Source organism: Kitasatospora sp. NPDC085879 (genome assembly GCF_040686255.1).
Lineage (GTDB): Bacteria > Actinomycetota > Actinomycetes > Streptomycetales > Streptomycetaceae > Kitasatospora.
Window position 1 is genome coordinate 1 of record NZ_JBFBJZ010000060.1, and the last position, 49,852, is coordinate 49,852.

43 protein-coding genes are annotated in these 49,852 nt (G+C 74.2%); 21 read left to right on the top strand and 22 right to left on the bottom strand.

All coding sequences use genetic code 11. The features are described from left to right. Positions 1 to 149: 149 nt before the first annotated feature. The gene (locus AB0P35_RS32565; RefSeq protein WP_363518106.1) at positions 150 to 2,210 is read right to left on the bottom strand and encodes a discoidin domain-containing protein; all 2,061 of its coding nucleotides are present in this window, start codon (positions 2,208 to 2,210) and stop codon (positions 150 to 152) included. Between the two features lie 293 nt (positions 2,211 to 2,503). Here AB0P35_RS32565 and AB0P35_RS32570 point away from each other — a divergent pair, with 293 nt between their 5' ends. Continuing rightward, positions 2,504 to 2,893, top strand: a complete 390-nt coding sequence (locus tag AB0P35_RS32570) for a nuclear transport factor 2 family protein (RefSeq protein ID WP_363518108.1) — start codon at positions 2,504 to 2,506, stop codon at positions 2,891 to 2,893. Here the strand turns inward: AB0P35_RS32570 and AB0P35_RS32575 are convergent. Further along, positions 2,851 to 3,027 (bottom strand): hypothetical protein, encoded by a 177-nt coding sequence (locus AB0P35_RS32575; RefSeq protein ID WP_363518110.1) that lies wholly within the window; start codon positions 3,025 to 3,027, stop codon positions 2,851 to 2,853. The genes AB0P35_RS32570 and AB0P35_RS32575 overlap by 43 nt on opposite strands. A 199-nt stretch (positions 3,028 to 3,226) precedes the next feature. On the opposite strand from AB0P35_RS32575, the gene AB0P35_RS32580 reads away from it, so the two are divergent. Beyond that, positions 3,227 to 4,054, top strand: coding sequence for a helix-turn-helix transcriptional regulator (locus AB0P35_RS32580; RefSeq protein ID WP_363518112.1), 828 nt, complete (start codon positions 3,227 to 3,229; stop codon positions 4,052 to 4,054). A 22-nt stretch (positions 4,055 to 4,076) separates the two neighbouring features. Here AB0P35_RS32580 and AB0P35_RS32585 read toward each other — a convergent pair whose 3' ends face one another. Both AB0P35_RS32585 and AB0P35_RS32590 read right to left on the bottom strand, forming a co-directional pair. Continuing rightward, positions 4,077 to 4,706, bottom strand: coding sequence for a class I SAM-dependent methyltransferase (locus AB0P35_RS32585; RefSeq protein WP_363518114.1), 630 nt, complete (start codon positions 4,704 to 4,706; stop codon positions 4,077 to 4,079). 217 nt (positions 4,707 to 4,923) lie between these two features. Next, entirely contained in the window at positions 4,924 to 5,265 is a 342-nt protein-coding gene (locus tag AB0P35_RS32590) for a hypothetical protein (RefSeq protein WP_363518116.1), read from the bottom strand. A gap of 569 nt (positions 5,266 to 5,834) precedes the next feature. Here AB0P35_RS32590 and AB0P35_RS32595 point away from each other — a divergent pair. Then, the gene (locus AB0P35_RS32595) at positions 5,835 to 6,200 is read left to right on the top strand and encodes a hypothetical protein (RefSeq protein ID WP_363518118.1); all 366 of its coding nucleotides are present in this window, start codon (positions 5,835 to 5,837) and stop codon (positions 6,198 to 6,200) included. Positions 6,201 to 6,376: 176 nt separating this feature from the next. After that, positions 6,377 to 7,597 carry an MFS transporter gene (locus AB0P35_RS32600; protein WP_363518120.1) on the top strand — a complete coding sequence of 407 codons (1,221 nt, stop codon included), beginning with the start codon at positions 6,377 to 6,379 and terminating at the stop codon, positions 7,595 to 7,597. Positions 7,598 to 7,676: 79 nt separating this feature from the next. Here AB0P35_RS32600 and AB0P35_RS32605 read toward each other — a convergent pair whose 3' ends face one another. Beyond that, entirely contained in the window at positions 7,677 to 8,447 is a 771-nt protein-coding gene (locus tag AB0P35_RS32605; RefSeq protein ID WP_363518122.1) for an alpha/beta fold hydrolase, read from the bottom strand. A 61-nt stretch (positions 8,448 to 8,508) separates the two neighbouring features. On the opposite strand from AB0P35_RS32605, the gene AB0P35_RS32610 reads away from it, so the two are divergent. Further along, the gene (locus AB0P35_RS32610) at positions 8,509 to 8,928 is read left to right on the top strand and encodes a MarR family winged helix-turn-helix transcriptional regulator (protein WP_363518124.1); all 420 of its coding nucleotides are present in this window, start codon (positions 8,509 to 8,511) and stop codon (positions 8,926 to 8,928) included. Positions 8,929 to 9,003: 75 nt separating this feature from the next. Here the strand turns inward: AB0P35_RS32610 and paaK are convergent, their stop codons facing one another. Further along, positions 9,004 to 10,353: a phenylacetate--CoA ligase PaaK gene (paaK, locus tag AB0P35_RS32615; RefSeq protein ID WP_363518126.1), complete on the bottom strand. Its 1,350-nt coding sequence runs from the start codon at positions 10,351 to 10,353 to the stop codon at positions 9,004 to 9,006. Between the two features lie 225 nt (positions 10,354 to 10,578). Here paaK and AB0P35_RS32620 point away from each other — a divergent pair, with 225 nt between their 5' ends. From AB0P35_RS32620 to lysA, 6 genes are all read left to right on the top strand, one after another. Next, positions 10,579 to 11,790 (top strand): FHA domain-containing protein, encoded by a 1,212-nt coding sequence (locus AB0P35_RS32620; RefSeq protein WP_363518128.1) that lies wholly within the window; start codon positions 10,579 to 10,581, stop codon positions 11,788 to 11,790. A 24-nt stretch (positions 11,791 to 11,814) separates the two neighbouring features. Continuing rightward, complete coding sequence (locus AB0P35_RS32625) at positions 11,815 to 14,688, top strand: protein kinase (protein ID WP_363518130.1); 2,874 nt, start codon at positions 11,815 to 11,817, stop codon at positions 14,686 to 14,688. A gap of 480 nt (positions 14,689 to 15,168) precedes the next feature. After that, on the top strand, positions 15,169 to 15,378 hold the full coding sequence (locus AB0P35_RS32630) for a hypothetical protein (RefSeq protein ID WP_363518132.1): 210 nt from the start codon (positions 15,169 to 15,171) through the stop codon (positions 15,376 to 15,378). 52 nt (positions 15,379 to 15,430) lie between these two features. Then, the gene (locus tag AB0P35_RS32635) at positions 15,431 to 15,766 is read left to right on the top strand and encodes an SAV_915 family protein (protein WP_363518134.1); all 336 of its coding nucleotides are present in this window, start codon (positions 15,431 to 15,433) and stop codon (positions 15,764 to 15,766) included. Next, entirely contained in the window at positions 15,763 to 16,053 is a 291-nt protein-coding gene (locus AB0P35_RS32640; RefSeq protein ID WP_363518136.1) for a hypothetical protein, read from the top strand. The genes AB0P35_RS32635 and AB0P35_RS32640 overlap by 4 nt, the downstream gene beginning before the upstream one ends. Further along, positions 16,050 to 17,429, top strand: coding sequence for a diaminopimelate decarboxylase (gene lysA, locus AB0P35_RS32645; protein ID WP_363518138.1), 1,380 nt, complete (start codon positions 16,050 to 16,052; stop codon positions 17,427 to 17,429). The genes AB0P35_RS32640 and lysA overlap by 4 nt, the downstream gene beginning before the upstream one ends. 87 nt (positions 17,430 to 17,516) lie before the next feature. Here lysA and AB0P35_RS32650 read toward each other — a convergent pair whose 3' ends face one another. Beyond that, the gene (locus AB0P35_RS32650; protein WP_363518140.1) at positions 17,517 to 18,524 is read right to left on the bottom strand and encodes a helix-turn-helix domain-containing protein; all 1,008 of its coding nucleotides are present in this window, start codon (positions 18,522 to 18,524) and stop codon (positions 17,517 to 17,519) included. A gap of 415 nt (positions 18,525 to 18,939) precedes the next feature. Here AB0P35_RS32650 and AB0P35_RS32655 point away from each other — a divergent pair, with 415 nt between their 5' ends. Both AB0P35_RS32655 and AB0P35_RS32660 read left to right on the top strand, forming a co-directional pair. Continuing rightward, positions 18,940 to 19,884, top strand: coding sequence for an alpha/beta fold hydrolase (locus AB0P35_RS32655; RefSeq protein WP_363518142.1), 945 nt, complete (start codon positions 18,940 to 18,942; stop codon positions 19,882 to 19,884). A 171-nt stretch (positions 19,885 to 20,055) separates the two neighbouring features. Further along, on the top strand, positions 20,056 to 21,057 hold the full coding sequence (locus tag AB0P35_RS32660) for a tellurite resistance/C4-dicarboxylate transporter family protein (RefSeq protein ID WP_363518144.1): 1,002 nt from the start codon (positions 20,056 to 20,058) through the stop codon (positions 21,055 to 21,057). Here the strand turns inward: AB0P35_RS32660 and AB0P35_RS32665 are convergent. The 8 genes from AB0P35_RS32665 to AB0P35_RS32700 all read right to left on the bottom strand — a co-directional run bounded on the left by AB0P35_RS32665 (position 20,975) and on the right by AB0P35_RS32700 (position 33,075). Then, on the bottom strand, positions 20,975 to 22,453 hold the full coding sequence (locus AB0P35_RS32665) for a cell filamentation protein Fic (protein ID WP_363518146.1): 1,479 nt from the start codon (positions 22,451 to 22,453) through the stop codon (positions 20,975 to 20,977). The genes AB0P35_RS32660 and AB0P35_RS32665 overlap by 83 nt on opposite strands. A gap of 124 nt (positions 22,454 to 22,577) precedes the next feature. Then, positions 22,578 to 25,379, bottom strand: a complete 2,802-nt coding sequence (locus AB0P35_RS32670) for a hypothetical protein (protein WP_363518148.1) — start codon at positions 25,377 to 25,379, stop codon at positions 22,578 to 22,580. Next, positions 25,376 to 26,488 carry an AAA family ATPase gene (locus AB0P35_RS32675; RefSeq protein WP_363518150.1) on the bottom strand — a complete coding sequence of 371 codons (1,113 nt, stop codon included), beginning with the start codon at positions 26,486 to 26,488 and terminating at the stop codon, positions 25,376 to 25,378. Before AB0P35_RS32675 ends, AB0P35_RS32670 begins: the two co-directional genes overlap by 4 nt. 12 nt (positions 26,489 to 26,500) lie before the next feature. Next, the gene (locus tag AB0P35_RS32680) at positions 26,501 to 27,883 is read right to left on the bottom strand and encodes a VWA domain-containing protein (RefSeq protein WP_363518152.1); all 1,383 of its coding nucleotides are present in this window, start codon (positions 27,881 to 27,883) and stop codon (positions 26,501 to 26,503) included. Then, on the bottom strand, positions 27,880 to 29,301 hold the full coding sequence (locus AB0P35_RS32685) for a hypothetical protein (RefSeq protein WP_363518154.1): 1,422 nt from the start codon (positions 29,299 to 29,301) through the stop codon (positions 27,880 to 27,882). The genes AB0P35_RS32680 and AB0P35_RS32685 overlap by 4 nt, the downstream gene beginning before the upstream one ends. Beyond that, the gene (locus AB0P35_RS32690; protein ID WP_363518156.1) at positions 29,268 to 29,774 is read right to left on the bottom strand and encodes a hypothetical protein; all 507 of its coding nucleotides are present in this window, start codon (positions 29,772 to 29,774) and stop codon (positions 29,268 to 29,270) included. Before AB0P35_RS32690 ends, AB0P35_RS32685 begins: the two co-directional genes overlap by 34 nt. Positions 29,775 to 29,892: 118 nt before the next feature. Beyond that, a complete protein-coding gene (locus AB0P35_RS32695) occupies positions 29,893 to 31,530 on the bottom strand; it encodes an amidohydrolase (RefSeq protein ID WP_363518158.1) in 1,638 nt (545 codons plus the stop codon). A gap of 90 nt (positions 31,531 to 31,620) precedes the next feature. Further along, positions 31,621 to 33,075, bottom strand: coding sequence for an APC family permease (locus AB0P35_RS32700; RefSeq protein ID WP_363518187.1), 1,455 nt, complete (start codon positions 33,073 to 33,075; stop codon positions 31,621 to 31,623). 191 nt (positions 33,076 to 33,266) lie between these two features. Here AB0P35_RS32700 and AB0P35_RS32705 point away from each other — a divergent pair, with 191 nt between their 5' ends. After that, positions 33,267 to 34,004: a TetR/AcrR family transcriptional regulator gene (locus AB0P35_RS32705; RefSeq protein WP_363518160.1), complete on the top strand. Its 738-nt coding sequence runs from the start codon at positions 33,267 to 33,269 to the stop codon at positions 34,002 to 34,004. 129 nt (positions 34,005 to 34,133) lie between these two features. On the opposite strand, the gene AB0P35_RS32710 is transcribed toward AB0P35_RS32705, so the two are convergent. Next, positions 34,134 to 34,805 carry an enoyl-CoA hydratase-related protein gene (locus tag AB0P35_RS32710; protein WP_363518162.1) on the bottom strand — a complete coding sequence of 224 codons (672 nt, stop codon included), beginning with the start codon at positions 34,803 to 34,805 and terminating at the stop codon, positions 34,134 to 34,136. Positions 34,806 to 34,983: 178 nt separating this feature from the next. Next, on the bottom strand, positions 34,984 to 35,871 hold the full coding sequence (locus AB0P35_RS32715; protein WP_363518164.1) for a LysR family transcriptional regulator: 888 nt from the start codon (positions 35,869 to 35,871) through the stop codon (positions 34,984 to 34,986). Between the two features lie 117 nt (positions 35,872 to 35,988). Between AB0P35_RS32715 and AB0P35_RS32720 the strand changes: the two genes are divergently transcribed. After that, positions 35,989 to 36,363 carry an SgcJ/EcaC family oxidoreductase gene (locus AB0P35_RS32720; RefSeq protein WP_363518166.1) on the top strand — a complete coding sequence of 125 codons (375 nt, stop codon included), beginning with the start codon at positions 35,989 to 35,991 and terminating at the stop codon, positions 36,361 to 36,363. A gap of 348 nt (positions 36,364 to 36,711) precedes the next feature. Then, complete coding sequence (locus tag AB0P35_RS32725; protein WP_363518168.1) at positions 36,712 to 37,236, top strand: hypothetical protein; 525 nt, start codon at positions 36,712 to 36,714, stop codon at positions 37,234 to 37,236. A 12-nt stretch (positions 37,237 to 37,248) separates the two neighbouring features. Here the strand turns inward: AB0P35_RS32725 and AB0P35_RS32730 are convergent, their stop codons facing one another. Next, complete coding sequence (locus AB0P35_RS32730; RefSeq protein WP_363518170.1) at positions 37,249 to 38,577, bottom strand: diacylglycerol kinase family protein; 1,329 nt, start codon at positions 38,575 to 38,577, stop codon at positions 37,249 to 37,251. A gap of 258 nt (positions 38,578 to 38,835) precedes the next feature. Between AB0P35_RS32730 and AB0P35_RS32735 the strand changes: the two genes are divergently transcribed. The 3 genes from AB0P35_RS32735 to AB0P35_RS32745 all read left to right on the top strand — a co-directional run bounded on the left by AB0P35_RS32735 (position 38,836) and on the right by AB0P35_RS32745 (position 42,477). Continuing rightward, positions 38,836 to 41,055: an NADP-dependent isocitrate dehydrogenase gene (locus AB0P35_RS32735; RefSeq protein WP_363518172.1), complete on the top strand. Its 2,220-nt coding sequence runs from the start codon at positions 38,836 to 38,838 to the stop codon at positions 41,053 to 41,055. Between the two features lie 119 nt (positions 41,056 to 41,174). Next, positions 41,175 to 41,699, top strand: a complete 525-nt coding sequence (locus tag AB0P35_RS32740; RefSeq protein WP_363518174.1) for an ATP-binding protein — start codon at positions 41,175 to 41,177, stop codon at positions 41,697 to 41,699. A gap of 154 nt (positions 41,700 to 41,853) precedes the next feature. Continuing rightward, entirely contained in the window at positions 41,854 to 42,477 is a 624-nt protein-coding gene (locus AB0P35_RS32745; protein ID WP_218835685.1) for a TetR/AcrR family transcriptional regulator, read from the top strand. Positions 42,478 to 42,499: 22 nt separating this feature from the next. Here the strand turns inward: AB0P35_RS32745 and fabG are convergent, their stop codons facing one another. Both fabG and AB0P35_RS32755 read right to left on the bottom strand, forming a co-directional pair. Continuing rightward, positions 42,500 to 43,261 carry a 3-oxoacyl-ACP reductase FabG gene (gene fabG, locus AB0P35_RS32750; RefSeq protein ID WP_363518176.1) on the bottom strand — a complete coding sequence of 254 codons (762 nt, stop codon included), beginning with the start codon at positions 43,259 to 43,261 and terminating at the stop codon, positions 42,500 to 42,502. Positions 43,262 to 43,378: 117 nt separating this feature from the next. Further along, entirely contained in the window at positions 43,379 to 44,536 is a 1,158-nt protein-coding gene (locus AB0P35_RS32755) for an acyl-CoA dehydrogenase family protein (protein WP_363518178.1), read from the bottom strand. Between the two features lie 258 nt (positions 44,537 to 44,794). Between AB0P35_RS32755 and AB0P35_RS32760 the strand changes: the two genes are divergently transcribed. Then, positions 44,795 to 47,044, top strand: a complete 2,250-nt coding sequence (locus AB0P35_RS32760; RefSeq protein ID WP_363518180.1) for a molybdopterin-dependent oxidoreductase — start codon at positions 44,795 to 44,797, stop codon at positions 47,042 to 47,044. Here AB0P35_RS32760 and AB0P35_RS32765 read toward each other — a convergent pair. Further along, entirely contained in the window at positions 47,032 to 47,601 is a 570-nt protein-coding gene (locus tag AB0P35_RS32765) for a Uma2 family endonuclease (protein WP_095871139.1), read from the bottom strand. The two genes, AB0P35_RS32760 and AB0P35_RS32765, sit on opposite strands and share 13 nt — an antisense overlap. A 195-nt stretch (positions 47,602 to 47,796) precedes the next feature. Between AB0P35_RS32765 and AB0P35_RS32770 the strand changes: the two genes are divergently transcribed. Further along, complete coding sequence (locus AB0P35_RS32770) at positions 47,797 to 49,407, top strand: serine/threonine-protein kinase (RefSeq protein ID WP_363518183.1); 1,611 nt, start codon at positions 47,797 to 47,799, stop codon at positions 49,405 to 49,407. Between the two features lie 27 nt (positions 49,408 to 49,434). Here AB0P35_RS32770 and AB0P35_RS32775 read toward each other — a convergent pair whose 3' ends face one another. Then, entirely contained in the window at positions 49,435 to 49,650 is a 216-nt protein-coding gene (locus AB0P35_RS32775; protein WP_363518185.1) for a heavy metal-associated domain-containing protein, read from the bottom strand. Between the last annotated feature and the right edge of the window lie 202 nt (positions 49,651 to 49,852).

The following is a 49,852-nucleotide window of genomic DNA, read 5'->3' on the forward strand; positions in this document are numbered from 1 at the left end:
TGGCCGAACAGAGCCGGACCGCGCCGGGGCCGGCGCCGCACCGGCGCCGGCCCCGTCGCGGTCCGGCTCTGTTCGGCCAGGGCCGGGTCCGGCCGGGTCCCGGCCAGGTCAGGGCCAGGGCAGACCAGGTCAGGCCACGGCAGACCAGGTCAGGGGCCGAACACGCCGACCTCGTAGAGCGAGTAGCCCCAGCCGGTGCCGCGCCTGACCCCGTGCACCCGCACGTAGCGGGCCCGGGCGGGGTCGAAGACGGCCGTGTCCAGTCCGCCGTTGCCCGCGGTGGTGGACCAGGCGGTGCGCCAGGTGGTGCCGTCCGCCGACAGCTCGATCCGGTACTCCTTGCCGTAGGCGCGCTCCCAGTCGAGGGTGACCCGGTCGACCGTCCGCACCGCGCCGAGGTCCACCTGGAACCACTGGTCGTCGCTCCAGTCGCTCGCCCAGCGGGTCCCCCGGTCGCCGTCGACCGCCCGGTCCGGCCGGTAGCTGGTGAACAGGGACCACTCCGAGGAACTGGCGGTCGCCGACCGGCCCGCCGCCAGATCGGTGCCGGTGTGGTGGAGCTCGGTGGCCCTCCAGGTGTCCAGGTAGGACTGGGCGCCGTGCATCAGGTCGTCCACCACGTCCTGGCCGCCGCTGAGCCGGATCTGCTCGATCCAGTCAGGTACCAGGCCGTCGTGCGCCATGCCGTCCTTGTTGAGGTCCCAGGTGCGGTCGCCGGTGACCTGGCGGTCGATGACCGAGCCGCCGTCGGCACTACGGAACGGGTACTTCACCGCATTGGGCGCGTTCTCGCCGACCGGCCCCGGCCAGCCGCCGACACCGTTCAGGTCCGTGCCGTAGCCGTACCCGACGTGGTACGCGTCCCGCAGTGCCTCGGTGCGCCGCGCCTCGCCGACGAACCCCTCCGCGGAGTGCGCGTACTGGGCGGCGAACCCGCCGAGCCGGTACAGGCGTTCCGTCCACTGCAGGTCCATCCAGCTGTGGCTGGAGATCACCCCCGGGTAGGACTCGGACTCCAGGATCTCGAAGGCCCGGTCGGCGGCCTTCACGCCCATGTGGTCGACCTCCAGCATCATGTGGCGCTTCATCAGCCCGCGGACGGCGTACTCGCCGAGGCCGGTGAGCCCGCGCGTGTTGCACTGCGCGTCGCCGGCGTACGTCGGGAGGGCCACGCCCTTCGGCAGGATCGACGCCGCCTGCGCGGTGGGCAGGCCGATCGGGTTGTCGTGCTGCGGCCCGGCGCACTTCTCGGTCTTCCAGAAGGTGCCGGTGGACAGGAACTGCCCCGCGTTGACGGCCACCCCGATGGTGCCCTCGTCGAAGCGGACGCCGCACAGCGCGTTGTCGAACTTGTGGCACAGGAACATGCTGCGCACACCGATCCGGTACAACTCGTCGAGCCCGCGGTCTATGTCGGCCTGACCGCACTGCGCGATGTCGAGGATCTGCTTGCAGCCGAACGGCTCCGAGGTCTCCACTCCGAGCACGACGGCCAGCTTGCCCTGCGTGATCACCTCACGCGCCTGGCCGGCGTCGGTGACGATCCGGAACCAGCCCTTGCCGGGGCCGCCGTACATCCGGTCGATGTAGGCCTGGAGGTCGTACGTCTTCTGCGCCTCCAGCCGGATCGCCGTCATCTCGTCGCAACTGCGGTCCTTGAACGGGTAGATCGAACACAGCAGCCCGTTCGTGACGAGGTCGTTGACCAGGATCCGCTGGCCGCCGCGCCAGGCCCGCTCCACCCAGGCGTAGTAGTTCTGCTGGTGGCTGAGCGAGTCGTGGGCGGGCCAGTCGCGGAAGGTCGGCCAGCCGACCGGGTCGTGGTGCCCGTTCGCGCCTCCGGTGACGTTCTCGAACAGGGCGAGCGCGCCGTCGGGGTAGTGCTCCGGACAGTCCTTGAGCGCGTCGGCCACGCCCTTGTCGGAGAAGGTGGCGCCGCAGATGATGCGGCCGCCGAAACCCTCGTTGGACATCAGGTGGTTGTGCGCGTCGACGAATCCGCGGACCTTGCCGTCGGCATCGGTGCCGGTGAACGGCGCACCGGTGACGTCGATCCGTGAATCGGGCGCGGGACGGGCGGCCGGCTCCCACCAGCCGTTCGCGGCATGGGCCGCGGGGCCGCGAACGGCACCGAAGGCACCGGCGGTGAGGGCGAGAAGCAGCGCCACCAGGGTGGTGGTGACGCGGCTTCTGCGGTGATGTGTGGTCATGGTCATGGGCGCACCTCGCTACATCGGGAGGCGGTGGGGGAAATGTGCTGTGCATGCCGTGCGGGATCCACCCGAGAATCGCCAGCGGCAAAGGATGCGTCAAGGCTCTGGGACGAATTGGCTACTGACCGGTAAACGGACGGGTGTCCGCGAACCGTGCGACGCCCCCCGGTGATGCGGCGCAGTCCGGTGCATGCGGTACCGGTACCGCCGCCACCCTGTCGGTAGCGCTCCCGATCGGCCGGAAATCCCTTAGGGTCGAACGTGGTTGCAGGAACACGGGAGGAGCCCGAATGTCGGAGCACAACGGTCACGCCGAGGTCGCGGGGCGGTTCCTCGCCGCCTTCGGGGCGCGCGACGAGCCGGCGCTGCGCGCGCTGCTCGCCGAGGACATCGTCTGGTCGATGCCCGGCTCCGGAACGATCTCCGGCACCGTGCGCGGCCGCGACGCCGCGGTGGCGCGGGCCTGGGAGATCGCCGGGCGCGGCGTGCACACCGAGCTGCGCCACGTGCTCGTCGGACAGCACGGCGCCGCGCTCTCGCTGCACAACACTGCCCACACCCCCGACGGGCGCGTGCTGGACGAGCACCTGGCGACCGTGCTGACCATCAGCGACGGTGTGATCGCCGCGATCGACTCCTACCTGTCCGACGTCGACGGGATGAGCGCCTTCTTCGTCTGACCGGGCTCGCCGCGCTCCCCGGCGGCCGCACGGAGGATGCGGTCCCGGGAGGCGGCGGCCTCGGCGCGCAGCGCGGGCAGGTCCACGTCCAGCGGGCGGCCGGCCCACTTGCGCACCTGCCCGGCCACCAGCACCGTGTCGATGTTGCGGGTGGCCGGCAGTGGAACGCCCGGACCTCCACGCCGGCAGGGCTCCGGACGGGCCTCCAGGCCGCGGCTCTCCCAGGGTGCGGCTCTGCCGGGGTGCAGGGCTGCCCGGGTTCGGCTATGCCTGGGTGCGGTGCACCCCCTCACCCGGCTTCTGTCGGCCCGCGCGTCCCCGTAGCCTCGAGGCATGCCCATCGAACGACCCCCGCGGCGCGACAGTCCGCTCGGGGACTACCTGCGTGCCCGCCGTGCCCAACTGCCCCCGGACGAGGCCGGTGTGAGCGTCATCGGCCACCGACGGGTGCCCGGGCTGCGCCGCGAGGAGGTCGCCCTGCTCGCCGGGGTCAGCACCGACTACTACACCCGGCTGGAACAGGGCCGCGAGCGCAACCCCTCCCGGCAGTTGCTGGACGCCGTCGCCCGGGCCCTGCGACTGGACGAGGACGCCGCCGCCCACCTGGCCAACCTCGCCGCCCCTCCCGCACCCCGCCGCCGGCGCGGACCCGAGCGCGTCGCACCCGCACTGCGGCTGCTGCTGGACGGCCTGCCCGCCCCGGCCGTGGTGACCGGCCGGGCGCTGGACGTCCTTGCGCTCAACCCGCTCGCCGCGGCCCTCTACACGGAGTTCGCCCGGGTGGACAACCTGGTGCGGATGACCTTCCTCGACCCGGCCGCCGGCTCCTTCCACCGGGACTGGGACGCCGCGGCCCGCGCGGCGGTCGCCGCCCTGCGCAGCGCCGCCGGCCGCGACCGCGACGACCCGCGACTTGTCGCCCTGGTCGGCGAACTCTCGCTGCAGAGGCACGACTTCCGGGTGCTGTGGGCGCGGCACGACGTGCAGGGCAAGGCGGCCGGCGCGAAACAGCTGCACCACCCGCAGGTCGGTGACCTGGAACTGCACTACGAGACGCTGACCGTCAACAGCGCCCCCGAGCAGCAGCTGGTCGTCTACCAGGCCGCCCCGGGCACGCCGTCCGCCGAACGCCTGGTCCTGCTCGGCGCCCTGGCACCCTGAGACCGGACCGGGGAAGAGATCGTCACAGTCGGCGGGCCAGGAGATACGCGCGCTCGGTGTCCGCCTCGTCCGAATAAGGTCCTCGCATCAGGGTTGCTTCCACCTTGAACCCGGCAGCGCTCAGCCCGGCAGCGACTTCGTCAGGGCGCAGGGCGAAGAAGTCGAGCGAGACCGGCCGGTCGAACCAGGAGTCCCGGTGACGAATCTCCTCGCCCGCGTGAAACGCCGCGAGGACGAGACCCCCGGGCCGCACCACCCTGGCGAATTCCGCGTAGGCCAGCGGCCGCTCCTCGGCCTGCAGGTGGATCAGCGAATAGAACGCCACCCCACCGGCGAGTTCTCCGTCGCGCAGGGGCAGGTCGAGCATCGACCCGACTCGTACGTCAAGCCCCGGCCGGCGTGCCCGGGCCACCTCGGCCATACCGGGAGACACGTCCACACCCAGCACCGGAATCCCGAGATCGGCCAAGAAGCACGCGACCTGAGCGGGCCCGCACCCCAGGTCTGCAACGGAGCCTCCACTCGGGACCTGCTCGGCAAAGGCCGTCAGCATGGCGCGGTCCAACGGCTTGGCGCTCAGGTCCGACGTGAAGCCCTGCGCGTACGCGTCCGCAACCGCGTCATAGGAATCTCGGATTGAGGTGCTGTCCATCCGATCAGTATGCGCGGCTTCAGGGACAGCCGACCGAGCGGGGATCAGAGACAGGTACTGAACTCCTCGTTCCTCGTCCGGCCTCGAACAGGCGGGCCTGGTGATCACTCGTCCGGGCGTTTCCCGGGACGGCGGTACGGCCCGGTTGCGGATCGGTCCAGAGCCCTCGCGCTCGGGCCGAGGCGATCGGGGAGCGTCACGACGTCCCCGGCCCGGGTCAGCTCAGCCAGAAGCCGAGCACCACGGCGCCCATCACCAGCGCGGTCAGCACCGGCGCCCCCATCCGGCCCGTCGGCCCGGACGTAACGGCGACCATCGACACGACCGGCACTGCGAAGGCCAGGCCCATCATCAGCACGGCCACCGTGCCGGACGGCGCCCCGGCAACCATCGCCCCCCACACCACCGTGAACATCAGCACCAGCCACACCGACGCGGTCACCAGCAGCCAGGCCGCCCGCGCGGTCCACCGGGCCACCTGGTCATCGGCGTAGAAGTTGGCGCGGGTCGTCGTCCAGAACCGCAGCAGAGGCCGGCCAAGCCGGGCAGAGATCAGCATGGCGTCAGTCTGGCGTGCCCCGAGCCGTCGCGGCACCCCCGACCACGATCGGCGTCCGGCCGCCCGGACCCTCGGCGGGACCAGGCCCCGCCTGCGCGACTCCGAGACGGCCGACCGACCTGGCTGGTGATCGCCGCCCACACCCGGCTCCGCCTCGCCCGCCCGCCCGTCGCCGACCTCCGCCGGCCTGGGAGCGACCGGCGGACCCGAACAAGCTCACCCCGGCCCATGTCTGACGCTGGCTCAGGAACCCCACACGAAGGCCCCCTCCGGCGTTGCGGCGACGGTCCGACCGGCGAACGCGCTCGACGACCGGGCGACGTGCCGGGGCGACCGTCGCGCGGAGGTGGCGGCGGCGATGGTGGAGGGGGCCGCGCGTCTGCTCGCCGGGCCCTGGCCTCCCCGGTCGGTCTGAGCGTCGGGCTCGGTGTCGGTCGCGCGGCGGGGCCGGTGGCCGGTTGCGGACCGAGTTCGCACCTCGGCTCGACTGTTAGGTAAGCGTTGCCTAATACTGTGGCGGCGACCCGGAGGCCGATCCGGCTCGTGTCGACGACGCTGGATCGGACCGGATGCGCGAATCGCCGGAAGCTGCCTGGGAGTTCGAGCTGGCCGACGCCGCAGCGATCGACCGCGCCAACGGCCGTCGGCCGGAGACCGGGCTGGCCGCGCTGGTCGTCGCCGCCCGGGACGGCGCCCTGGCAGCCCACTACCCGTACGCCGGCCACAACCGACTGTGCGTCAGTCGCGGGCCGCGGTGGTGGATCGAGGCCGAACGCCCGCTGCCGGGGTTCGTGACGCTGGCGCCGGGCGAGGGGTACGTGGTGTGGCGCGGGGCGCCGCAGGCCGCGCCGGTCGAGGCGGTGCTGACCACTCGCTCGGCCGTCCTGGCGGTGGCCGGACTGGTGCGCGCCCTCGGGCTGGACGGCGCCGCCTGACCGGCCGGGCGCCGAGGCGGTGGCGAATGTTCGCGGGGTGCCCCTAGGATCCCGGCATGGACATCTCCGGGCCGCACTGACAGGTCGACTCCTGCCGCCCCTCGCGCCGCTCCGCGCGAGGCCGGGCGGCGCTCCGTCGATCCGTCAACGCCTGTTTCCCGCACCGGAGATCACCCGTGTCCCGATCCTTCCGGGGCAGCGCCGGCTACCGCGCTGTCCTCGCCCTTCCGCATGCCCGGACGCCCTTCGCCGCCGCTCTGCTCGCGCGGCTGAGCTACGGCGTCCTTCCGCTGCCGCTGCTGCTCGCCCTACGCGACGGCACCGGCTCCTTCACCGCGGCCGGCGCGGCCGTCGGCCTGTTCGGACTGCTCTCCGCCCTGCTCGGCCCTGCCCGGGCCCGACTCGTCGCCCGGCGGCCGGGCGCCTTGACGGCGTTGACGGTCTGCTACGCCCTGCTGCTGACGGTGCTCGCCGCGGGTGCGGCCGTGGGACTGTCGGCCTGGGCGGCCGTGCTGCTGGCGGCGCTCGCCGGCGTCTTCCCGCCTCCCGTGGGGCCGTTGATGCGCACCCTGTGGGGCGAACTGACCACCGGTGAGGATCAGCGTCGGTGCGCGCTCAGCTTGGACACGGTCGCCGAGTCGACCGTCTTCGCCTGCGGACCGGTGCTCGGCGGGCTGCTCGCGGCCCGTACCTCGGCGGCGTGGGCGCTCGCGGCCTGCGCGCTGCTGGCCGCAGCCGGTTTCACGGCGTTCGCGCGGGCGCTGCGGGGCCGACCGGCGGCCGGGCGGCCGACGGAGAACGGTGGCCGCGCCGTCCTGGGACCGCTGCGTGCTCCGGGCTTCATGCCGCTGCTGGCCGTCGTCCTCGCCGTCGCGGGCGTGCTCTCCGCCGACGAACTCGCGGTGGTCGCCGCGTGGGGCGCCGGGGCGGCCGGGCCGCTGTTGGCACTGTTCTCGGTCGGTGGCGCCGCCGGTGCGCTGGTGTACGGCCGCCTGGCCTGGCGGGCGTCCGCCGGACGGCGGCTGCTCGTCCTGTCCGCCGTGGCCAGTGCCTGCTACGGGCTGCCGGCGGTGCTGTTCGCCCCGCCCGGCGCCGCGTTCGGCCTGTTCTGCGCGGGGGCCTGCACCGACGCCCTGCTGGTCACCGCCTACCTGCTGGTCGAGGACCTGGTGCCGGCCGGCTCCCGGACGGAGGCCGGGGCGTGGGTGAACACCGCCTACAACCTGGGCGGCGCACTCGGCTCGGCCGCCGGCGGCGTCCTCGCGGAGCGGGTCGCACCGGCTGCGGTGTTCACCGCCGCGGCGCTCGCGCTCGCCGCGGTGACGGCCGTGGTTGCGCTCCGGCGCTGTTCCCTGCGGCGGCCTGCCGCCGTGCCGGCCGTCCGAACCGCCTCATAGGCCCCGGTGAGCCTCGGGAGCCCGACGGGGTCCCGAGGCCGAACCGGCCGGTCCGCGCGGCGGGTCGGCCGGGTGGCGGTCAGGCGAGGTGGGCGTCGAGGGCGGCGTAGGTGGCGGCGGGCTGTTCGAGGTGGGGGAGATGGCCGGCGGCGGGGACGACGGTGAGGCGGCCGTTCGCGAAGGCGCGGGCGTAGGCGGCGCCGTAGGCCAGGGTGACGATGCGGTCGCTCTCGCCCCAGAGCAGCAGGGCGGGCACCCGGACGCGGCCGAGGCGGCGGAGCAGCTTGGGGTCGTGCATGGCGGGGTTGCCGGCGAGGATCCGCATGGTGGCCGTGTTGCCCTGGCGGCGGGCGAGTTCGGCGGCGGGAAGGGTGGCCGGGTCGACGAAGGCCCGCTCCGGGTCGTGCCAGGCGTACTCGGCGAGGCCGCGGGCGTCCAGGGCGAAGAAGTCCCGGATCGGCTCGCCCTCGACGTCGACGCCGACGGCGTCGATCAGGACGAGGCCGCTGATGATTCCCGCGGTGTCCCGGACGGCCATCTCGGCGGCGATCCAGCCGCCGAGTGAGGAGCCGACCAGCAGGACGTCCTTCAGGCCGCGCTCCTGCAGGTGGTGCAGGTAGGCGAGGGCGAGGTCGTCGATGCCGGTGAGCCAGTGCGGGCGGTGGGCGCCGTCCCAGCCGGGGTGGACGGGGGCGATGGTGTGCATGGTGCGGGCGAGGTGTGCGGCGAGGCCGGCGACGGTGGCGGGTCCGCCGCCGCCGTGGAGCACCAGGGCGGGGCGGCCCGTGCCGCTCTCGGAGATGGTCACGGTCAGGTCGTCGTAGAGCGCGACTGCGCGGTCGGTGGTCATGGGCCGAGCATAACTAAGGATGCTTATATAAGCTAGCTTGGTCATGCTCTAGAATCGGGCCATGCACAGTGAGCTGCAGGTTCTCGGCAGGGCGGTCAAGCAGGTCCAGTACCGGCAGCACCGGGCACTGGAGACGGGACTCGCCGCCGTCGGCACCACGCTGGCCCAGTGGGACGCGCTGCGCGCCGTCGGCCGTCTGCCCGGCGCCTCCGCCCGCACCCTCGCCGCCGAGACCTTCCAGACCGAACAAGCCTTCGGCACCCTCGCCGGACGGCTCGTCGCGCAGCGCCTGATCGAACGCACCCCCGGCCACGGCCGCCGCATCGAACACCGGTTGACACCCGCCGGCGAGCGGATGCTCGAGGCGGGTCGCACCGTCGCGGAGCAGGTGCTCGCCGACTGCTTCGCGGCCCTCCCGGCCGAGGACCGCGCCGCCCTGCTCGGCCTGCTCCGCCGGCTGCTCGACGAGGAGCCGGCCTGACGGGTGGCCGGCCCGGTGCCAGTGATCGGGCGTCAGCGCTCGGGTCGCCGCCGGACGGCACTCGGGCCCGGGCCGTCAGTTCCCGCGGGAGTCGACCACGCGGCGGAGCTTGCCGAGGGAGCGCTCCAGGGTCTCCGGCGGCACGATCTCCACGCCGACGCTGACGCCGACGCCGTCCTTGACGCCGGCGGTGATGGCGGCGGCCGCGGCCTCGCGCTGCTCGGGGGTGGCGTCCGGGCGGCACTCGACACGGACGTTCATGTGGTCCATCCGGCCGCGCCGGGTCAGCTCCAGCTGGAAGTGCGGGGCGACCGCGGGCGTGCGCAGCACGATCTCCTCGATCTGGGTGGGGAAGACGTTCACCCCGCGAAGGATGATCATGTCGTCGCATCGGCCGGTGACCTTCTGCATGCGACGGAACGCCGGACGGGCGGTGCCGGGCAGCAGCCGCGTCAGGTCGCGGGTGCGGTAGCGGATGATCGGCAGCGCCTCCTTGGTGAGGGAGGTGAAGACCAGTTCGCCGCTCTCGCCGTCCGGCATGCTCTCGTCCGTGAACGGGTCGACCACCTCCGGGTAGAAGTGGTCCTCCCAGATGTGCAGGCCGTCCTTGGTCTCAACGCACTCGGCGGAGACGCCGGGCCCGATCACCTCGGACAGGCCGTAGATGTCGACCGCGTGCAGGTCGAGGCGCTCCTCGATCTCGCGGCGCATCTCCTCCGTCCACGGCTCGGCGCCGAAGATGCCGATCCGCAGCGAGGTGCTGCGCGGGTCGACGCCCTGCCGCTCGAACTCGTCGAGCAGGGTGAGCATGTAGGACGGGGTGACCATGATGATCTCGGGCTCGAAGTCCCGGATGATCTGCACCTGACGGGCGGTCATGCCGCCGGAGGCCGGGATCACCGTGCAGCCCGCCCGCTCGGCGCCGTAGTGGGCGCCGAGACCGCCGGTGAACAGCCCGTAGCCGTAGGCGATGTGCACCTTGTGGCCGGGCCGGCCGCCGGCCGCCCGGATCGATCGGGCGACCACGTCGGCCCACATCGACAGGTCGTTCTCGGTGTAGCCGACCACGGTCGGACGGCCGGTGGTGCCGCTGGAGGCGTGCACCCGCCGGACGTCCGCCATCGGCACGGCGAACATCCCGAACGGGTAGTTGTCGCGCAGATCGGCCTTGGTGGTGAACGGGAAGCGCGCGAGGTCGGCGAGGGTGCGGCAGTCCTCGGGGCGGACGCCGGCGGCGTCGAAGGAGCGGCGGTAGAACCCGACGTTCGCGTAGGCGTGCCGCAGCGTCTCGCGGAGCCGGCGCAGCTGGAGGTCGGCCAGTTCCCCGCGGTCGAGGCGCTCGCCGGCGTCGAGCAGATCGGCCGGCAGCGGATCGCCGAGGCGGTGGGCCCCGCGCCGGTGCTCTTCCGTGCCGCTGCCGCTCATCACGCCTCCCGCCGGACGCCAACCGACCGTTCGGTCGGCCCTGGAGATCCAGTAATCCAGCCGCGGACCGGACTGTCAAGGCTTGTCCGCACGCCGGACCTGGGGCGCCGCGCTACCACCCCGGCGGATCCGCCGCCCGAAATACCCGACAAGGGCGTGCGGAGCGCCGCGGAACGCTAGCCTCTACTGCTGTACGGGGCGGGCCGGTTGCATGGGGTGACGGACGTGGCGAGTGACCTGGCGGCTTTCCGCGGCATGGAGCGCCACCTACGAAGCCTCCCGGAGGAGGCCGACTACCTGGTCGACCTCTCCAACATCGTCCGCGAGACCCGGCTCGGCGGCGGCACCCGCCGCTCCCTCGAACGGCTGCGGCTCGTCCTCGGCGCGCTCCGCCGCACCACCGGCGACCCCGACGTCACCGTCCACGCGATCGCCGACAACAGCCTGCTCGACCAGCGGCACGACGGCGAATTCCCCGACCCCGCAGAGGCCGCCCTGCTGCGCGGCTGGCGGGACCGCGGTCTGATCGCCGCGATCGGCAAGGCCGACCCCGACCTCCTCGACCACGCCAAGGTCTTCGGCACACCCGTCATCAGCAGCGACAACTTCACCGGCCACCGCGGCGAGCACCCCTGGATCCAGGGCGACCGCGAGCACTTCCTCCGGCCGGAGCGCCCCGCCGACGGCGGACCCGTCCGGCTGGTCCGGCGGGAGATGCGCATCGTCGTCGACCGGGAGATCTCCCGCGAGGGCGAGCGGGACGACCTCAAGGCCCGCAACCTGCTCGACTTCCGCGGCCGGCCCCGCGCGGACATCCTCGAACGCGCCTGGCGCTGCCCCCGACCGGGCTGCAACCCGGGCCCGGCGATCCGCGGCCACAAGGTCGTCTGCCGGGTCCACGGCACCCTGCTCGCCGACGCCGGCCCCCGCCGCCCCCGTGTCCAGCTCAAGATCCTCGTCGACGGCCGGTGCCAGGCCTGGGAGAACCTCGCCGAGCAGGAGGGCCGCGCGTTCGTCCTCGGCCGCGGCCACCTCGCCCGGCTCGGCGAGGACATCCTCGCCGAGCAGCGCAGACTGGCCGTCAGCCGGCACCACCTGCTGATCGTCGCCCACCGCGGCACCCTCCGCGTCCTGGACACCAGCAAGGTCCGCAGCCGGATCCGCACCCTGCGGCCCGGCGGCGTCGCCACGGCCTGGCGGCCCCTGCCGCACCGCGACGCCTTGCCGGCGCAGGCCGTCGGCAGGAGCGCGGCGGGGGCGAACGGGGCTGACGCGGGCCGGTACGGCGCGTTCGGCCCCGACGACGAGATCGAGATCGTGCCCGGCGTCCTCCTGCGGCGCAGCGGACAGCGCTGGCCGGGCGAGCGGTCCGAAGGCGTCCGCGCCAGACCACCCCGACGGCCGCCGAACGGCGACGACCTGACCAGGACGGACTGACACCGCACAGGCAGAGGGGGGCGAGTGGAGCCACTGCGTGACGACGATCCCGAACTCATCGGGCCCTACCGGCTGTTCGCGCTGCTCGGCAGCGGCGGCTGGGGCAACGTCTACTTCGCCCGCGCCGAGTACGGCCGCGCCGTCGCGCTCAAGACGATCCGCCCCGACCGGCTCGCCACCGCCCCCGAACGGTTCCGCACCCGGTTCGCCCGCGAGGTCGAGGCCGCCCGGGCGGTCGGCTCCGACCACACCGCAGAGGTCGTCGACGCCGACACGCGGGCCCACGAACCCTGGTTCGCCGCCCGCTACATCCCCGGCGTCGACCTCGCCGAGGCGCTCGAACGCTGCGGCGGCCCCCTGCCGCAGCGGACCTGGCGGACCCTCGCCGCAGGCCTGGCCGACGCCCTGCGCGGCATCCACACCGCAGGCCTGGTGCACCGCGACCTCAAACTCGCCAACGTCCTGCTCGCCACCACCGGGCCCGCCGTCATCGACTTCGGCATCGCCCGGCACCTCGAACCCGCCCACGGCGGCACCCTGACCGCCACCGGCGTCGCGCTGCGCACCACCACCTTCGCCTCGCCCGAGCAGCTCCGCGACGAGCGGGTGGGGCCGGCCAGCGACATCTTCACGCTCGGCCTCGTCCTCGCCTACGCCGCCCTCGCCCGCCACCCGTTCGGGCCGGGCTCCGCCGTGCAGATCGGCGCGAACATCCTGCAGGGCACGCCCAGGCTCGACGGGATGCCGCAGGCCCTGGAGCGGATCGTCCGGCCCTGCCTGGAACCGCGCCCGCAGGACCGTCCCGCCCCCGCGGACGTCGCCGCCCTGCTGCGCGTCGACGGGCAGCCGAACGGCAGGGAATGGCTGCCGCCCGGGCTGCGCGCGGCCGTCGACGAGCGGTCGAGGACCGCGCTCGACCTCGACGAACCGATGCGCTCGGGCACCTACCGGCCGACGGCCCCCACGCCGTTCCCCACGCCGGCCGCCGCACCGGACACCGCCGGCGGCCGTCCGGCGGCGGGCGCCCGCGCGCTCCGGGAACGCGACCTCACCTCCGCGCCGGCGGGCGGCACCGGCCAGGAGACGACCACCCTGCCCCCGCAGGCCGCCGCGCGGCAGGAACCGCCTGCGGCGAAGGCGAAGCAGGGCCCGGGGCCGAAGCAGAGCGCTGCGGCGCAGCAGGACCCGGTGGTGAAGGCGGGGGCGGGCACCCCCGGGGCGAAGTTCCTGGCCGCCGCCGAGGCCGGCGACACCGAGGCGATGCGGCGGGTGGCCGCCGCCCACAAGCAGGCCGGGGACCTGGCCGCGGCGCTGCACTGGTTCCGGCGTGCCGCCGCGGGCGGAAACCCCACCGGCGCACGCGAGGCGGCCTTCCTGATCGACAATCACTTTCCGGAGCACGTCGCGCAGATGGGGGCCCTGCTCCGCCAGGCCGGTGAGGCCGGCGACGTCCACGCGGCGATGCGGATGGGCGAACTGCTGGAACAGGAGCCCGGCGGGCTGCCCGAGGCCCTGCAGTGGTTCGAGCGGGCCGCCGAGCGCAAGCACCCGAAGGCCGCCGACGCCGTCCTGCGGGTCCGGGCCGCAGCGAGGCGGTCCGGGCTGTCGGCGGCCGAGCGGGCCGTGCTGTTCGAGCACCGCGCCGCCGCATCGGACGGCGACGTCAACTCCATGCTGGCGCTGGGCAGTTGGTACCACAAGGCGAAGCGGCTGCAGGACGCGCTGCTCTGGTACCGGCGGGCCGCGACAGTCGGCAATGCCCACGGCATGCTGCTGACCGCGCAGGTGCTCGCCAAGGACCCGAAGCGGCGGGTGGAGTCGGCGGACTGGTATCGCCGGGCGGCCGAGGCCGGCAACACGGAGGCACTGCACGTGACCGGCCGCCGCCTGCAGCAGGACGGACGCGCGGCGGAGGCACTCGACCACTTCGGCCGGGCCGCGGACAAGGACCACCTCCCCTCGATGATCGAGGCGGCGGCACTCCTGGAGAAGACCGGGCAGCAGGCCAAGGCCCTGGAGTGGTACGGGCGCGCCGCCGCGAAGGGGCACACCGGGGCGGCGCAGGAGGTCGAGCGCATCCGCGCCGCAGCCGCGGCCGCGACCGCGGCGAAGAAAGCCCCGCCACCGACCCAGCCGGCCGCGAAGGCCACCACCGTGCAGCAGAGTGCAACCCAGCGGAGTGCAACCCAGCAGGCCGCAGCCCGGAAGACCGCGGCGAAGGCCACCGCGCCGCCGGCGGCGGACGTGAAAGCGGAGACGAAGAACGGCAGTTGGTCCGCCGAAGAGACCCGGGCCGCCGCGAACGCGCAGGCCCGGGCGTACGAGCAGAGCGGCCACCTGGAGGACGCGGTGCGCTGCTACACCCAGGCCGAGGCCATCGGCGACCGGGACGCCAAGCGCGAGATCGCCCGGCTCTGCCTGCTGCTGCGGGAGCGGACCGAGGACGCCGAGCAGCGCAAGCGCCTCCGGAAGCGGGCCGCCCGGCGCTACCGGGAACTCGCCGAGGAGGGTGACCCCAGGGCCGTCCAGGCCATGATCGAGCTCGACACCACCAACGGGTACAAGTGGCAGCTCAAGGCCGCCGAGTCCGGCAGCACCAAGGCCATGCGGGAGGTGGCCCGGATGCACCTGGAGGCGAACGGCGGCGTTCGGGACACCCGGATCGCCATGTTCTGGCTCGAACGCGCCGGCCATGCCGGTAACACCGCCGCCGTCCTGGACGGAGCCCGCGCCCACGAGGCCCGCGGCGACATTCGGGAGGCCATCGACTGGTACCGCTGGGCGGCAGAGAGCGGCAACTCCCGCGGGGCCCGCGAGGCCGAACGCCTGGAGACCGCGCACCCCGGGGTCGCCCTCTGGCGCCGCCTGGCCGGCCGCCTCCGCCGCACCCTCGGCTGACCCGCGGGCGAGGAGTCGTTCCCCGGTCCGGGAGCGCGCCCCCATCAGCGCGGCGTCAAGATCGGGACGCTCGGCGCCAGGAACCCGTCAGGGCGCCCGAAGGGTCGCGGTGTCCGTCCCTAGCGTTCCTTCCGTGGGACCGGCCCGGCTCCGTGGGGGGAGTCGGTCGGAGGGGGTGCGCGGCCGGCGGGTGAGGATGCCGCCGGAATCGGTTCGACCGCCGCAGACGGCCCGCCGGGGCGGCGGGCTGCGGGACGACCGCCCGGGCGTCCGTGCCGCGCACCCCCGTGACCCGCCGGCCACCAGCGCCCATTGCCGGCCCGGGCGCGGCGGCCGTATCAGGATCCCGTCAAAGCAGGCCCGGTTCGCGTAGGCCGTGCGTCAAGAACCGGTGCGGCAGGCGGGCGGAGGGAATCCACTGGAGGTGCGGGCCCCGGCCGACCGGCCCACCCGTACGGCAACGGAAGGGAACACACCACCATGACCGACCACCAGCTCCTCACCGGCGATCCCGAGCCGCGCCGCATCCCGATCGACGAGGCCGGCCTGCGCCTGCTGCTCCTCGACGCCGTGTTCGACCCCCGGCCGGTCCGCGCCGCGGCGGACCGGGACACGCCCGCACCCGACCCGGAGCCGGAGCACGCCCGCACCATTGGGAACTGCCGCACCGCCCTGCACTACCTCGACTGACGGCGCACCGCACCAGCCCGCCCATCCACCCAGGCCACCCGAGGACCACGCGATGATCGAGGACACGGCACCCGACGAACACGAGGAACACGCGCTCCGATTCGTGCCGGTCCGGACCACCGGTCCGGTCCAGGTGCTCCGGCTCTTCCGGCACCGTGACGGCAGCCGCTGCGCGGTCGCCTTCAGCACCGCCGCCGCTCTGCACGACCTGCTCGGCCCCGACCAGGAGGTGGCCGAGCTCACCGAACCCGCCCTGCGCGCCCTCACCGCGCCGCTCGGCGTCCGCCGCCTGGTCCTCGACCCGGGCATGGTCGCACCCCAGCCCGCCGGCGCGGCCGCCCTCCGCTGCCTGCCAGGCACCGGCCGGCAGCTGGAGCGGCGGACGTGACACCCCGTCCGCTGCACGCCGTCGTCCGGCTCCGCCACGGCCCCGAACCCCTCTCCTTCGACCGTCTGACGGCGCGATTCCCCGCCGTCCGGTCCGGCCTCGCGCTGGCCGGGGAGGCCGACCTCGAACTGAGCCTCGCCTGCACCGACCGGCGCGAACTGCACGCCGTCCTAGGCGAGTTGCGTCGCGCCGGCGCGACCTGCCTCCAGGTGGAACTGGTCCTCCGCACCTACCGGCCCGCCACCGAGCCGCCCCTTCCCGCCCTCACCAGGAGCACCACGCCATGACCACGCTGTCCGCCCTCCCTCCCACCGGCCGCCCGCTCGCGGGCCCGCGGACGGCCGCGGGCCCGGCCGACACCCGGCCGCTCGGCAGCCCGTGGCCCGCCTCGGCCCACCCGGGCCCCGACGGCGAGCTGCTGATCGGCGGCGTCGGCCTGGCGGAGGCCGCCGAGCGCTTCGGCACCCCGCTCTACGTCCTGGACGAGGCCGAGATCCGGCACCGCGCCCGGGCCTGGCGCCGCGCCCTCCCGCATGCCCAGGTGCACTACGCGGCCAAGGCCTTCCTCTGCAGCGCGATGGCCGACTGGGTCGCCGAGGAGGGCCTCGGCCTGGACGTCTGCTCGGCCGGTGAACTCCGGCTTGCCGCCGACGCGGGCTTCCCGCCGGACCGGATCCTGCTGCACGGCAACGCCAAGAGCCCCGAGGAACTCCGGCTCGCCCGGCGGCTGCGGGTCGGCCGGATCGTCGTCGACAGCCTCTCCGAGATCCCGCGGCTCGCCGCGCTCGCCGTCGCCGACACCCCGCAGCGCGTCCTCCTCCGGGTGCTGCCCGGCGTCGCCGCCGGACACCACAGCGCCGTGCGGACCGGCGCCGACGGGCAGAAGTTCGGCTTCCGGATCGCGGGCGGCGACGCCGCCGAGGCGGTCGCCCGCATCGTCGGCCGGCCCGGACTCGACCTCGTCGGACTCCACTGCCACCTCGGCTCCCAGATCACCGACACCGCGCCCTACCTCGCCGCCGTCGACCGGCTGGTCGGACTGCTCGCGGAGATCCGCGACCGGCACGGCCGCGAACTCCCCGAACTCGACCTCGGCGGCGGCCACGGCATCCGCTACCTCCCCGGCGACGGGGAACTCGACCCGGACCGGTTCGCCACCGCCGTCGAGACCCGCCTCGCCGAGCGCTGCGCCGCTCACGGCCTCGCAGTGCCCCGGCTGCTGATCGAGCCCGGCCGGGCCATCGCCGGACCGGCCGGCGTCGCCGTCTACCGCCTGCTGTCGGTGAAACACACCGCCGACGGGCGGGCGTTCGCCGCCGTGGACGGCGGCATGAGCGACAACCCGCGCCCGGCGCTGTACGGCTCCACGTACCAGATCCGCCCGGTCGGCCGGCCCGTCGGCGGCCCCACCGCCCCGGTGGACGTCGTCGGCCGGCACTGCGAGGCCGGCGACGTCCTGGTGCACGGCGCCGAACTCCCCGTCGACCTGCGGCCCGGCGACCTGCTGGCCGTGCCCGCCGCGGGCGCCTACCAGCTGTCGATGGCCTCCGGCTACAACCTGGTCGGCCGTCCGGCCGTGGCCGCCGTCCGCGACGGGCGGATCCGGCTGCTGATCCGCCGGGAGACCGTCGATGACTTCCGCGCCCGCGAGGTCGGCCGGTAGCGCTGCTACGAGGGGAGAGACCAGCGGCACACAGGCCTGCCGATCTCCGGCCGGCACCCGCTCTGCCGTGCCGGTGGCTGCGCCCGGTCAGCCGGCCAGGTCGCGGAGGGCCGACCGCAGGGCGACCTCGAGTTCGAATCGGGCGTCCGGGCCGCTGAGCGTCTCTCCGAACAATTCCTGGGCCCGGTGCAGCCGTTGGCGGGCGGTCTGCGGGTGGATGGCGAGCCGGGCAGCCACCTCGGGGGCACTGCCGTGGTCGGTCTGCAACCAGGCCAGCAGGGTCTCCGCCAGCCGGTGGCGCTGCTTGGCCGTCAGCCCGGCGAGCGGGGCGAGCCGGCGCTCGGCGATCAGCCGGACCAGGGGTCGGTCGGCGAGCAGCAGCAGGTCGGCCAGCCGGTCCCGGCAGTCCACCGGTTCGGGCGGCGGGCCGGGGAGCCGGCCGCGCACCAGCCTTGCCCAGCGCAGCGACTCCGCCGCCTCTGCGAGCGGCACCGGCGGGCCGATCACCGCACCCCGGCCGCGCAGCGCCTCCTGCACCTGGCCGTCCCGCAGGTACAAGTCCGGTTCCGGGACGAGCAGTCGGGGCTCCGGATGGTCCAGGTCGGCCAGTACAGGGTCGGGCAGCCGTGGCGGCCGGGGCCGGTCGGCGGCCGGCGGGTCCAGCGCGACACAGACCACCCGCTCCGGCAGTGCCCAGTCCGCGGCCGCGGCGGCCAGCCGGATCTCGTCCCCGCTCGCGCCGCCCAGCAGCGCTTCGAGCAGTTGGTGGCGGGAGCGGCCGAGCGCGCCCGCCCGGTCGGCGCGCGCCTCCACGTAGCCCTGCACGCTCGCGGCCGCGATCTCGTCGATGTGCGCGAACACCGCCTCCGCCAGCGTCACCAGCGGCTCCGCGCCGAGCCCGCAGCGGCGGGCCACCCGCGCGTAGCGGCGCCAGGCCACCCGGGCGCCGAGCCGGTACGCGGCCTGCAGCGCGTCCAGGCTGCGCCCCTCGGTGAGTTCGCCCCGGCCGAGCGAGCGGTAGACCCGCAGCCGCTCCGCGCCGAGGCCGCCGGCGCCCTCGATCCGGTCGGCGAACTCGGCGAGCGCGGTCTCCACGCCGTGCTGGATTCCCGCTCCGAATTGGCCAGCCAGCGGCCGGGAGAATTCCGGAATCGCCGCGCGGATCTCCCGGATGATCTCGACCGCGAGACTCTTCTCCTCGGCTCTGAGATCTGTGGAGAAATTGCGTGGAAGCGGCTCTCTCGGTCGTGTCACAGGGGGGAGTATGCAGGCGATGTTACCGGCTGGTCAATAGAGGTGGTGTGCCGTTGTGCCTTGTGACGCACGGCACCTGACGGAGAATCGCTCGTGCGGATGACAGGTTTCGGGAGGGGGCGGGGGGAATCCTGGCATCCGCCGAAGGATTTCCGCCGACGGGCCGCCGAGTGTGTTGACGCACCATCAGGCCACACTTAGCTTCGGGTTCCGTCCGGACGTCAGGGAATTCCGGAGGAATCGGAAGGTGTGGAATATGAGAGCGAAGCGCGCACGGTCGTTCACGGTGGCGGCACTCGCCGCCGCGGGCCTGCTCGCGGTCGGCGGACAGCCGGCCGCCGCGGCCGGCCCGTACCCGGTCGAGTACCACTTCGGCGCCGGGTTCGTGAAGGGCTTCTTCAGCCCCGACCGGCCGCCGGCCGGCGCGAACGACCCGTCCTGCCGGCCCTCGGCCGCCCACCCCGCCCCGGTCGTCCTGGTGCACGGCACCCTCGAGAACATGAACGACTACTGGGGCGGTGCGGCGCCGCTGCTGGCCGACGCCGGGTACTGCGTCTACGCCTTCAGCTACGGCGGCGCGGCGGGCTCGCCCGTCCAGGGCACCGGTCCGATCGCGGCCTCCGCCGGGGACCTCGCCGCCTTCGTCGACACGGTGCTCGCCGCCACCGGGGCCCGCGAGGTCGACCTGGTCGGCCACTCCCAGGGCGGCGGCCTGATGGCCCGCTACTACCTGAAGAACCTCGGCGGCGCCGCCAAGGTCGGCAAGCTGGTCGGCATCGCCCCCAACAACAGCGGCACCACCCTGGACGGCATCACCGAACTCGGCCGCACCCTCCACATCCTGGTGCCGGCCAACGAGCTGCTCGACAACCTCTGCGCGGCCTGTGTCGAACAGGAGATCGGCTCGCCGTTCCTCGCGGCCCTCGACGCCGGCGGCCAGACCGTTCCCGGCGTCGACTACACCGTGATCGCCACCCGCTTCGACGAGGTCGTCACCCCGTACACCAACGCCTTCCTGCCGGCCGGCCCGCACGTCACCGACCTCACCGTGCAGGATCAGTGCCCGCTCGACGCCACCGACCACCTGGAGATCGGCTACGACCCGATCGCCCTCACCGGCGTGCTCAACGCCCTGGACCCGGCGCACCCGCGGCCGATCCCCTGCCAGGTGGTGCTGCCGGTCACCGGCCCGCTGCTCTGACCCCGCCGCTCCGACCGCCGCCGCTCGACTCGCCACGACCCCGTCCGGTGCCCGCGCCTCTCCCGCCGAGCCGGGCGGTGACGGGCCGCACCCCCGGATTCGGCCTCCGGGGGAGCGGCCCGTCGGCGTGCCCCGCTGACATCCCCGGCGCAGCTGCGCTGCGATGGCAGCATGGAACTCCCCACGGTGAACCGGGCCGACGACCGATCGGCCGCGCGCTGGTGGGCGAGACTGCCGCCCGCCGCCGGCTCTGCCGTGATGGCCACCGGCATCGTCTCCGTGGGGCTTCACCTGATCGGCCGTGAGACCTCCTCCCAGGTGCTGCTGGCCCTGGCCGCCGCCGGCTGGCTGCTGCTCGCCCTCGCCTTCGCGCTCACCCTGCTGCGGGACCGCGACCGGTGGACCGCCAACGCCGCCACCCCGCCCGCGCTCACCGCCGTGGCCGCGACCACGGTCGTCGGCACCCGGTTCTCGCTCTCCGGATGGCAGAGCACGGCCGAAGTCCTGCTCGCGATCGCCGCGGTGGCCTGGCCGCCGCTGCTGATCTCCGTCCTGCGGCACTGGAAGCACCACCTGCCCGGCGTCGCCTTCCTGGTCTGCGTGGCCACCGAGGGTCTCGCCGTCCTTGCCGGCACCCTCGCCCTGGCCGGCAGCGGAGACTGGCTCGCCCCGGCCGCCATGGCCACCTTCGCCCTCGGCCTGCTGCTGTACGCCGCCGCACTGGCCCGCTTCGACCTCCGCCAGATCTGGACCGGCGCCGGCGACCAGTGGATCGCCGCCGGCGCCCTCGCCATCTGCGCCCTGGCCGGCTCCAAACTGACTGCCTGGCCCGAGTGGACCGGCATCGGACACACCGTGCTGCGCGACCTGACCCTCGTCCTGCTCTCGCTCGACCTGGTCGGCTATGTCGTCCTGCTCGCCGCGGAGATCGGCCACCCCCGGCTGCGGTACAACATCCGCCGCTGGGCCACCGTCTTCCCGCTCGGCATGAGCGCCGTCGCCACCCTCTCCACCGGAGCCGCCACCCGCATCGCCTGGCTGGACACCCTCGGCCGCCCCCTCCTCTGGATCGCCGTCGCCGCCTGGCTGATCACCGCCGCCGCCCTGGTGGTCTCCGTCGCCCGGGGCCGCGGCGCCGAGGAGGCGGGCCGGTCCGCCCGGGGTGCCTCCTGACGGGCCCGGCCCGGCCCGCCGCGGCGGACCACGGCGGCGAGGCGGCGGTGCGCCGGGTCTCCCTGAGATGGAGGTCGACGTAGCCGGCGAGGCTCAGCGCGTCGCCGGAGCTGTCGGCGCGGAAGGCGACCCGCCGGAGCAGGCCGACCCCGTCGAGGGTGATGCCCTCGCGGGCGAGGACGAAGACCAGGGTGAGGAAGGCGGCTCGGGCGTTGCCGTCGTCGAAGGGGTGGAAGAAGCAGACGTCGAGGTAGGCGCGGGCGGCGCGGGCGGTCAGCGGGAGGGGCCGCCCGGTGCCCGCGCTGCTCTCGGCCAGACAGGTGTCCAGGCGGGCACGGGTGTCCGGGTCGATGCCGTAGCGTTCCGAGCCGCCCTTGGCGAAGGCCGGCAGGCTGCGGAACGGCGGGGGCTGCGGGGTGCCCAGGACGTGCTGCTGCCAGCCTCGGAGCAGCGCGAAGCCGAGCGGGGCGCCGCGCGAGGCGTCCGCCCGGACGACGTCCAGGGCGCTGAGCATGCCCTGCGCCCGAGCCGGGTCCAGTGCGCCGTCGAAGGCGCGGACGTCCTCCGCCGCGCCGTCCCGCGACGGGGTCACCGGTCCGTTCGCACCGCCGTCCGGGCCGTCCTGCCAGGGCACGGTCCCGCGCACCTCCATCCAGCGTGCCAGGTGGTCGGGCACGGCCCCGGCGGGCCGGGCGCCGTCCTCCGGCCGCACCGACAGGGCGAGCCGTTCCGCGATGTCCTCGACCAGCACCGGGTCGGGGTCCGTCCAGCTCCGGAACCGCCCGCCGATCGCTCGGCCGACCAGCTCCTCGGCGATGTCGGATGCGACGCCCCGGCTGTCGAGGAACCAGCCCAGCACCTGCCGGCAGTGCCCGTACCAGCCGCTGCCGCAGCCCGTGCGGTCGGACACCTGCAGGATCAGATCGCGGGCCGCACGCTCCCACAGGATCCGCTGGTCCCCGACGGCGGCCAACTGCAGCGGGTACGCCCCGAACCGCTCGGCGAGACTCTCCAGCCATGCGCGCCACTCGCAGAGCGCTGCGACGACACGGGCGAGCGTCTCCTCCGGAGTCGTGATCGAGTGCGTCGGGCAGCACCAGCTCCCGACCGGTCCCCCGTCGAAGTCGCCCTCGCCGTGCGCCCAGCGCCAGCCCACGGCCCAGCGGCCGTACCGCTCGACCAGGGCGTGCGACACCGCGTCGGCCCAGAGTCCGGCCTCGTCGCGGGCCCAGGCATTCAGGGCCGGGTCGGCGAGGGCGACGTCGGGGCGGCGGGGCACACACCGGGCGGGGCCGAGCGCGTGCACCACCTGCGCCGCCGACGTGCTGTCGAAGGGGTGGCGGGCCGGGTCGACCTCGTCCCAGGTCAGAAAGGCCGGCGAGAGCGCATGAATCACCGCGCAAGCCTGCCCGCCCGCCCGGCGTCCGTTCAAGCGGATAGCCGCACGCGGCTCCCGCAGCGCCGCCGAGGGGACGCCGCGGCGGCCGCACCCCCTCCGGGGTACGGCCGCCGCGGCAGGGTCAGCATGTGGCGAGCAGCGCCTCCAGGGCCCCGGCGGCGTCCGGGTGGCGGGTGAGCAGGGCCGCGCCGCCGGGGGCGTCCGGTGACTGCCAGCCGCCGTCGCAGCCGAGCAGCCCCGCCAGGGCGTCGCATGCCGCCGGGTGCGCCGCCAGGAGGGCGGAGCCGCCGGCGCCGCGCCGGGTCGGGCGCAGTGCGGCAGGGGCGGGCTGCGGGGCGCGCCACGGCGGGACCCAGGTGTCCAGGGCGGCGAGCCGGCCGGGGAAGATCCGTCCGGCCTCGCGGATCAGCAGCGGCGCGAGGTCGGCGCCGCCCGCCCGCAGGCTGGTGATCAGGGTCGGCAGCCAGGGCAGCAGCACCCCGTCCGGCAGCCGGCCGAAGGCCTGGGACACCGCCTCCACCACGAAGTCGGTCAGGCCCGGCACCGGCTCCAGCGCCTGCACGAAACCGCTCAGGTAGCGCGGATAGGCGGGCAGCGCCAGCGGGTTGGCCAGCAGCGCGTCGCAGCGCGACCGCAGCTCCGCCCGCGGCAGCCGCCCGAGCTGCACCTGCGCGGCCCACAGCAGCGCCACGCGGGACGGCTCCTCCGGGTGCGACTGCGCGACGGCGAGTTCCAGCTGGGTCCGGTCGCAGCCCAGCGACAGTGCCAGGCTCTCCATGCTGAACAGGAAGCCCAGCATCGCCGCGACCTGACGGACCGTCGCGTCCTCGTCGGTGAACGCCGTCGGCAGCAGGGTGCAGTAGTGCGCGTACCCGGCCTTGACGAAGGACTCGATCCAGGCGGGCAGCACCGGCTCGCTGGTCCGGTAGTACGCGAGCAGCCGCCGGATCCGGCGCAGCACCTCGGGCGCCCCGTCGACGCTCCGCTCGGTCGCCAACACCTCCAGGGCGTGCCGGCCGAGTTCGTCCGCGAGCCGGCGGCTGCGCAGATGGAGGGTGGCGTCCTCGACGGCCTCCAGCACGGCGGCGGTGGTGGCCTGCGGGCCGTACGCCTTGCGGCGCAGCCGCTGCTCCAGCACCTGCTCGATGCCGACGCCCTCGTAGCCGAGTTCGATCAGCGCCCGCTGGTGGGTGCCGAGGGAGAGGTCCCAGGACTCCTGGATGGAGCGTTCGCCGAGTTTCCGCTCGCCCATGATCGGCCGCGCTGCGCCGTCCGGCAGCAGGTAACGCAGCATCCACAGCACGTCGGAGCACTTCGCCAGCTCCGGCCGGGAGGCGATGTCGAGCAGGGCACGCTGCACGCCGCGCTGCTCCAGCCGGAGGCCGAGCGGGGCGAGCCGGTCGTGGACGTCGCGGGCGAGCGGCGGCAGCGCGTCGTAGCCGACCTGGCCGATCCGGTCGCCGCCCATCATGATCTCGACCAGCCGCCGGACGTCGCGCCGGCCCGGCACGGTGTCCTTCTCGATGCAGGTGACCGCGGCGTCCTGGAAGTCGTACGGGGTGGGCTTGGCCCGGTCGCGCATCCCGGCCAGCAGGACAGAGGTCTCGAAGACGGAGATGGCGTCGGCGGTGGAGGCGAGGTAGCCGTTGCGCCGGGCGGCGCGGACGATGTCCACGGACCAGCCGAGCAGTTCGGCCTCGTCCAGGGTGTCGAGGACGGGCGGGCGCTGCAGGAAGCCGGAGAGCCGGTCGGTCTGCGGCGGCCCGGCCACCGGGGCGGGTGCGGCGGCGGCCTTCCGGGCGCTCTTCGCCCCGCCGACCTGGCCGGCCAGCCGGTACGGCTGCACCTTGGTGCGCTTGAGGTTCTTCGCCCAGAGCGTGGCGGCGATCGACACCGAGCCGCCGGCCAGGCCGAACTGGGCCTCGATGGCCGCGTGGCTGGACGGGATCAGGCCGTGCTGCCAGCGGGTGGCGGAGCGCGGCGTGATCGCGAAGGTGTCGCTGCCCGCGACGCCGAACTCGGCGACCCGGCTGGCCGCGTGGAAGGCGCCGCAGACGTACAGGCAGTCCGCCGGGTCGGTGCCGGTGGCGGCCAGGTGCTCGCGCATCCTGGTCCACATGTACCGCTCGCGGTCCTCGTCCACGGTGACCCGCCGCGGGTCGCCGGGTGCGAGCCGGCGGAACAGGCTGCCGATCAGCAGCATGACCTGCCGGTAGGTGTCGTGGTCGCTGTCGCCGAGCGGGACCTCGACGTACTGGTGCCACCACTCGGACCAGTGCCGGACCTTGCCGTGGCGGAGCAGGTGCTCCTCCAACTCGGCGAACCGCGGCCGGAGATCGCCGATCTCCACGCCGACCGCGTCGCCGTGCAGGGCGGCCTCCTCCTCGGCCGGTGCCGTGCCCTGGTCGGCCCGGCCGTCCGGGTCGGTCGGTTCGGCGTCGTGCGGCTGCCACTGGAAGACGTGGTCCGAGGAGCGGTCGACCAGGACGAGTTCGACGCCGGGCGTGTCCAGGGCGTAGGCGATCGCCTGGTACTCGGCGGAGGCCTCGGTGATCGGCGCGACCACCGAGAGCGGCGCCCAGTCGGCGGGAAAGCCGTCGATCTCGGTGGCGAACGCCTGGACGGCCACCGGGAGGCGGCAGTTGCGCAGCTCGGTGAGGAGCGGCGCCATGTCCTCGCACAGCTCCAGGTAGACCACCTTGGGCTGCTTCTCGCGCAGCCGGCGGGCCATCGCGACCGCGGAGGCCGGCGAGTGGTGGCAGACCGGGAAGATCTCCAGCGGTTCGCGCACGGCCCGGTCGACGTCGTCGACGATGCCGAGCAGGATGGCCTGGAGGGCGTCCGGACCGCCGGCGAACGAGGCGGCCGCCTCCTGGAGTTGGGCGCGCAGCGGGTCGAAGGTGCCCGCGGGTGCGGCGGTCACGAGAGGGTGGCGATCGCGTCGCGGCCGCCCTCCAGGAACTCCGGCCATTCGCCGCCCTCCTCCTTGCCGCGCGGCTCGACCACGCCGTGCAGGTACTTGTTGAGGATGGCGAGGTCCTCCGGCTCGCGGCGGGCCAGCGAGCCGACCAGCGAGGAGGCCAGGGTGCGGGCGGTCAGCGACCGCTCACCGAAGAAGTTGCTGTGCAGCACGGCGTCCTCCAGCACGCCGATCTGCTCGGCGGTGGAGAGCGCCGACTCCAGCTTCTCGTCGTCGCTCGCCGCCGCGGCGGCGGAGGCCCGAAGGTCGGCGAAGGACTGCAGCAGCACGTCCAGCAGGGTCGGCGGCACCTCCAGCTCGATCGAGTGGCGGCGCAGCAGCTCCTCGGTGCGGAAGCGGACGATCTCCGCCTCGCTCTTCTTGTTGGTGACGACCGGGATACGGACGAAGTTGAAGCGCCGCTTGAGCGCCGAGGAGAGGTCGTTGACGCCGCGGTCGCGGCTGTTGGCGGTGGCGATGACGGAGAAGCCGGGCTTGGCGAACACGATGTTGTCGCTGTCGAGTTCGGGCACCGAGATGTACTTCTCGGAGAGGATGGAGATCAGCGCGTCCTGTACGTCGCTGGTGGAGCGGGTGAGCTCCTCGAAGCGGCCGATCGCGCCGGACTCCATCGCCGTCATGATCGGCGAAGGGATCATCGACTCCCGGGACTGGCCCTTGGCGATCACCATGGACACGTTCCAGGAGTACTTGATGTGGTCCTCGGTGGTGCCCGCGGTGCCCTGCACGACCATCGTGGAGTTGCGGCAGATCGCGGCGGCCAGCAGTTCGGCGAGCCAGCTCTTGCCGGTGCCGGGGTCGCCGATCAGCAGCAGGCCGCGGTCGGAGGCGAGCGTGACGATGGCCCGCTCGACGATGCTCCGGTCGCCGAACCACTTCTGGGCGATCTCGCGGTCGAGGCCGTCGGCGCGCTCGGAGCCGAGGACGAACAGCCGGACCATCTTGGGGGAGAGCCGCCAGGTGAAGGGCTTGGGGTTGTCGTCGATCGACTCCAGCCAGGCCAGTTCCTCGGCGTACTTGAGCTCGGCGGGGGCGCGCAGCAGGTCGGACATCGAAGGGCCTTTCTAGGCGAGGAAGTTCTTGAGCTCGTGGACGAGCTTGCGGATGTGGCCGGAGAGCACCGGGGTGCCCTGGTCCTTGAAGCGTTCGCGGAACCACGGGTTGACGCTGCCGCGGCCGGAGCTGGTCACCGAGCCGACCGGGATGAACTTCGCCCCGGAGCGGTGCACGGCGGCCATGGAGGCGAACAGCTCCTCGCCGCGCCACTCGTAGAAGTCGGAGATCCAGACCACCACCGTGTTCCGCGGCTCGGCGATCTTCGGCTGGGCGAGCGCCATCGCGACCGTGCCGTCGGTGCCGCCGCCGAGGTTGGTGCGCAGCAGCGTCTCGAAGGGGTCGTGCACCCAGGGCGTCAGGTCGAGTGCCTGGGTGTCGTAGGCGATCAGGTGGACGTCCACCTTGGGCAGGCCGGCGAAGATCGAGGCCAGGATGGTGCAGTTGACCATCGAGTCGACCATCGAGCCGGACTGGTCCACCACCACGATCAGCCGCTGCGGGGTGGTCTTGCGGACGGTGTGCCGGTAGTAGAGCCGGTCGACGTAGAGCCGCTCCTCCTCCGGGCTCCAGTTGGTGAGGTTCTTCCAGATGGTGCGGTCGAGGTCGAGGTTGCGGAACACCCGCTTCGGCGGCACGGAGCGGTCCAGGGTGCCGACGCTGGCCTTGGCGACCTGGGTGCGCAGCACCTCGGCGACCTCGTCGACGAACCGCCGGATCAGCGCCTTGGCGTTGGCGAGGGCGACCCCGGAGAGGTTGTTCTTGTCGCGCAGCAGCTGCTCGATCAGCGACATGCTGGGGGTGAGCTGCGCGGCGAGCTTCGGGTCGGCGAGCACTTCGCGCAGGTGCATCCGCTTGACCAGGTCGGCCTCGATGGCGGCGAGGTCCGGGCCGATCGGCGGAACGAGGGTGGAGAGGTCGGGCGTGGTGCCGCCGCCCGTGCCGCGGCCGGCGCGCAGCCCGCCCGGCTTGGAGCCGAGCGCGCGCTCCAGCCAGCCGGCGTCGGACTGCCAGGCGGCGAGCTGCCCGGCGGAGACCGTGCCGCGGCCGGTGGCGAAGACGTTGAGCAGCACCTTGGACGCCAGGGCGGCGCGGCGCACCTCCGCGGCGCGGTCGCGGTCGGCGTCGTCGGCCGTGCCGTCGGTGCCGGGCACCATCAGGCCGTCGAACTCGGCGGCCAGCTCCGGGTGGCGCTGGACCAGCGAGTCCACCGAGACCTGCGGGTCCAGCAGGGCGGGCGGCAGGCCGATGTCCTCGACCACGGCGAGGCTCGCAGACTCCAGCGCGGCCTGCTCGTCCTGGTCGAAGAGGCGGGCGAGCAGCCGCCAGTACAGGACCTGGCGCCGGTTCTCGTCCGGATCGGCCTCGGGGGCCGTGGTGGTGGGCTCGGTCATGACCGCAGCAGCCTTCCCGCGCGCTCGCGCAGCACGGCCACCGCGTCGGTGGCGGCCTTCTCGGCCTTGATCCCGTTCTTGTCGGCGGTGCCGCCGGCCCAGCCGCCGGCGTGCACGGCGACGGTCTTCCGCTTCACCACGGCCTCCACGGCGAGCGGCTGGAGGGCGAACGCGCCGCCGTCCCAGCGCAGCAGGCCGATGCAGGAGTTCGCCGCCGCGACCGCCTCGGGGGTGAGCGGGCCGGCGGCGGGGACGCGGTCGGTGTCGACGGCGATCCGCTGCCCGGCGACGGTGAGCACCAGCGCGTCGCCGTCCTGCTCGAAGACACAGCCGTCGAGGAACACCGGGACGGCGATGCCCGCGGGGTGCCGGTCGAGCGGCGCGACGGCCGCGGAGGTGGCGGCGGGCAGGACGACCCGCGCGGTGGCGAAGGTGTCGGCCGGCTCCCCGGCGCGGGCGTGTGCGTCGTCCCAGAGCAGGTCGCCCTCGGCGGTGGCCGGCATGTCCGTCAGCTGCACGGAGCGGCCCTCGCCGACGGCGGCGAGCAGCACCGTGTGCGGGCGGAGCAGTTGCCAGACGCCCATCCCGACGACGGTGTCCGGCTTGGGGGCCGAGACCGCGGCGCGGACCAGCCGGGGCGGGCCGCCGTCGGCCGGCTCCAGGACGGCGTGCACCTGGGCCTGGACGGCGGTCGCGTGCTCCTGCAGGTCGATGCCGAGCGGCAGCAGACGGCCCGTCACCTGCTCGGTGGCCGCGGTCGATCCGGCACCCGGCACGGTGAGCAGCAGCGCCCGCGACCAGAGGTCGGCCCAGCGGCGCAGCGGTATCCGCTCCAGGGTGGCGCCGGGGCAGGAGGCGGCGAGTTCGGCGGCGAAGCCGTCCAGCAGGGTGGCGAGGCGGCGCAGCGCCGGGTCGGGCAGCATCGCGGAGACCACGGGGGCGGCCCCGGCGACGAGCTCGTGGTCGATGCCCTGCCAGCCGGCGCGGGCGAGGTCGGCGAGCCAGGAACGCGCGGCGGCGAGCAGGTTGGCGGCCTGCGGGGTGCCGGGCGCGGCGGCCGGGGCGGCGGCACGCGTGCGGCCGGTCGCCTCGTCGATCCGCGCGGTGAGCGCGTCGTGGACGGACCCGAGCAGGGCGCAGCGGGCGGCGGCGAGCGCGGTCAGGTGGTCCTCGTCGCCGACGCCGGCGGCGGTCTTCTCGGCCGCCTCGGCGACCCGGGCGGCGAGCGGCGAGCCGGCGTGGGCGTCGGCGAGGCCGATCAGGCCGGCGGCCTGGGCGGGCTGCGGGCGGAGCAGGCCGGTGGCGAGCGCGCGGTCGAAGCCGTCGACGGCGGCCAGCGCCTCGTCCAGGCCGTCGATCGGCTCGGTGAGCAGGTCGGCGCGCATCAGGCCACCGCCGCCCTGGTCGGCGGGAACCACTGCATCTCCGGCAGCGGCGCGGTGGTCGCGGCGAGCTCCAGGTAGGCGAGGTGGCGCAGGAACCGGCTGAACACCTGGGCGGCGGCCCCCTTGTCCGCCGCGGGCGGGCGGGTGCCGCGCATCGCGGCGGAGATGCCCGCCGCGTGGGTCTCCTCGGCGGCGGTCTCGACCCGCAGGTAGCGGCCGACCCGCTCGGCGCCGTACTGCAGCACCGCCTCGGTGATCAGCGCGCCGATGTGGTTGCAGAACGAGCCGCGGGCGCCGCCGCACGGCCGGTTGTTGTTGGTGCTGCAGGCGAACGCGAAGACACCCGCCGCGACGGACGAGACGTAGACCCGCTCGATGTCCGAGCCGCTGGAGACCACGCCCTGCAGACGTCCGTCGGCCAGCTCGACGAACGGGACCTTGGCGAGCTTGCGCGGCCGCGCGGGCGGCACCACGCGCGCCGTGCTCGACTCCTCCCAGGCTGACAATGCACCATCTCCTTGCGTCCAGGGGTGTGCCGCGCCGGATCGGCGGGACGCTGAGAAACCTACTGGCGATCACTGACAGCCCCCGGTGCGCCGGTTGCGCACCGGGGCCGTCGTCGGATCAGTCGGCGAGGTGGACGAGTTCGCCGCCGACGTAGGTGCGTTCCACCCGGGCGTCGGCGATCTCCTCGGGCGGCGCGGTGAGGATGTCGCGGTCGAGCACCACCAGGTCGGCGAGGTGGCCGGGGCGGAGGCTGCCGGCCTCGTCGTGGCCGTTCACATGGGCGGAGCCGGCCGTGTACGCGGCGAGTGCGGTGACCGGGTCGAGGCGCTGCTCGGGCAGGAAGACCCGGCCGTCGGTGGCGCCCGGTTCGGCGCGGTTCACCGCCACGTGCAGGCCGGCGAGCGGGTCCGGGCTGCTGACCGGCCAGTCGCTGCCCGCCGCGAGGGTGGCGCCGGCCCGCAGCAGCGAGCCGAACGGGTACTGCCAGGAGGCGCGTTCGGGGCCGAGGAAGGGGATGGTGAGCTCGTCCATCTGCGGCTCGTGGGCGGCCCACAGCGGCTGGATGTTGGCGATCGCGCCGAGCCGGGCGAAGCGCGGCACGTCCTCGGGGTGGACGACCTGCAGGTGGGCGAGGTGGTGCCGGTTGCCGCGCCGGCCGTTGGCGGCGACGGCCGCCTCGACGGCGTCCAGGGCCTCGCGGACGGCGCGGTCGCCGAGGGCGTGGAAGTGCACCTGGAAGTCGAGGGCGTCCAGCGCGATGACGTGCTCGCGCAGCTCGTGCGGGTCGACGAAGCTGATGCCGCTGTTGCCGGTGGCGCAGCCGCAGCCGTCGAGGTACGGGCCGGTCATGGCGGCGGTGAAGTTCTCTGCGATGCCGTCCTGCATGATCTTCACCGCTCCGGCGCGGAACCTGCCGCCGCTCGACTCCGCACGCCGTGCGACGAGTTCGGGGATCTGCTCGGCGCCGCGGTCGCGGTCCCACCAGAGCGCGCCGGTGACCCGGGCGGTGAGGGTGCCGTCCGACGCGGCCGTCCGGTAGGCGTCGGAGACGTCGGGCTGCCCGTTGAAGACGCCGAGCAGCGCGTCCTGCCAGCCGGTGATGCCCAGCGAGTGCAGCAGCCGCTGGGCGCGCAGCAGCCCGGCCAGCCGGTCGGCGGCGGTGCTGGGCGGGACGAGCCGGGAGACCAGCCCGGTCGCGCCCTCCTGCAGCACGCCGCCGGGCGTGCCGTCGGGCTCGCGCTCGATCCGCCCGTCGGCCGGGTCCGGGGTGTCGGCGGTGAGCCCGGCGAGCTCCAGGGCACGGGTGTTGGCCCAGGCGCCGTGGTGGTCGCGGTTCAGCAGGAAGACCGGGCGGTCCGGGCAGGCGCCGTCCAGGAGTCGCCGGCTCGGCAGGCCGCCCTCGAAGCTCTCCATCGACCAGCCGCTGCCGGTGATCCACTCCCGCTCGGGGTGGGCGGCGGCGAACTCGCGGACGCGGCGCAGGTATTCGTCCACGCCGGTGGTACCGGACAGGTCGCACTCGGCGAGCTCGGTGCCGCCGTACACCGCATGGACGTGCGCGTCCTGGAAGCCGGGGATCAGCAACCTGCCGTGCAGGTCGACGACTTCGGTGCGCGGCCCGATCAGCTCGCGGACCTCGTCGTGGCCGACGGCGGTGATCCGGCCGGCGGTGACGGCGAGACCGGTGGCCCGGGTGCGGGCGGGGTCGACGGTGTGCACGGGGCCGTTCGTGAAGACCAGGTCGGCCTGGGCCATGGGCGGTGCTCCAGTGCTCGGGCGGCAATGGCGCCGCGGATCGAAGGGGGTGGCGGGCCCGGGCCTGCTGTGGGCGGGCCCGGGCCGCGGTCAGACGGTCGGTTCGAGGGCCGGCCCGGCGGCGTGGGCCGGCGACCGGCGGTCGAAGTACGGGGAGCGGCGTACCCAGCGGGCCCAGGCCGCCGCCAGCAGACCGGAGCCGGCCATCACCGCGGGCACCATCAGCTGGAACCAGCCGTTGTCGGCGCTGAGTTCGAAGTGGTCGGCGGAGGACCAGAAGGTCCACACCAGGTACCCGCCGACGGAGAGCAGGACGAGCGCGCCGAGCAGCGGCGCCACCACGGCCCGCAGCCCCTCCCACGGTGCGGTGCGCAGCAGGCCGCGGAAGCGCACCGCGGCAGCGAGTGCGGTGAGCGCGTAGTAGAAGGCGACCAGGATGCCGCTGGCGTTGACCGCGGCCGAGATCAGGTCGCCGACCGTGGGGATGGCCAGCGAGAGCAGTGCGAGCACGGTCGCGGCGGCGGCGATCAGCACGGTGCCGACGGCCGGGGTGCCGTGCCGGGGGTGCAGCCGCATCCACACCGGGCCGAGGGTGCCGTCGCGCCCCATCGCGAACATGCCGCGCGCGGTGGGGATGATGCCTGCCTGCAGCGAGGCCGCGGCGGAGAAGAGCAGGGCCACCAGCGGCAGTGCGGCCAACGGCTGGTCGGCGAGCTTGGCACCGAAGTACGCCAGCCCCTGGGCGCCGTTGTCGGCCAGCTCGGACAGCGGCAGCACCCGCTGGAAGGCCGTGCCGGCGAGCAGGAAGAGCAGCATGATGACGGTCAACGCGATGAAGCCGCCGCGCGAGGCGTCCCGCGGGTCGCGGACCTCCTCGCCGATGCTGAACACCGACTCGAACCCCCAGTAGCAGAAGACCGCGAGCACCATGCCCTGGGCCAGCGCGGAGAGCGAGGGGATCGCGAACGGGTTGTACCAGTCGAGCGAGAACGGCTGGTCGCCGGCGAACAGCCCGTAGCCGCAGAAGATCAGCAGCACCGCGTACTCGAAGATCAGCAGGTACTTCTGCAACCGGGCCGAGAGGTCCAGCCCGCGGACGGCGACGGCGGTCGCGGCGCCGAGCACGGTCAGCCCGATGGCGGTGGTCTGCAGCGTGGAGTCCGGGTCGAGGGCGAAGCCGCCGAACCGGTGCAGGCCCGCCAGGCCGAGCAGTTGCAGCACCGCGGACCCGGTCACGGTGGTGGTGTAGGCGAGGAAGACGACCGTACCGACGATGCCGACCCAGCCGGACAGGAAGCCCAGCCACGGGTTGAGGGTGCGGCCGACCCAGCTGTAGCTGTTGCCCGCGTTCGGCTCGACCCGGTTGAGCCGGCCGTAGCCGCCCGCGATGGCGAGCACCGGCAGGAAGGCCAGCAGCATCAGCGCGGGCAGGTGGAGGCCGACCACGCCCGCCATCAGGCCGAGACCGATGCCGATGCTGGTGGTCGCCGCGGTCGTCGAGGCGGCGATCACGACGCCGCCCTCGATGCCGACCGACTTGGGCAGCGTCGTACGGGGGGCGGCTACGGCGGGGGAGTCCGCGGTGCGGCCGGGGGGCTTGAGCGGTGATGCCAAGGGAGTACCGCCTCGCTGGTGTGGGGGAGTGGGCCGGCGGCACGGGGAAAGGCGCCGGTGGCTGGGAATGAAACCGGCCGCCCACTTCACACGTCAATGCTGTTGTCATAAGCTCCGGGGCCATGACCGAACGCGTGGTTCCGGAGGACCGGCGGCAGCGCAGGCGGCCGACCCGGCAGGGCACCGTGCTCTCCGAGCGGACGATCGTCGAGACGGCGCTGCACCTGGTCGCCCAGCAGGGCGCGCAGGCACTCACGGTGCGCAAGCTCGGGGCCGCCCTCGGTGCCGACCCCAGCGCGGTCTACCGCTACTTCCACAGCGCCGACGACCTGCTGCTCGCCCTCACCGACGAGATGATCGGCCGGGCCCAACAGGGCTTCCGGGCCACCGGCGACTGGCGCGCCGACCTGCGTGAGATCGGCCTGCGCATCCACGCCTGCTACCAGGCCCACCCGCAGGCCGCCCTGCTCGCCGCCCACCGCACCACCGGCCGCGAGCACGAAGTCCGGGTGGTCGAGGCGATCCTCGGCGTGCTGCGCGGGGCCGGGCTGCCGGACGCCGAGGCGGTGCGGATCTACCACGCCTTCGTCGACCAGGCTCTCGGCTTCGCCGCCCTGGACGCCGCCGCGCTCGCCCTCCCGGCGGCCGCGCAGGCCGCCGATCTGGCCGTCTGGCACGCCAACTACGGAACCCTGGCGGCCGACACCCATCCGCACATCGCGGCGACCGCGCGGCTGCTCGCCGCCGACATGCGGCGCAGCGGCTATCCGGTCGCGCTGGAGCTGCTGCTCGACGCGACCGCCGGCCGGATCGCCGCCGCGCGGCAGGAAGGGAACTCCGCCCCTGCGCAGGCCGGTTGAGGAGGGACACCCAGATCGGCGGCACGGTGTGGCGTCTCCTCGCGCTGCTCCTCGTGGCGCCGACGGGCGGGCGCGATCACGTGAAGCGGCGCGAGGACGCGGGGGACGGGGCGGAGTTCGCGCCCGGGCTCAGCCGAGCGGGATGTCCTTCTCGCGGAGGGCGGACAGCGCGGGGCCGTACATCCGGGTCTTGATGGTGCCGACGGTCGGGCCGGCCTTGGCGGCGTGGCCGGCGGCGAGTTCGATCGCGGTGCGGCGCACGGCGTCCTCGCCGGCGGTGCGGTCGACGATGCCCGCGGCGAGGGCGTCCCGGCCGCCGTAGCGGCGGGCGGTGACCATCGCCTCGTGCGCGGTCTGCGGAGCCAGCCGGGCCTGGAGCAGCGCCGACATGCCCGCCGTGAACGGGATGTTGATCTCGGCCTCGGGCAGGCACCAGTAGCCGCGGTCGTCGCGCATCACCCGGAAGTCGTGCGCCAGCGAGAGCATCGCGCCGGCCGCGAAGGTGTGTCCCTGAAGCGCGGCCACGGTCACCACGGGCAGCGTCAGCATCCGGGCGAGGAGTTCCTGGACGGAGGAGACGTACTCCAGGGCCCGGTCGGTGTTGGCGAACAGCCAGTCCAGGTCGAGGCCGTTGGACCAGAACTTGCCGGTCGCCACCGTGACCAGGGCGCGCGGCCCCTCGGTCTTCTCGACCTCGTCCAGCAGCGTGTTGACGGAGGCGACCCAGTCGGGGTGGAAGCGGTTCTCGGTGTCTCCGAGGTCGAGCACGAAGACGTCGTCCTGGCGGTCGAGGGCGGGCATGGCTTCTCCAATCACCCAAAAGCTACTGGCCGGTAACTATGTTGCCCGGCATCGTACCCGGCGAGCCGCCCGCTGTCTGCCCTCGCTTCCGCCCTGCCGTATCCGCCATCGCCAACGCCATCGCAGGCGGGCAGGCGGGCAGGCAAGCAGGCAGGCAAGCAGGCCGGCTTGCCGGCGTTCAGGCGGCCGCGGCGGCGAAGGCCCGGCGGCAGTGGCGGACGGCTTCGCGGACGGCGGGGCCGTGGGCGGGCCGCCAGACGAGGGCGAGCAGGGCCGGTTCGGTGGCGTCCTCGATCGTCAGCGAGGTGAGCCGGTCCGCGTGGGCGGCGGCCATCGAGGCGCTGAAGACGGCCACCCCGAGGCCGCGGGCGGCGAGGTCGGCGACGGAGTCGGCCGCGCCGGCCTCCAGTGCGATCGCCGGCCGGACCCCGGCGGCCTCGCAGGCCCGGTCGAGCACCGTCCGGACGCCCGTGCCGCGCGGCATGCAGACCAGCGGATGCCCGGCCAGTTCCGCCAACCCGACCCCGCCCCGGCCGGCCAGCGGATGCCCCGGCGGGACTGCCGCGACCAGCGGCTCGCTGACGATCGTCAGCGCCTCCAGCCCCTCCGGGGCGGCGGGGGCCGTGCCGACCAGGGCGAGGTCGACGGCGCCGGTGCGCACCGCCTCCGCGAGCCGGTCCGAGTTGTCCTCCAGCAGCGAGAGTTCCACCCCCGGGTGCGCCCGGTGGAAGGCGGCCAGCGCCTCGAAGAGCGGGGTGACGGTGCAGCCGACCACCATGCCGACGGTGAGCCGCCCGCGGATCAGGCCGGTCACCTCGCCCACCGCCTCGCGGACGGCGGCCGCGGCCGCCAGTGTGGCCCGGGCGTGCGCCAGGGCGGCCTCGCCGGCCACGGTCAGGGTCGCCGCCCGCGCCGACCGGTCGAACAGCTCGGCGCCGAGCGCCCGCTCCAGCTGCCGGATCTGCGCGCTGACCCCGGACTGGCTGATGTGCACCCGTTCCGCCGCCCGGGTGAAACTCCGCTCCTCCGCCACCGCGACGAAGTACTCCAGCTGCCGCAATTCCACAACTGCTGATTCTAGCTCCGATCCGATCCAGCTGTTGGACTTCTGAACACGCCCCGAGGAGGCTGGAGGCACCGGGAGGCGGGAACGCCCCCGGAAGCCGACCGCCAGGAGGACGCCGTGCCCGACCACGATCAGTACGAGAAGGCCCTGCGGCCGGAGGACATCACCCGTCTGTTCGTCGAGCGCTCCAACGCCGGCGACGCGGCCGGGGTCGCCGCGCTCTACACCGAGGACGCGGTGATGGCCTTCCCGCCGGGGCAGTTGACGGTCGGCCGGGAGGCGATCCGGGAGCTGTGGGAGAAGGCCCTGGCAGGCCGTCCGCACTTCGAGCCCGAGCCGCCGCTGCCGACCCTGGTCAGCGGGGACATCGCGCTCACCTCGACCCCTCCCCGGGACGGCGCGGGCGCCCGCGCCCAAGTGGTGCGCCGCCACCCGGACGGCAGCTGGCTGCGCGTCCTCGACCAGCCGGAGTTCGTCTCCCCGGCCCGCTGAGCGGTCACGGCGGCGGTCTGTTCCGGTGATCGGCCGCGACCCTCTGTCAGAAATGTTGACCGTCCGTCACAGTAGTGCTCTGATCGGCGCAACACTCCCGGGAGGATGCGATGGACCTGAAGGACACCTGGTGGGCCTGGACGCTGGCGCTCATCGGACTCGTCGTACTGGCGATTCTCGGTTCGACCACCTGAATCCGGCAGGGCCGGCGCCGAACGGGGCGGCGCCGGCCCGCGGCATCCCCGGGAGCGCGCGCCGGGCGTTCGGGCCCGGGCGTGCGGGCATGCATCACCCGTCCGGTCGGCGTCGCTCAACAGAATGTCCGGTTCCGGTCCCTATGGTGGGTCGGTGACCAGTTCTCCCGACCCGACGGGGCAACCCGTCCGCAAGGAGCGGCTCCACCCCGGCCGGACGGACTACGCGGGCGCGGTGTACGGCTCCCTGCTCGCCGCCTCCGTGGTGGCCACCGCCGGTACCGCCGGCGAGTTCCCCCGACTGCAGCTGATCGGGCTGCTGCTGGTCACGGGCGTGGTCTTCTGGGCGGCGCACGTGTACGCGGAGGTGGCCGGCGAGCGGATCGTCGGCAAGCCCATCGACCGGCGGGAGATGCGCCGGGTCGCCCGGCACGAATGGGCCATCGTGGAGGCCGCCGTGCTTCCGGCGGCCGCGGTGGCGGTCAGCGCACTGTTCGGCCTCGACTACAGCGGCACCGCCTGGTTCGCCCTCGCAGTCGCCGTCACCCAGCAGGTCGCCTGGGCCACCCTCGGCGCGATCCGGGCCGGGGCCACCCGCCGGATGGCGATCGGCGAGGGCGTCGCCAACCTGCTGCTCGGCCTGGTCATCGTGGGCGCGAAGGCGGCCCTCGGGCACTGACGGCCGCGGCCGTCACCCCACCGCGTCGCGCGGCGGGAAGGCGATCCGCCGCAGCCGCCGCCAGTCCAGCGGCGGCCGGGCGCTCGGCACCCCCGGCCGGTGCCGCGGCACCCGCACCCGCAGTGCGGCGGGCCGGATCCGGCAGACCACCGGCGTCGGCAGGACGAGCGCCTCGCCGTCCACGCCGACCGGGATCTCGGCGGCGTCCGCCTCGACCACCACCTCGCGCGCGGCGAGCGCGGTCAGCCCGGTCGCGGCGCCGCCGCGGAGCAGCCCGACCGCCTGAGCGGCGCTGTCGACCTTGACGCCGAGCACCCCGAGCGCTCCGGTGTCCAGCCGCGGCCGGCGGCCCAGCCCGCCCGCGTCGCCCGGCGCGTACGGGTTGTTGCTGACCAGGACGGCCTGCGGCGCCTCCACCTCGGTGCCGGAGGCGCGCAGCCGCAGCCTGGGGCCGCGCTGGTGGGTCAGCAGGTCGGGCAGCATGTCCAGGATGGTGCGCACCTTGTCGTCCCGGTACGCCGGGCTCTGCACCACGGCCGCGTAGGTGCCGAAGGACGCGTTGTTGACGAAGACCCGGTCGCCGATCATGCCGAGGTCGATGCGCAGTTCCACGCCGTCGGTGAGGGCGTCCAGGCAGGTCGAGGGGTCGGCCCGGTCGAGGCCGAGGTCCATCGCGAAGTGGTTGCGCGTCCCGGCGGAGATCACCAGGAAGGGCACCCCGTGCTCGGCGGCGACGCCGGCGACCAGCGCCTGGGTGCCGTCGCCGCCCGCGACGCCCAGTAGGTCGGCGCCGCGGGCGACGGCGCCGCGGGCCAGCTCGGCGACGTCCTGGTGGTGCTCCGGGTCGAGCAGGACGACCTCCGCGCCCAGCGCCCTGGCCCGTTCGGCGAGCCGGAACTGCTCGACCTTGCCGCCGCCGGAGCGCGGATTCATGATCAGGAACGGCCGGGCGGGCGCCGGGGTGCGGTGTTCCACCGGCTTGCTGCTGCCGCCCCTCAGCGCGGACCGGCCCGCCGCCACCGCGACCGCCCACAGCGCCAGGACCAGCAGCACCGCCCACAGCAGGTCCACCAGTGCGTACCCGACGAGGACGGCGGCCACCGCGCCGGCGGCCAGGCCGAGCGCCAGCAGCCGCCGGGTGCCGCGGTGGGTCAGTGCCCACCAGAGCCCCGCGACGGCCACGCCCAGCGCGGCCAGCCCGGTGAGCAGCAGGGCCAGCGACTTCAGGCCGCCGACGATCAGCAGCACCACCGCGGCGGCCCCCATGGCGGCGAAGGCCAGGCGCGCCGCCCGCCGCCGGGTGCCGTCCCCGTGTCCGGTTGCGTCCGGTGATCCCGTCATGACCCGATGATGGCACCGCCCGGCGCCGGAAGCGGCGCACTTCGGCCGGGAGGCGCCGCGTGGGTCCGGGCCGGTCCCCAGGGCGCGGCGCGGCCGCGACGCGGGCGGCCCGGAACGGTCATAGGGTGGCGGCGGACCTCCGTCCGGGACCGGCCCGGCCGGAGCGCGGGAGAACTCGATGCGGGGGGCGGTGTCGGGGAGGGCCCCGGACGAGATATCTTGACGTCAAGACGTTGTACACGTGAAGCGGAGTACCCGGTGACTGACTCGACCATCATCTACACGCACACTGACGAGGCCCCGGCCCTGGCAACGTATTCCTTCCTGCCCGTGGTCCAGGCGTACGCCTCGACGGCGGGCGTCAAGGTGGAGACGCGTGACATCTCGCTCGCCGGGCGCCTCATCGCGAGCTTCCCGGAGCGTCTCGCGGAGGGTCAGCGCATCGACGATGCCCTCGCCGAGCTCGGCGAGCTGGCCAAGACCCCCGATGCCAACATCATCAAGCTGCCGAACGTCTCGGCCTCCATCCCGCAGCTGAAGGCCGCCGTCGCCGAGCTGCAGGCCCAGGGCTACGCCCTGCCGGACTACCCGGACGACCCGAAGACCGACGAGGAGCGCGAGACCCGCGCCCGCTACGACAAGGTCAAGGGCAGCGCCGTCAACCCCGTCCTGCGCGAGGGCAACTCCGACCGCCGCGCCCCCGCCTCGGTGAAGAACTACGCCAAGGCCCACCCGCACCGCATGGGCGCCTGGTCGGCCGACTCCAAGACCAACGTCGCCACCATGGGCGTCGACGACTTCCGCTCCACCGAGAAGTCCGCGGTCGTCGCCGAGGCCGGCAACCTCCGCATCGAGCTGCACGGCGACGACGGCTCCACCACCGTCCTGCGCGAGAAGGTGCCGGTGCTGGCCGGCGAGGTCGTCGACGCCTCGGTCATGCGCGTCGCCGCGCTGCGCGAGTTCCTGACCGCCCAGGTCGCCCGCGCCAAGGCCGAGGACGTGCTGTTCTCGGTGCACCTCAAGGCCACCATGATGAAGGTCTCCGACCCGATCGTCTTCGGCCACGTCCTGCGCGCCTTCTTCCCGGACACCTTCGCCACCTACGGCGCCGACCTCGCCGCGGCCGGCCTGAGCCCGAACGACGGCCTCGGCGGCATCTTCAAGGGTCTGGAGTCGCTGCCCAACGGCGCCGAGATCAAGGCCTCCTTCGACGCCGAGATCGCCGCCGGCCCCGCCCTGGCGATGGTCGACTCCGACCGCGGCATCACCAACCTGCACGTGCCGAGCGACGTCATCGTCGACGCCTCCATGCCGGCCATGATCCGCACCTCCGGCCACATGTGGGGCCCGGACGGCCAGGAGGCCGACACCCTCGCCGTCCTCCCCGACAGCAGCTACGCGGGTGTGTACCAGGCCGTCATCGAGGACTGCCGCGCCCACGGCGCCCTCGACCCGGCCACCATCGGCTCCGTCCCGAACGTCGGCCTGATGGCGCAGAAGGCCGAGGAGTACGGCAGCCACGACAAGACCTTCGAGATCGCCACCACCGGCACCGTCCGCGTCGTCGACGCCTCCGGCACCGCCGTGCTGGAGCAGGCCGTGGGCGCCGGCGACATCTTCCGGATGTGCCAGACCAAGGACCTGCCGATCCGCGACTGGGTCAAGCTCGCCGTCACCCGCGCCCGCGCCACCGGCGACCCGGCCGTCTTCTGGCTGGACGAGGGCCGCGCCCACGACGCCCAGCTGATCGCCAAGGTCAAGGCGTACCTGCCCGAGCACGACACCGAGGGCCTGCAGATCGAGATCCTGTCGCCGGTCGAGGCGACCACGTTCTCGCTCGAGCGCATCCGCCGCGGCGAGAACACCATCTCGGTCACCGGCAACGTGCTCCGCGACTACCTGACCGACCTCTTCCCGATCCTGGAGCTGGGCACCAGCGCCAAGATGCTGTCGGTCGTCCCGCTGATGAACGGCGGCGGCCTCTTCGAGACCGGCGCCGGCGGCTCCGCCCCGAAGCACGTCCAGCAGCTGGTCAAGGAGAACTACCTGCGCTGGGACAGCCTCGGCGAGTTCCTCGCCCTGGCCGTCAGCTTCGAGCAGCTCGCCACCAGCACCGGCAACGCCCGCGCCCAGGTGCTCGCCAACACCCTCGACCGCGCCACCGGCACCTTCCTCAACGAGGACAAGTCGCCGAGCCGCCGCCTCGGCGGCATCGACAACCGCGGCAGCCACTTCTACCTGGCCCTGTACTGGGCCCAGGAGCTGGCCCGGCAGACCGCCGACACCGAGCTCGCCCAGGCGTTCGCCGGCCTCGCCAAGACGCTGTCCGAGCAGGAGCAGACGATCGTCGACGAGCTGATCGCCGTCCAGGGCTCGCCGGTCGACATCGGCGGCTACTACCAGCCGGACCCGGCCAAGGCCGCCGCCGTCATGCGCCCGTCGAAGACCTTCAACGAGGCCATCGCCACCCTCGGCTGAGCCACCCGCAAGGCCCCGCGGCCCAGGCACCCCACCCAGGGGCGCCCCACCGCGGGGCCTTGCCCTTTGCGCGGGGGGAAAACCACTCACGGGCGCCCGCACAGCGGTAGCGTCGTCCCGTGATCGTATGGCTCAACGGCACCCACGGCGCAGGCAAGACGACGACCGGTGCGCTCGTGCAGGAGCTGATCCCGGATTCACGGGTGTTCGACGCCGAGAAGGTCGGCGAGACACTCATGGACATCACGCCGGGGCTGCCCCGGACGGACAACTTCCAGCACTGGCCGCCGTGGCGGCCGCTCGTCGTCGAGACCGCCCGCCGCGTACTCGACTACACCGGCGGCACCCTGGTGATGCCCATGACCGTCCTGATCGAGGAGTACTGGCGCGAGATCAGCACGGGCCTCGCCCACCATGCCATTCCGGTACGGCACTTCGTCCTCCACGCCGACCAGGACACCCTCCGTGAACGCATCGCGGGCGACACTGTTGTGGGCCCCGACTCCCCGTTCCGTCTCAAACACCTCGAGCCCTACGCCGAGGCGGCCCGCACGTGGCTGCACGGTGAGGCCGAGGTCGTCGACACCACCCACCTCACGCCCGCCCAGGCAGCCCTGCAGATCGCAGAGGCCGTCAGGAGTTGAGGCCTCCGTGTCGCGCGGTTCCGCCCCCGGCCTTCGGCCGGGAGGTGCCCCCAGCGCCCCTGGTGGTTTTCCCTCCGCGTGTGATCGGTGGGGCCGGGACGCCGTAGAGTCTTCGGTGCAGGTCAGGCCGAATTCAGACGCGGAGGGTCACCCGGTGAGCACCCCACGGACGCCCCAGCGGGCCCGTTCGTCCCACGACCGGGCGGCGACCGAGGAGGCGCTGCGGGCCGCCGCACTCGAGCTGCTGGAGCGGCAGGGCGTCCTGGCCGGGCTCAACCTGCGTGCGGTGGCCGACGAGGCGGGCGTCAACCGCGGCCTCGTCTACCAGTACTTCGGCTCCCGCCGCGACCTGCTGCGTTCCGCCCTGTGGGCGCAGGGCCAGGAGAGCGTGCAGGACGCCGCGGCGGCCGTCTCCGAGGCGCTGCCGCTGCGCAAGCGGCTCTCCCGGTTCTTCTGGACGTCGCTGCGCCGGCCCGGCCCGATCCGGCTGATGGCACTGCTCGTGCTGGACGGCGACGAGCGGCCCCGGCCGCTGCCGCAGCGGGCCGCCGAGCACCGGCTGCTGGAGGCCGAGGCCGAGCAGGGCGGGCTGCCGGTCGACGACCCCGACGCGCTGCACGCGACGATGGCCTCCGCCGTGTACGGCTACGTGCTGCTCCGCGAGCACATGGCCCGGGAGATCGACGTGCCCGTCGAGGAGCTCGACGGGCGGGTGGCACGCTGCCTGGACGCGATGGTGACCCACCGGCGACGGGACGAGACCGCAGGGCCGTCCTGACGCCGGCGGGCCGGGTGCGGGGTCAGCCCTGCGGGCCGCCCGCGACGTACAGCACCTGGCCGGAGACGAAGCCCGCGTCCTCGCCGGCCAGGTAGGAGACCGCACCGGCGATGTCCTCCGGGGTGCCGACCCGGCGGACGGGGATCTGCTGGGCCGCGCCGGCCTTGAGGTCCTCGAAGTCCAGGCCCATCCGGGCGGCGGTGGCGGCCGTCATGTCGGTGGCGATGAACCCCGGGGCGATGGCGTTGACCGTCACCCCGAACGGGCCGAGCTCGATGGCCAGGGTCTTGGTGAAGCCCTGCAGGCCGGCCTTGGCGGCCGAGTAGTTGGCCTGGCCGCGGTTGCCGAGGGCCGACGTGGAGGAGAGGTTGACGATCCGTCCCCAGCGGGCCTCGGTCATGTGCGCCTGCACCGCGCGGGACATCAGGAAGGCGCCACGCAGGTGCACGGCGACGACAGCGTCCCAGTCGTCCTCGCTGAGCTTGTACAGCAGGTTGTCGCGGGTGATCCCGGCGTTGTTCACCAGGATCGTGGGGGCGCCGAGATCCTCGGCCGTCCGGGCGACCGCGGCCGCCACCTGGGCCGCGTCGGTGACGTCGACGCCGACCGCGAGGGCGCGGCCGCCGTCCTTCTCGATCGCCTCGACGGTGCCGCCGCAGGCCGGCTCGTCCAGGTCGCAGACGGCGACGGCGTGGCCGTCGCGGGCCAGGCGCAGCGCGGTGGCCGCGCCGATCCCGCGGGCGGCGCCGGTGACGACGGCGACCTTGGGGTTGCTCTCGGACATGGGTGACTCCTCGGTGGGGGTGGAGGTGGAGAGGGGGGTGGGACGGTGGAGCGGTGGAGCGGCGCTCAGGGGTGGATGCGGGAGACGGCCTAGGCGGCGCAGGGTCGCCGACGGGCCCTACAGGCCGAGGGACTTGGCGACGACCGTCTTCATGACCTCGCTGGTGCCGCCGTAGATCCGGAACACCCGGTTGTCGGTGTAGAGGCGGGCGATCGGGTACTCCAGGATGTAGCCGTAACCGCCGTGCAGCTGGAGGCACTTGTCGATGACCCGGCCGGCCGTCTCGGTGGTGAACAGCTTGGCTGCGGCGGCGTCCGCGACGGTCAGGTCGCCGGTCTCGAAGAGGTCGAGCGCCCGGTCGGTGAAAGCCAGGCAGGCCTCGACCTCGGCCGCGCACTCGGCGAGCACGAACTTGGTGTTCTGGAAGTCGGCGACGGCCCGGCCGAAGACCTTGCGGTCCTTGACGTACGTCACCGCGAAGTCGACGGCGGCCCGGGCCGCGGCGGCCGCGCCGACCGCGATCCCCAGCCGCTCCTGGACGAGGTTGTGGGTCAGGTAGGAGAAGGCCCTGCCCTCCTCGCCGAGCAGGTTCTCCACCGGGACGCGCACGTCGGTGAAGGAGAGTTCGGCGGTGTCGGAGCTGCGCAGGCCGACCTTCTCCAGCTTCCGGCCCACGCGGTACCCCTCGGACTTCGTGTCCACGCAGAGGATGGACAGGCCGGCCCGGCGGTCCTCGGGGCTGGCCGGTGAGGTGCGGCAGACCACCAGGACGAGGTCGGCCAGCACACCGCCGGTGATGAAGGTCTTGGCGCCGTTGAGCACGTAGTGGGTGCCGTCCGCGGAGAGCTTCGCGGTGGTCGCGATGCCCGCGAGGTCGGAGCCGGTGCCGGGCTCCGTCATGGCGATGGCGGTCATGATCTCGCCGGAGACGAAGCCGGGCAGCCAGCGCTTCTTCTGCTCCTCGGTGGCGTACTCCAGCAGGTAGGGCAGGCAGAGGCCGGTGTGGACACTGGAGCCGCCGAAGGACACGCCGGCCCGCATCAGCTCCTCGGTGAGCACGGCCTGGTACTTGAAGCCGCTCTGGCCCGCGCCGCCGTACTCCTCCGGCACCTCGATGCCGAAGACGCCCAGCTCACCGAGCCGGTAGTAGAAGTCGCGCGGCGCGTGGCCGGCCTGCTCCCACTGGTCGTAGACGGGCACGACCTCCTGGGCGATGAAATCCCGGACGACCTCGCGGAAGGCCTCGTGGTCCTCGGTGTACACGGAACGCCGCACGGTGCGCCCTCTTTCCTGGTTCGGGGCCTGCGGGATCGTTCCCGCCGCCGGCCCGCCCTTCTAGCGAAACGCTAAATTACTCGCCGGTCGGCTCCTGGCCAGAGGGTTCGCAGTGTGACCTCGGCCATATCGGGCGCTGACCCGGTGTGCAGATCGGGTGGCGGTCTTCGACCGGACCGGCGACAGCGGGCGGGCCGTGGTTTATCGTTTCGCTAAACCGGCGGCGAGCCGGCGGTGACCGTGGTGATGGGAGTCGGGATGACCGAGAAGGCGTACCGCGTCTGCCCGCTGTGCGAGGCGACCTGCGGACTCGAACTCACCCTGGACACCGGAAGGATCACCGCCGCCCGCGGTGACCGGGCCGACGTCTTCAGCAGCGGTTTCGTCTGCCCCAAGGGCGCAGCCCTCGGCCAGCTCGACAACGACCCCGACCGGATCCGCCGGCCCCTGATCCGCACCGGCACCGAGTACCGCGAGGCCGACTGGGACGAGGCCTTCGCCGCCGTGGAGGACGGTCTCGCCACCGTGATCGGCCGGCACGGACGGCAGGCCGTCGCCACCTACCTCGGCAACCCCAACGTGCACACCCTCGCCGGCGGCCTCTACGCCGGCGCCCTCGCCAAGGCCGTCGGCAGTACCCAGGTCTACTCCGCCAGCACCGTCGACCAGATGCCCAAGCACGTCTCCTCCGGCCTGCTCTTCGGCGACCCGCTGGCCATCCCCGTCCCCGACCTCGACCGCACCGACTACCTGCTGATGCTCGGCGCCAACCCGGTCGAGTCCAACGGCAGCCTCTGCACCGCCGCCGACTTCCCCGGCCGGCTCAAGGCGCTGCGCCGCCGCGGCGGCCGCCTGGTCGTCGTCGACCCCCGGCGCACCCGCACCGCCGCCCTCGCCGACCGCCACCTGCCGATCCGCCCCGGCGCCGACGCCCACCTGCTGGCCGGCCTGGTGCACACCCTCTTCGACGAGAAGCTCACCGCACCCGGCGAGCACCTCAGCGGCGTCGACGAGATCCGCCGGGCGATCCAGCCCTTCCCGGCCGAGGCCGTCGCCGACGCCTGCGGCATCCCCGCCGCCGACATCAGGACCCTCGCCCGCGAACTCGCCGCCGCCCCCACCGCCGCCGTCTACGCCCGGATCGGCACCAGCACCGTCGAGTTCGGCACCCTGGCCAGCTGGCTGGTCGACGTCCTCAACGCCCTCACCGGCAACCTCGACCGGCCCGGCGGCGCGATGTTCCCGCTCGCGGCCCGGCGCCGCCGCGGCACCGGCCGCGGCCGCGGCTTCACCACCGGACGCTGGCACAGCCGGGTCCGCGGCCTGCCCGAGATCAAGGGCGAACTGCCCGCCGTCACCCTCGTCGACGAGATCACCTCCCCGGGCGAGGGGCAGGTCCGCGCCCTGATCACCGTCGCCGGCAACCCCGTCCTCTCCACCCCCGGCGGCCACCGCCTGGACGAGGCCCTCGCCGGACTCGACTTCATGGTCAGCGTCGACCCCTACCTCAACGAGACCACCCGGCACGCCCACGTCGTCCTGCCACCCCCGCCGCCGAGCCGCTCACCCCACTTCGACCTCGCCTTCGGCGACCTCGCGATCCGCAACACCGCCCGCTGGTCCCCGGCGCCCCTGCCACTGCGGGACGGCGAACTCGACGAGTGCCGCATCCTCTCCCGGCTCGTCCTCATCGCCGCCGGGCACGGCGCCGCGGCCGCCGCCGACCCCGACGCCCTCGACGACCGGACCACCGCCGGCATCCTCGCCAGGGCCGTCGCCGACCCGGCCTCGCCCGTCCACGGCCGCGACCCGGCGGAACTCGCCGCCGCCCTGCACGGCGACACCGGCAGCGAACGCCAGATCGACCTGATGCTCCGCCTCGGCGCCTACGGCGAGGGCTTCGGCGCGGACCCCGACGGACTCACCCTCGCCGGGCTGCTCGCCGCACCCCACGGCATCGACCTCGGCGCGCTCCTGCCCCGGCTGCCCGAGGTGCTGCGCACCGTCTCCGGCACCGTCGAACTCTGCCCAGCGCCGCTCGCCGCCGACCTCGGCCGGCTGAGTGCCGCACTCGCCGAACGCGGCGACGGCCTCGTCCTGGTCGGCCGCCGGCACCTGCGCTCCAACAACAGCTGGCTGCACAACCTGCCCGCGCTCACCCGCGGCAGCAACCGCTGCACCCTGCACGTCCACCCGGCCGACGCCGCCGCCCTCGGCCTCGCCGACGGAGGCGACGCCGTGGTCCGCAGCCGCACCGGCGAGGTCACCGCCCCGGTGGAGATCACCGAGGACGTCATGCCCGGCGTCGTCAGTCTCCCGCACGGCTGGGGCCACGACCGGCCCGGCACCCGGATGCGGGTCGCCGAGGCCGTCCCCGGCGTCAACGTCAACATGCTCACCGACCCCGGCGCCGTCGACCCGCTGTCCGGCACCGCCGTCCTCAACGGCGTCCCCGTCCAGATCCACCCCGCCGCCGTCACGGCCCTGACGGCACCTCAGGCCGGGTAGCGGATCAGCTCGCCCGTCGCCAGTCCGAACGAGAACGGTGCCGGGACGGGCACCGTGTCGCCGAACGTGCCGCGCCACTGCCGGTGGTAGACGCCGTTGTCCGGTTCCGAGTACAGCACGATCGCGCCCTCCCGCGGGTCGATCAGCAGGTACAGCGGGATCCGCATCAGCGGGTAGTCGCGGACCTTGCCGACCAGGTCGTTCTCGGGGTTGGAGGGCGAGACGATCTCCACGGCGATCTCGGCGAGCTCTGCGGGAACCTCGCTGCCGCCGAGTTCCACGACGGAGAGCGGGATGTAGGTCAGGTCCGGATTCCGGAGCTTGCCGACGTTCGGCGACGCGAGGTCGGTGTTCTCGCTCGGCATCAGCCCGGCCGGGCGGTGGGCGTCGAACTGCTCCCGGACGACCAGGAGGTTGCGCTGATGGATCACCGACGGCCCGGCCATCATGATGATCTCGTCGCCGGACACCTCGATCTTCCAACCCGAGGGCGGGGTCAGGGTCTGTGCGTACCGGAGCAGCTGCGCGTGGCGCTCGGGGATCTCGAAGTCGGCCATACCGCCAATCCTTCCATCCCGCAGGCCCCGGCACCGGACGGACAGGGCGGCGTCGGCGTGCTGACGGGCCGACGGCCGGGCGGGGTGAGGGCCGGGTGAACAGGCGCAGGCCGGGGCGGGCCGGCCGGTAGAGTGCCGGGGGCGGTGGGGCGTGTCCGGACGAGTCGCGCTTCGGGGGACGTGACGGGAGTGCGCATGCAGGGCGAGCAACTGGACGGCCGGTACCGGCTGGAGGCGGTGCTGGGCTCCGGCGGGATGGGCCAGGTGTGGCGGGCCTTCGACGAGCGGGTCGGCCGGCCGGTCGCGGTGAAGCTGCTGACCGGCGCCGACACGGCCTCCGCGGGAGTGGAGCGGTTCGCCGCGGAGGCCCGGGCCGCCGGCAACCTCAGCAGCCCGCACATCGTCACCGTCCATGACTTCGGCCGGGCCGGGCCCGAGCACGGCGGCGCGCCCTTCCTGGTCATGGAGCACCTCGACGGGCGGGCCCTGGAGGACGTCCTCACCGAGGGGCCGCTGCCGCCGGTGGCCGACGCCCTCGACTGGACCCGGCAGGTCTGCACCGGCCTGGCCGCCGCCCACCGGGCCGGCCTCGTCCACCGCGACATCAAGCCCGCGAACGCCATGCTGCTACCCGGCGGCACCGTCAAGATCCTCGACTTCGGCATCGTCAAGCACGTGTACGAGGACCTCGCGCTCACCGGCACCGGCCACGCCATCGGCACGGCCGCCTACATGGCGCCCGAACAGGCCCGCGGCGACCGCGGCATCGGCCCGGCGGCCGACCTCTACGCCGTCGGCTGCCTGCTGCACACACTGCTGACGGGCCGTCCGCCGTTCACCGGCGCACCGCTGGCCGTCCTGCACCAGCACCTCACCCGGCAGCCCGAGGCCCCCAGCGGGGTGCGGCCCGCCGTCCCGGCCGAGGTCGACGCGCTGGTCCTCGCCCTGCTGGCCAAGGAGCCGGGGGAGCGGCCGGGCAGCGCCGAGGAGATCGCCGGCCGCATCGAGGCGCTGCTCGCGGCCCCGGACCCGAGCCGCCACCCGGTGCCCCCGCCGCCGCCCGTCCACGCCGACGCGGCCGCCACCGCCGTCGTCCCCGGCCGGGCGCCGTCGGCGCCCCCGCACCCGCCGACGGCCCTCGACGGCGCACCGACCCGGGCCACCGCGGGCGGACACACCCCGGTGCCCGAGCCGACCGACCCGCACCCGGCGCCACCTGTGGTGGCCGAGCCGCCGGCCGGCCCGGTGGTGGTGCTCGCGGCACGGGACTCCGCCCTGAACCGCAGCGCGCTCGCGGGGAGCGCGGCGTTCGCCGTCCAGTTGATCGCGTTCGCCTCCTGGCCGGTGTGGTGGGCCGGGCTGCTCGGGGTCCCGGCGTTCTTCGCATTCGTCTTCGTGCTGTCGATGGACCGGCCGACGCCGACGGCCGCGCGGGGCACGGGCGGGCTCTTCGCCGCGGTGGCGGTCACCCTGGTCTCCGGCACCCTGCTGCTGTTCTCCTCGCGGACGGCCTGGTGGATGGCGCTGGTCACGGCCGTGATCCTCTGCGCCCTGCTGCTGGTGCTGCAGCGGCCGCTGGCACGCGGCCTCGGCACGCTGTTCGGCCGCCACGAGGCCGAGGTGCAGATGGCGTCGAGTGCGGCCCTTGCGAACGCCGCGCTCGCCGCCGGCTTCTACGTCGCCGCCGCGGGCCTCGGCGTGCTGAAGGCGGCGGCCCTCGGCCTGCTCACCTGGGGCGCCCTGGCCGCGGTGCTGACCCTGCTGCTTCCCTTCCGCGGACCGGGTGCCGGCCCGGAACCGCGGTAGTGGCCGGCGCGGAGGCGTGAGGACGCGTCAGACCCGCCCGACGAGGGTGAAGCCGGCCTCGCCGACCGTGTTGCGGACGACGGCCTCGTCCAGGTCGGCGGTGGACTCGACGGTGACCCGGCCGGTGGCCGCGTGGGCGTTGACGCCGGTGACACCGGGGAGGGCGGCGAGGCCCGCCGTGACGGTCCGCTCGCAGTGGCCGCAGCTCATGCCTTCGACGCTGAAGACGGCGGTCGTGGACATCGGGGAACCTCCGGGCACGGATTCGGGCGCGGCGGGTCGCCGCGTCGATGCCGACCAGAACAGCGCAGCGATCGCCCGCCGTCACAGGGACACGCCGCCGGTGTGACCCCATCGAGTGGTTTCGCGGCCGACGCCCTGACGTGCGCCCGGCGCGGCGCGGCGCGGGGACGGGAACGGCCGGTGGGGGCGCGGTCGCCGCGCC

Excerpts from the sequence above, each read along its gene's own strand:
- AB0P35_RS32565 (WP_363518106.1), bottom strand. The coding sequence starts at position 2,210 with ATGACCACACATCACCGCAGAAGCCGCGTCACCACCACCCTGGTGGCG.
- AB0P35_RS32570 (WP_363518108.1), top strand. The coding sequence starts at position 2,504 with ATGTCGGAGCACAACGGTCACGCCGAGGTCGCGGGGCGGTTCCTCGCC.
- AB0P35_RS32580 (WP_363518112.1), top strand. The coding sequence starts at position 3,227 with ATGCCCATCGAACGACCCCCGCGGCGCGACAGTCCGCTCGGGGACTAC.
- AB0P35_RS32585 (WP_363518114.1), bottom strand. The coding sequence starts at position 4,706 with ATGGACAGCACCTCAATCCGAGATTCCTATGACGCGGTTGCGGACGCG.
- AB0P35_RS32590 (WP_363518116.1), bottom strand. The coding sequence starts at position 5,265 with ATGCTGATCTCTGCCCGGCTTGGCCGGCCTCTGCTGCGGTTCTGGACG.
- AB0P35_RS32595 (WP_363518118.1), top strand. The coding sequence starts at position 5,835 with ATGCGCGAATCGCCGGAAGCTGCCTGGGAGTTCGAGCTGGCCGACGCC.
- AB0P35_RS32605 (WP_363518122.1), bottom strand. The coding sequence starts at position 8,447 with ATGACCACCGACCGCGCAGTCGCGCTCTACGACGACCTGACCGTGACC.
- AB0P35_RS32610 (WP_363518124.1), top strand. The coding sequence starts at position 8,509 with ATGCACAGTGAGCTGCAGGTTCTCGGCAGGGCGGTCAAGCAGGTCCAG.
- paaK (WP_363518126.1), bottom strand. The coding sequence starts at position 10,353 with ATGAGCGGCAGCGGCACGGAAGAGCACCGGCGCGGGGCCCACCGCCTC.
- AB0P35_RS32630 (WP_363518132.1), top strand. The coding sequence starts at position 15,169 with ATGACCGACCACCAGCTCCTCACCGGCGATCCCGAGCCGCGCCGCATC.
- AB0P35_RS32635 (WP_363518134.1), top strand. The coding sequence starts at position 15,431 with ATGATCGAGGACACGGCACCCGACGAACACGAGGAACACGCGCTCCGA.
- lysA (WP_363518138.1), top strand. The coding sequence starts at position 16,050 with ATGACCACGCTGTCCGCCCTCCCTCCCACCGGCCGCCCGCTCGCGGGC.
- AB0P35_RS32655 (WP_363518142.1), top strand. The coding sequence starts at position 18,940 with ATGAGAGCGAAGCGCGCACGGTCGTTCACGGTGGCGGCACTCGCCGCC.
- AB0P35_RS32660 (WP_363518144.1), top strand. The coding sequence starts at position 20,056 with ATGGAACTCCCCACGGTGAACCGGGCCGACGACCGATCGGCCGCGCGC.
- AB0P35_RS32675 (WP_363518150.1), bottom strand. The coding sequence starts at position 26,488 with ATGTCCGACCTGCTGCGCGCCCCCGCCGAGCTCAAGTACGCCGAGGAA.
- AB0P35_RS32680 (WP_363518152.1), bottom strand. The coding sequence starts at position 27,883 with ATGACCGAGCCCACCACCACGGCCCCCGAGGCCGATCCGGACGAGAAC.
- AB0P35_RS32695 (WP_363518158.1), bottom strand. The coding sequence starts at position 31,530 with ATGGCCCAGGCCGACCTGGTCTTCACGAACGGCCCCGTGCACACCGTC.
- AB0P35_RS32705 (WP_363518160.1), top strand. The coding sequence starts at position 33,267 with ATGACCGAACGCGTGGTTCCGGAGGACCGGCGGCAGCGCAGGCGGCCG.
- AB0P35_RS32710 (WP_363518162.1), bottom strand. The coding sequence starts at position 34,805 with ATGCCCGCCCTCGACCGCCAGGACGACGTCTTCGTGCTCGACCTCGGA.
- AB0P35_RS32730 (WP_363518170.1), bottom strand. The coding sequence starts at position 38,577 with ATGACGGGATCACCGGACGCAACCGGACACGGGGACGGCACCCGGCGG.
- fabG (WP_363518176.1), bottom strand. The coding sequence starts at position 43,261 with ATGTCCGAGAGCAACCCCAAGGTCGCCGTCGTCACCGGCGCCGCCCGC.
- AB0P35_RS32760 (WP_363518180.1), top strand. The coding sequence starts at position 44,795 with ATGACCGAGAAGGCGTACCGCGTCTGCCCGCTGTGCGAGGCGACCTGC.
- AB0P35_RS32765 (WP_095871139.1), bottom strand. The coding sequence starts at position 47,601 with ATGGCCGACTTCGAGATCCCCGAGCGCCACGCGCAGCTGCTCCGGTAC.
- AB0P35_RS32770 (WP_363518183.1), top strand. The coding sequence starts at position 47,797 with ATGCAGGGCGAGCAACTGGACGGCCGGTACCGGCTGGAGGCGGTGCTG.
- AB0P35_RS32775 (WP_363518185.1), bottom strand. The coding sequence starts at position 49,650 with ATGTCCACGACCGCCGTCTTCAGCGTCGAAGGCATGAGCTGCGGCCAC.